We start from the raw sequence: 44,483 nt of genomic DNA, 5'->3' as shown, positions 1-44,483 counted from the left end.
CTTTAATACGAGAAAAATCCACGACATTTGTCGTGGACTTTGTCTACAGTCTGGAGCCTCAGTTGAGGCTTTTTTCTATTAATGAAATAACTTCTTGCAACTGTGTTACCTTCTCAACAATCTTGGACTGTTCATTTAATGGCGGTATAGGAATTATTGTTTCGGCCATTTCGGAACCAGAAATTTCTTTGAAAGTTGTTCCGGTCGCACGTTGAATTATATTGTCAGTTCTGGCCTTAAGACTGTAATATAAATAGGGACTTATAGAAAAGTCGTAAGGGACAACAGACTTAAATCCTTGATTGGTGCAAACAGGATTTGTTGCGATTGCAGTATAACCTATCGGTGCACGGCTTGAATATAAAATCGAATTTGCAGGAAGCATTTGAGCAGATGATGATTTCAAGCCGAAATCAGTGATGGTTCTTGAACCGGTAGAAATATACATACTATCATAACCACTGAGATCAGCAGGGGTCAACCAAGGAATATTTCCATCCCAATATTTACCAATATTGGTTTTGGGCGTTCCACCGCCGACGATTCCACCAATGTGTTTGAGCCTTGCAAAAGTCCACAACTCAGGCAGGTCAAAGGGAATTTCAGCATCAATACAACGAATCTTATCACCTATCTTCTCATAATAAGAGTTATCCTCACCTTTGAAGATGACAGATTCTTTCTTATCACGCTTGATTTTACCTGCTTTGATAAGTTCTTCTTTCTCTGATTGTATACGATCTAGAAGAACTGAAGCCGGTTCATCATTAGGGTCTTGTGGTACAAGTTTGCCACGGATGGCAAGGTCGAGTATTTTTGATTTTGTGATAGAAATCAATTTTGAAATATCTTCTTGTTCATTTTTAACTATCTCAATCATATTGAACATATTTTTACAAGAAGCTGCAATACGTTGTTGTTCTTCTATAGGCGGAACGGGAAGAAACAGTCCTTTTAAAATAGCAGCTTTTATACCTGCAACTGTACTTCCTGTTTTATTAGCATTTAACTGGTTTTGAAAAAAATCAGATAAAAGGAAATATAAAAAGTTCGTATTATTTAGTTTCTGATTTCCGTAATGCTGAAATGTTATAAGGCGTTGCCCCGCACTAAATTTATCTAAATCAGCAATAGCAGCATTCCCCAATGGAGCTTCTGTTGTAAATAGAATATCTCCATAACATGAAATTCCTCTTTGTTGTCTGTCTGCATATTCGTCTTCACTTATATAGTCATCAACCGTATAATCAATATACCCAGATTTTACATTTTTTGCTGTTATAAGTGGTACACCAGAGGAAATTTTTGTTGGCGTCGATCCTCGGTAATCTATGAAATTAAATATCTGATTTAAACGTGCCCAACTCCATCCTTCCGGCACTTCAAAAGGTATCTCATCTTCAATACATTTTACACTACCATCTTGAAACTTCTCATAATGTAAATTATCCTCACCAACAAATATGATTGTATCATTCTTAATATCCTTAGGTTTTAACTTACCCTCCTTGACCATCTGTTGTTTTTCAGCTCTGATACGCTCCAGCAATACGGATGCTGGTTCATCGTTTGGATCCTGTGGAACTAATTTACCGCGAATAGCAAGGTCAAGAATTTTTTGTCGTAATGCTTTTGTATCCATTATTCTTCCACCTCTCCTATAAGTGCTTCCAATTCCGCAACCGCCTTAGATATGTTGGATGACTTTTCTTTTATTTGTTCTAACAATTCTGCAAGAGTGTAATCATCTGTCCCCGAATCACTCTTCATCCATGTAATATCAAGACTTGTTTTATCCCTTGCCAAAATTTCATCATATGTGAATTTTCTCCATCTTCCATTCGGATTTTCTTCACTGTATGTTTCTTTACGTGCTGACAAATCACCATCCGCATAGCAAGCAACAAAGTCATCAAAATCTTTTTTTTTCAAAGGATTTGTCTTTCCAAATGATGGCATGTCATTTCTGAGGTCATATATCCAAACTTCTTTAGTATTCGCCTTGTCCGTTTTACCTCTCGTAAAGAATAATACATTTGTCTTTACTCCCTGAGCATAGAAAATACCGGTAGGCAATCTAAGGATTGTATGCAGATTGCATTTTTCCATAAGGTCTTTACGAATTTTTTCGCCATCTCCATCTGCAAATAAAACATTATCCGGCAATACAACTGCTGCTCTTGCTTTGCCATCTGTATTCAAACTTCTGTAAATATGCTGCAGGAAATTTAGCTGCTTATTACTGGTTGGAAAGGTAAAGTCGTCTCTTGTAGCACGCTCTCCACCCTTCTTGGTCCCAAAAGGCGGGTTCGTTAATACTACATCATATCCTTTCATTTCTTTTCCAGCATTGGATAAAGTATCTGCCAGCTTTATTTCACCTTCAATATCATGTAGCATTGCATTCATCAATGCAAGTCTATGTGTATCATGCACAAGCTCACAGCCGGTAAACGCCTCTTCTCTTTCGAATTTTGCAGTATCCGCATCTAATTGGAATAAATCATCTGTATTCTCTCTCACATACTGGCTTGCAGAAATCATGAATCCAAACGTTCCACAGGCCGGGTCATTACAGCGTTCTCCCGGCTGTGGTTTCATCAATCTTGTCATCACATCAATAAGGACTCTAGGTGTAAAATACTGACCTGCTCCGGATTTCTTTTCGTTCGCATTTTTCTCCAATAATCCTTCATATAGATTACCAAGTCCTTCTTCGCGAGCAGAAAACCAATCAAGACCATCAATCGTTGTAATGATTTTTTCGAGGTTCTTCGGCTCCTCGATATTAGTCGCAGAGCCTTGGTAAATTTCTCTTACTCGTCCTGTACAATTCTCGCCCAAATGATTGAGCAATTCTTTATAAAATTTCTTTAATTCAACTCCGCTTTTTGACTTCAATACATCCCAACGATAATCTTCTGGTATCTGCTTCTCTGCACCGGTTTCTTTCGCCATCTTTAAGAATAGAATATATGTAAGCTCTGTTACATACTGATGATATGTAATGCCATCATCTCTTAACACATTACAGAGATTCCAAAGTTTTGATACGATTTCTTGTGTTGTCATGCAGTTCTTCCTCCATCATCGTATAGATACTCATTGAGTTCTAAAACGACACTTTCTAATTTGTCACTAAATATTTTATTTATCTTCGCAAATCCACCCTGAGATTTGAAACGACTGTCCTCATCAAATACTGTAATATTCAGTACTGATTCATTCAGCAAATAATCTTCCATTCTCTTAATCCAGTTTTGTTCCTGCATAGTAAAAGAATGTGCTTTTCGCAATCGATCCACAGCCTTTCTAATTCTTGCCTCATGGCCGATAAGCACTGAACCTATAGCATATCTGCGAATCAAGCTTATAATATCTGCTGCCATTTCCTCATTTGTCAATTGTGATATTGCCGTATTTAATTGCTGTGTTGTATATCCCTCTCTATCCAACGTAAGCATCAGGGACTTCAAGCTATCCCTGGTAAGTTCACGCGGATTTGTACAGATAATTTTTAATGCTGCAATCTCATTGATATTATTTTGAATATAGCTTGAGAATGCATCTATGTAATCTTCTGGGCGGACATCTTTATTTCCGTAACCCCTTCTCTCTTCAATAAAAGTATCTTGTTTATCAGAAATAACAACAGGTCTGCCACCATTTGGCTTACTTTCCTGAAGCATACGAAATAAATCGTAATATGCCAACAATCTCTTTTTAGCATCTTCCGGACTGCGTTTTTGAATATCAACTACAAACTGTGTCGGGTCCATTCCTCCTGACATATCAATGAAATGCTCCATCGTTTTTGCATCAATATTTTTCTTTTTACGCTGTAGCTTTGCGATTACCTGATTAATCTGATTCTTTACGTGTGCTTCATCATTCAATTCCTCTAAACCATCTAATAACTGTGTAAATGATGTGCTTGGATTTGCTACTACTGGTTTCATTGTATTGACATCCTCTAAAGCATCGTAAACACCAACAGGGTCATAAATATCAAAATGTGTCTTGTGAATCTCTTTGCACAAACGTGTAGCACGTCCCAACATCTGCTCAAACAAAATACGGGATTTAACACGGCGCATAAACACTAACGTTGAAATCGAAGGTACATCAATACCTGTTGTCAACAAATCAACCGTGACAACAATGGATGGATAATCTTCATTTTTGAAACGCTTTATTGCCTCTTGTATTTTCTTTTTATTTCCGTTGGCTACACTGCCAGTAATCTTCATAATTGCATCATTATCAACACCATATTCTGTGTAAATATCCTTGAGTATTGATACAATCATATCTGCATGGTCATCATTAACAGCATAAATCAATGTTTTCCCCTGTTCCCTCGGGGATTCTGGATCTATATTTTTTGCTATTTCTTCCAAAACCGTTCTATTAAAGGATTCTACTATAACCTGCTTATTAAATGAATCTACATCAAAATCCAGTTCATCCTCTATCAACTCACTATTTTCGATTTCTCCGGTGATTGGGTCATATATTGTAACCGCATCACCCTTTTTATAATGAATACCTTCTGTATTTAATTTAGTCTTTAACTCATGAGGTGCATCATGATCTACCAAATATCCCTCAATAACAGCCTCACGATAGGTATATTTAAAAACCGGTTCTCCAAAGATTTCTGTAGTCTGTAATGCCGGTGTTGCTGTAAGTGCAATTTTCACAGCATTAAAATATTCTATAACTGACCTATACTTACTCTGATATTCTCTTTGGTCTCTATAAAGAGCCTCATCTTCTCCCATTTCTTTGTCTAGGATGTATCCGCGGTGTGCTTCATCTATTATGAGCAAATCATAATCTGAAACAGCAGGCATGGTTTCACCATCATTGTACATAATTCGCTTAACCATTCCCTGAACAGTCGAAATGTGGATACGAGTCTCCTTATCAATTGTTTTGTCTTCTAAACCTTTAATATTATAAATATCATCAAGCGTGAGGAGATCTTCCATTTTTACTTCTTCGAAAACATCCTGAGCCTGTTCTCCTAATGCTGTACGGTCTACCAAAAATAAGATGCGACGAAATCTCTCTGTCTTAAGGAATCGGTAAATCATACCTAATACAGTTCTTGTTTTACCTGTACCGGTAGCCATTGCTAATAATGCGGTTTGCTTTCCGCTAATAACAGCCTCTTCTGCCGCCCTAATTGCATTCAGCTGATAAGGTCTCAAATTCAGTCCGTCTTTATCTGTCAAAAGGTCATATGACATTTCCTTCAGATTCTTATTCTTACCTTCTATATCCGCAGCAAGCAATTCTTCCATTCCATCGGGACTCATCCAGCCCCGTAATGCCATCGGCGAATTATCCGGTTTCCTTAAATCCAAAAACCAGATACCGGATTTTGTCTTATACTGCTCAAGGTAAGGTCTTCCATTTGTTGCAAAGGTAAATGGAACTTTAAATTCTCCCCATGTATCTATAACGTATTTCTCATCTTCTTTTCGAATACATCTTGGATAGTCTTTTCCTTGATAATCAATAACAGAAGGGATATCCTTATGAATAGCTTTTGCTTCGATAATACCAACTAATTTCTCTCCTACAAAAAGTGCATAATCTGCATATCCTCTATTTCCCACTTTAGAATTCGTAGGATATTCAGCGATTGCGAGATTTCTACCTTTTGTAGGACGAGTTCCCTTGGAGTAGCGCAGATTTTCGGTATCTGCATCCCATCCTACCATTCGTAATTGTTCATCAATCAAGAAACGAGTTTCCGCTTCTGTTTTTGGTCTTTGATTGGCTGCTTTATAAGCTTGCTTCTTACGCTCTGTCTGTTCAATAATCGGAGCCGCTGCTGCCATTTGTTCTGCTAACTTTGTGAGTTCTGATTCCTTTTTCTCTTCAGCCTCTTTATCAACTGTACCTAATACTGTATTTTCTTCCGGCATGACAAAATCTTTATGAGAATAATTCCAATCTCCATAGGTCTGCATAAACCATTCACAGAGACTGTGTGCCATCGGCAAAAATGTTTTGTCATCTGCTATCGAAGCATAATTTTCATGTACTGCTTTATTTCTTACCTTTCTAAGACCATGCAAAATAGCAACTAAATCACTTGTAAGTAACCCTTCTCTACTTAATTTGTCTATACGTGCAACTGCTGTGTTATCATGTGGAAATGCAATTCTATCATATGTAAACATTAAATTTACAATAGTTTCTCCAATCATACCCAACTTCATTAAACATGAATTTGAATCAGAGTAACAATATTTCTCAGCCATTTCTCCAAAATTTGAAAGAACCGGAAAATCTTTCTTCAAAAAATCAAAATTTGAAACCATCGCTACCTCCTTCACACATCTTTAAACTTCTCATAATTTTGTATTATCGGAAGTTCAAGTAAACAAAAATTCCACTACCCCATATAAAATCTTCTCACAAACCCTGTCCCATTATCAGGACTCTATCTCTACAATATCATCCAGCTTACACCCTAGCGCCACACAAATCTTTGCCAATACTCCCACTCGGACATCTTCATTCTTGCCCAATTTTGCCATAGCATTTGTGCTTATCTTTGCCTCTTTTATAAGCTCCGTTTTCATCATTCCACGTTCATTTAATATGTTCCACAACTTATCGTAATTAACTGTCATCGTTATCCTCCAGGAATACCTAACACGAAATGTCTAACTATATCTCAGTATACCACCATTTCTATTCTTTCACAATTAGAAATTGAACATTTCAATTTGCAATCTTCAATTTATCAGGATGAAAAAACACCGGTCAGATTTCTCTGACCGGTGTCATTTCACTTCGTGTTTAATTAAACTCCGCCATAGCTTCCACATATCCCTGCAATCCGCCTGGCTTCAATGCAAAGCTCATATAACTTGCTGGCTCTCCTCCGCCAGTGCCCTATTCTCATTATCCGGCACCTTTGAATTCTCACAAACGCCCTGTTTATCAGCATTTCGGCACTGTGTCAAGTGTTCGTTGGTACTTTTTTGTTTTCCGTAATTCCGTAGGAAACAACTTTTTTTACTTAATTTTGCTCAAAAGGTTGCATTACCTCCCCCACCCTCAAAAAAAAACATTTCAAACGACCAATTTCTATAACTCAGTTATCGGTAACCTTTTGGGAAGAGGCCGTAACTTATCAAAAAAAAAGAGTTGCGTTTGTCTAGCGAAAGCGCTCACAAAACGCAACCCTTTTTTTTGGCCTCCCCCAAAAACCTACCGGCTCCGCTTCTTCTTCTGCTGCCGTGCGGTCATGCGGATAACCAGGCTCTGCGGCAGAACTCTACTGATAAATGCGAGCACTTTCATTTTATTTTTCGGAACAATTACGATTTTTCGTTTTTCCATTTTACGAATTGCATAAGCAGCGCAGTATGTCGGTGTGATAGACGGTATTGCAAATTCTACATTTGCCACTTTATTAAATTCGGTGTCAACCGGTCCCGGACAGAGTGCACCCACATACACATTACTTTTCTTTTCCTTTAATTCAAGTGCCACGGCACGCGTCAGACTTGTGACATACGATTTTGTCGCATAATAAGTCGCCATATAGGGACCGGCCGGGAAGAGTCCTGCAGAAGATGCAACATTAAGAATCGAACCCTCTCCCTGTTTTTCCATCTGGCAGAGCATCTGCTTCATAAGAAAATGCATCGCACGAATATTGACGTGAATCATTTCCATTTCTTTACTTAAATCCGTCTCTAAAAAACTGCCGCAGTCGCCAAAACCTGCATTATTAATAAATACCTTTACCGGTAATTTTTCTACTTCTTCCATTATCTTGCGGCATTCCTTTTTCTTCGCAAGGTCAGCCGTCAGAACAAGGCATTTGCGTCCCTTTTTCGTCCATTCCTCTGCGAGTTCCTGCAATCGCTCTTTCCGTCTCGCCACCAGAATCAAATCATAACCTTTTTTTGCGAACTGCGCAGCAAACGCTTTTCCTATCCCGGAACTTGCTCCCGTTATCATAACAAATCCATTGCTCATAATGCTTCCCTTTCTGACTTTACGCTGATAAATTGGCAAAAATAATTGTTCCCTTCTTTTTCAACCATATACAAAGTACCACACTTGCTATCGCAAATGCAACCAAAATCACCGCAAAATACAAAGAAACTCCCATTGGATACGCCGTCGTATAATAAAGCACCGACAGCACTATGGAAACAACCCATCCACCAAACATCGAAATCACAACACTAAGACTCTGCTTAATCGGCGCCAGCTCATTTGTCCAGGATAGATTTGGCATCTGCAATCCAAGAAACAATCCAAACAATGTAAGGAAGATTGCAAACACAATCGGCACTATCAAACCAAGAATAGTTTCTATCCCATGACTTGGCAGTACAATTGCAAAACAGATTTCGCACACAATAAGCGGCACGATGGTAAGCAAGAGCTGCACGCTAAGTTTGGCACGAAGCACCTGCCACAAATCCATCGGCAATGACTGTGCAATCCAAATATTTTTTCCTTCCAGCGATACCGACGGAACAACCATGTCATTCATCGACGCTAATAAACTAAGTGCAGTCACAACAAGGACAATTAGCATGCCCTCTCTTTCGCTTCCGAAAATCATATTCATGAAATCCAAAATGTCATTTCCCTTAAAAAACATGACAACACCAACAATTGGAAGTGCAATCACACCAAGCCCGCAATTGAGCATATAATTCGGACTCGATAAAAACCGCCCAAACTCCTTCTGCAAAATTGCCATAAAAGGCGTTTTTCTCTTTTCTTTTTTCTCTTTGTAAACAACCTTTTTCACACTGCCGCTCGAAGTCGCAATCTTAATAAAACTCCGCGACAAAACAACAAATGTCAGTGCACATAACACGGCAATGACAGCCGTGTAGAGAAGCATTGCTAAAAGGTCGCCCTCTCCGATTTTTCCAAACAGATAAAACGGATATGCACTCCCCTTTACTTTTTCTCCGTAAACAGCCGCATTCATAAGAAGATTTTGAATCAAATCCTGCGCTTTAAAATAAACAAAATAATACAGGGCAAAAAAACATAGTGACAAAATCACGGTAATAAAACTTTTATTCTTTAACTTCAAGCTTATCTTTGCCACGCACCAGCCAAGCACACAGGATAAAATTAATACCAAAAGAGAAATTAACAAAATCAACAGCACCGGACCAACAACGGTTAAAGGTGTTGCCTCAACTTCAATCCAATAAACAATAACTGCCGGCAGCATCACAATTGCCGAATACATGAGTCCCATTAAGTACACACTGACAAGCCTTATTGTCAGAATACTCCGGATAGGAATTGGCATGGACAACAATAAATCATTATCCTTTGACAAATACAAACCGGAATAGGTATTAAACACACTTCCGAATGTGCCAAGTGCAATTGCAATCATTCCCATAATAAGAAAATACAGCCATTTCATATTTACCATGGCAAATGGTTTGCATAAAGAATCTGCCAAATAAGCAAACATTCCTCCCACAATACCAACCATAAGAATAATGAAAAAACCAAAGAACAAAACGGTAGAAAAAACCGATCGTTTTTTGTTCTTTTTGGCATCATAAAAATAGGCACGGAAAATTTCTGTCATCTGTTTTTTCAAAAGTATACGAAACATCATTCTCCCTCCAATTCCAAAAATACCTCTTCTAAGCTGTCGTCACCCTTTACTTCCTGCATGGTACCGGATTGAATCAATTGTCCATTACGGATAATCGCCACTTTGTCACACAATTTTTCTGCCACTTCCAGTACGTGTGTGGAGAAAAAGATAGCACCTCCCTCATCACATATCTCACGCATCATCTGTTTTAAAATGTGTGCTGCTTTCGGGTCAAGTCCGACAAACGGCTCATCCATTATAATTAACTTTGGCTCATGAATCCACGCAGATATAATCGCAAGTTTTTGCTTCATACCATGTGAGTAGGAAGCAATCGGCTGCGCAAGATTTTCTGTCATCTCAAACAAATCAGCATATTTGCGGATTCTCTCCTGCCGTTTTTCTTCTGTCACGCCAAAAATATCCGCAATAAAATTTAAGAATTTGATTCCTGTCATAAATTCATACAAATCCGGATTATCCGGAATATAAGCAATTTTTTGTTTGCAGGCAAGCGGATTTTTGCGGATGGATTCTCCTTTAATGAAAACTTCGCCTTTATCAAATTGAAGAATCCCGACAACCGCTTTCAGTGTTGTCGTTTTTCCCGCTCCATTGTGACCGATAAAACCATAAATTTCACCCGGCGCAATATGAAGGGAAAGATTATCTACTGCCCTTTTTTCACCATACGTTTTTGTCAAATTCTCTATTCTTAACATTTTCTTTCACTCCTTATAATTATTGGGAAAGGAAGTCACGCCGGTACTGCGATGGTGTAATTCCCTCTGATTTCTTAAATACTTTCGTAAACACGCGGTAATCACCATAACCGGACTGCTCTGAAACTTCCGCGATCGAAAGCGAGGATGAAAGCAGCAGTTTTTTTGCGTGCTCCATCCGAATGTTTGTAAGGTATGTCAGAAAATTTACCCCTATTTCGTTTTTAAATAACTGACTGATGTACTGCGAATTTAAATGAAATTCTTCCGAAAGAATATGCAAACTAACGTCTTCCGAAAGATGTTCCTGCATATATTTTGTAATTCCGGTTATGACACGTTCTTTTTTCACAACCGGTTTTTCCTTTACTTCGTTATTATAGAGACTAATTTTCAACCGGTCAATACAAGAGCCAAATTCCTCGTAATTGACCGGCTTCAAAATATAGTCCGTAATCTGCAGCCGCAGAGCCTCCCTGCAATATGAAAAATCATCGTAACCGGAAACAATCACAAAAGCCATGGACGGATATTTCACCCGGCTTAACTGAATCACTTTCAGGCCGTTAATAATCGGAATATTAATATCCATAATCACAATATCAGGCTGCTCCTCATCAATTTTTGTAATTGCTTCCATTCCATCCGCTGCCTCGCCGACAACGACACACTCATGGGCTTCCCAGTCAAACAACTTTTTAAACCCTTCCCGAATCATTATCTCGTCATCGACCAGCAGCACTCGCAGTTTTTTCATTTTGCGTCCTCCTCATGCGGCAGCAGTAATCGTGCCGTCACTCCGCCGGTTTCATTTTCCATATAACTGAGTCCATACTTTGGACCACACAGCAATTTGATTCTTTTTTGCACATTTAAAATACCAATGCTGTTTCCCTCTAGTTTTGCCTGCTTCTTGTCGTAGTGAAGAAGCATCTCATCAATGATATCTTTCCTGCCATCCGTAAATCCACTTCCGCTGTCGCGAATCAGGATTTCGATTGCATTCCCCTCTTTTTTTGCCGTAATGACAACCTCCCCCCGGTACCCTTTGTTTTTCAAGCCGTGCAGCAAACTATTTTCAACAAGTGGCTGTAAAATAAAATTCGGAACAAGACTTCCTCCCAAATCCGGGTCTATATCGTATTCACAATGAAGATTCGGATATCGGTAACACATCAAATCCATATAAGCTTCTAACAATTCCAGCTCATCATCCAGTGCTACCATCTGTCTGTCCACTTTTACGCTGATGCGGAAAAAATCGACCAGCCGCATCAACAAATCCGCCACTTTTTTATCCCCGTTAAGCTGCGCCTGAATTCGTATTGTGTCGAGTGTGTTATAAAGAAAATGTGGATTTACCTGACTTTTCAAATACAGCATCGACATTTTCTGCTCCGTCAATTCAGCCCTGAGAATATCCGGATTTTCCAAAGTCAGATAAAAGGACAACGTCATCAATGTAATTCCCATTCCACTGATTAGCCACGTTGGGTATGCCCCCTGCAAGCCGCACACCAAAAATTCAACCCAAAGTGCTACTCCAATCGCAAACTTTTTCTTCACATGAATCTGTTTCCAGTTCCAGATTAAAATTCCTGCACACAGTGCCAGATAAATCGCGACTCCGCCATAACTGGCAATCACATAAGCACCTGCCGAATAGTTTCCATTTGGCGTTTGTATGTATGCAATCGGAAAAACAAGTGCAATGATTTCCAACACAATCAAAAAGATTTTCGCCGGCCAGTCAAAAATCATTTTTTTCTTGGTCTCTTCCTCCACAACAGCAGCAATGTACCGGTAAAACAAGTACAAGACACCTGCCATCGTTCCGACAAACACCCGGTGAAATGCATCGTTTACTGCGATTGACACCTGCTCCAAATGATTTACCGTATAAATCGTTACCGCATCAAAAACAAGATGAACGATTACAACCAGCAGCAAAACAGAAAATGTCCGGTGTAATTTCGTATGTTTTCTCTCTGCCGAATAATACATATACGCAATAAATCCTAAAATGATAATAAGCGCAATTTCCATTCGAAGCATTCTTTCACCCCCCGACACAATAATTATAATCTGCCATGAAAAAAAGTAATAGGTGGATATTTTATGTAAATGTGTCTATTTTATAGATTTGGTTGTTTTTATCATATCATAAATTGTTGGTGGGATAAAATGTTTGTTAGTATTTTTTTGGTTTCTATTAAATTACTGCAATCCCAAAAAACTGGCAACAAATATTTAACTACTGCTCCCGGACATACTCTTCCAGCGTAATGCCCCGCCGCGTAATTTCTTTTGCGACTTTTTTTCCTACATAACGAAAATGCCACGGCTCATACGAATAGCCGGTTACTGTTTCACGCCCTTTTGGATAACGAAGCACAAATCCATAATCTTTACAGTGCTTTTGTAACCATTTGTTCTCCGGCGTATTCTCCTGTGCGCTGTTTAATAATTGAAAATTCTTTGCCGTGATATCCACACACAGTCCTGTTTGATGTTCACTAAATCCGGGTGGCGCAACCGTGCGGAGTGCATCCTTTTTTGCCGCTTTCGAGCTCATTCCCAGCCGCTCATTTTTTTGAATTTCCTCTTGTAAAAGCTTGCTTTGTTTTGCATGACTGCGGTAAGCACTGGAAACAACAATTGAGTAACCCGGATTTTCCCTTTCACAATCAAACCACATAGCCCTAAGTGAGGCATACATTTTTTCTGCGACAAATTTTCCATTTTTCAGACGAACCAAAGGCAGATAAAAATCTTCCGGCATTTTGTTGTCTTTGTTTACTAACACCAAAAGTGAATCCCCTTTTTTCTGCTTTACTGCTTTTACAGATTCTACCTTCTGCTCCACTTGCCCCATCCCCATCCTATTTTGGTTTTCCGTCTTATCTCCTTTTGCATCAATCATCAAATACATACCAACTAAAATGCTGTCAAAGAAAAGCACAAAAACCAGAATTAAAATTAAGTATCGTCTGCTTCTTTTACTCACAAAAAGACCTCCTTTCAGACTACGATACAATCATAAAATGAACTTGTATCTTTTTGCCCAAAAGAAGGTATCTTTTTTGTATCATTTCATCGTGCTTGAAACCGCATAACCATTGGAATATAAAGAACCCGACATATCGAAATCATCCTCCGATGCGATTCCACCCAAACTAATCTTTATATTACTGTATTTGCCGGCAGTCGGATTTTCCCATATTACGGTTCTCACAGGAACAACACTATTGTTCTTATTGGAAAAAACGGCAATATTTTGAACTAATATTAACCTGGCAATCATATCATGGCTGTAACTTTCTTTTTCCCATTTTGCACCATAATATTCTTCTAATTTCCTTTTAATTCTTTTTATAAATTTCGCCGCCCCTGCTTTCTCCGATACATGATTTCTAGTTAAAAATTTTAATGGTTCTCCTCCCTCAGCACTAAAATATAGAATCTTTTCAAGTGCCAAATCAAACCCAATCCAATAATCGGAATTTTTATATGAAAAAGATAAAATCCAAATTGGAAATCCATTGGTTCCGTACTCCTGCTGAATCGAATAATACGATGCCTGTTTGAAACTTTTTTCAAGATTTTTGGATAACCTTGAAAAATCCATAATTTTTAACTCCGTAAATTTTTTCAATTGTGTATTCAGCTTTTCAAAAAATTTGCCATCGTATTCCAAAAGCTGCTTTTTATTTTTCGTTTTAAACAAATAGAGCTGATTTGGCGATGCCGACAAAATATCCATTTTTTCGGCATACGATAATTGCATTCCTATATTCTTTTTCGATGTTGAATCTTTCGTAATCACAGCCTGCCCTAAATCCTTTTTTTCCTGCATTTGATTCACGATATTTGGCACCCACTGTACACCGGCAAAAACTAAAACGACCACCACAATCATCAAAAAAATTCTGATTCCTTTTTTCATTCTTCGCCCTCCAAAGAAAACCAAATCGTAATTTTTGTTCCCTCATTTTCTTTGCTTTCAATTTTCCATTCTGCATGATGCAAACGGACAATTTCAGCACAAAGCGTCATACCAAGTCCTGCGCCCCCCTCTTTGCGGGAGCGAGATTTGTCAACCATATAAAAAGGCTCCAAAATATTTTTAATCTCGCTTTCCGGAATTCCTTTTCCTTCATCTCTTACCATAATGGCATAGCGGTTTTCTTCACATTTACCAGTCAGCCGGATATGCCCGCCGGCCTGCGATGCCTTTGCAGCATTATCCACCAAGTTTACTAAAAGGGAAATAAATAAATCTTTTTCCAGCAAAAGCACTGCCTCATCAAATGATGCCTCCAAAATAACTTCCTTTTTTTGAAGTCCCTGTGCTGTAATCTGTTTGACCTCTTCAATCGCCTCTCCTACATTTACCGGCAAAAAAGAAATTTCACCTTTTTGCAAAACAAACAATTCCAGCAATTTATACGAGAGTGATTCTAACCGTTTTCCCTGTGAAAAAATATAGTTTGCCGCCGTCAGTTCTTCCTCTTTTGAAAGAGACATCGAGCGGAGCAATTCCGCATAACCAATAATCGACGTCAGTGGTGTTTTCAATTCGTGGGCAAATGCAGCGGTAAACGCTTCCTGGCTCTTTACGTGTTCCTCCAACTGCTCCATTTTTTCCTGAAGTTCATCTGCCATCTGGTTAAAGTCAATGGCAAGCTTTGCAATTTCATCCGTTCCCCGGATTTTAGCACGTTCTTCCATCTGCCCTCTGGCAAACGCCCGCGCCGTCACGGACAGCGCTCGAACCCGATAGGTTAATAGATACGAAATCACAAACGACAAAACCGCGCAGCATATCAAAACAATCAAAACGATGTAATGATACATCTTTGTCATGTCATCCCGCTTTTGAAAAATTTCCTGCAAATTCGTTTGCGTCTCAATATAATATCCATTCATATCCGCTGTCACAAATAAATAACTGACTGTCCGCAGATAATAATTTTCACCTTTTTGACAGACCTGATAAATTTTGTGGGACTTATCAACATTTTCTAACAAAGAAACGTCTTCTGTTTTTTTCGTCGAAGAAAAAATCGTTTTCTTCTTTTTATTGTACACAAAAAAATCAGTGCCTTTTTCCAAGAGACTTTCCTGCAGTGAACTTATGATTTCTTTCATAGAATGATTTTGTTTTGTAAAATAATCTGCCGGCACGGCACTCACCGCATTTTGCAAAGCAGTTCGATACAGCTCATTCCGGCTCATCCCCATCTCAATTTCCCGCTGCAAAGAGGTTTTGAAAGAAGCAGAAATCATCCATGTTCCGCTGACCGCAAACGTAAGGGAAATAAGTATAAAAAAACTAATAAACATTTTCCAGTAAAATTTCACGTTACACCTCCAGCCGATATCCAACTTTGTAAACCGATTTAATTCGATTTCCCCAGTTCATTTTCTTCCGCAGCCTCTGCACATGTAAATCTACGGTACGGCTGTCACCCATATAATCATTTTCCCATATATTTTCATAAATTGTTTCACGATACAAAGCAATATTTTTATTGCGCACAAAAAACAAAAGCAGTTCAAACTCTTTGAGCGTAAGCATAATCTGCTTTCCATTCTGCGTAACTGTCCGCGAAGAAACATCAATTACCGTATCAAAAATCTCAATCGTGCCACCCACTTTGTGGTAACGCCGCAAAACCGTTTCCACACGCGCCAAAAGCTCAATCATTTCAAATGGTTTTGTAATGTAATCATCAGCACCTGCGCGAAGCCCTTTCACACGGTCATTCAATTCGCCCATCGCCGTAATAAAAATAACGGGCGTTTCTTTTGTTTTTATGTATTCCAGCAATTCATATCCATTAATTTCCGGAAGCATGATATCAAGAAGAATCAAATCATAATTATTATTCTCGATACAATCTGCCGCTTCCAATCCGTCCATCGCCTGTTCACAGTGATATCCCGCCTTCGTAAGGCTCATTTTAATCAAGTCAGAAATTGCCTCTTCATCTTCCACAATCAGTATCTTTGTCATTTACATCCTCCTTACCACCTGCTATCATACATCTTTTTTGTATCTATTTTGTATCGGAACCCTTTCCATATAAAACTTCCAGTTTCGCAATAAAATCTTCCAGAATAAACCGCGAATCCACCGATGTATACACCCGAATTTTCGGTCTTCCTTTTTCAAATTTATTGGTCGTGTCATCAAGTATAATCGGCGCCTCGGTTTCATGATAAAATCCACAATCCGGATCAAGCACCACACCAACCGCCGGCGAATCACCTAATGTCCAGCTCTCCCCTGCTGTCCATCCCGCATGTTCCGAATGATTATATGTTTCCATATTTTCAAATAAATGTCTTCCAATTTCTCCGCATGGCGCAATCCGTCTCTCAATCTCAGCAAGACTAATTCTCATTTTTCCATACACATCATTTGGAATCTGCCAAAAATTCACACCACTGTTTAACACATAGTTAATCGCCTCAACATCATTTCCCGCATTGAACTCACGCACTTCAGGCGTGCTGTACGCATGCCCCTGTCCACCAATCCACACAATCGTCATGTGTTTTGCAATTTCCTTCTTTTTCATCATCGCACTCGCCACATTGGTAATCGCCCCAATGCATAGCACAAACAATGGTTTTTCATCCACCCTCATTGCTTCTTCAATCAAAAAGTCAGCCGCAGGTGAAACTTCCTCGCCCTGTTTTTTCTCAGAAATTTTTGTTTCCTCTCCCATAAAAACGGGAACTTCTTTTTTCATTGCACGCAAAACCGTCAAAATTTCTTCGTAACTCTGTCGCGTACTTCCCTCTCGATTAAACTGCTCAGCAAAAATTGCCCTCACGTCAAACTTCTGGCACATCAACGCGTGGGCAATTGCAAATGGGTCATCTGCCTCACAGGCAGCATCCGTGTCAATAATGACACGGACTTTTTTATCTTCTGATACCTTGTACTGAAACGGCATGGTAAATCTCCTTAATTAAAAAACTACAACTAACAACATTTTAAACTGCTCTTTTCCAAATACAGCATGAGGGTGTTTTGCCGGCATAACAATAGACTCCCCTTCATGAAGTTCATAATCAACACCATCAATTGTGATTTTGCCAACGCCATCAAGACAAGTAACAAAGGCATCACCGCCTGATTCATGTGTACTGATTTCCTCGCCCTTATCAAATGCAAATAAAGTTACACTCAAATGCTCATTCTGTGCTAATGTCTTTGATACTACTTGTCCTGGCTGGTAAGCTACTTCATCCTTTAAAACCAAAACCTTCGACATATCCATATTTTTTATTCCTGTCATTTTTATTTCCTCCTGTATATTTGTGATATTAGTATACCATTTAATATAGTATAATTATAGGAAAATATACGTTGTTATGACAACGAAGGGGGAGTTTATTTATCAAGTGACTTCCTTTATCATCTTTGCCAATTTTCTCATTTGTTTTATCGTATCTTCATATGCAACATAATCGTCTGAAAAATAATAATTTCTTTATCTTCATGCAGATACATATTTCACCCCTGTTTCATAAATTGCTTTATAGATTTTCAACGGATAATATGCCAATAACTTATCCACCTGCTCTCTTGTAATTCTGTGTTCATTAGCATAGTTTGTCAAAATCTTTCCACATTTTTTCATATCTTCCTCTGCTGATTTATCAATATCCTTCAAACAATCAAGTAATTGAAGAACATATGCATTTTCCTCCGTAATTGTAACCGCAGGTCTTCGAATCAAATATTTTTGATTTTTAATGCTAACTTCTCTAACCTGTGCAGGTGCGTAATTACTAGTAATCTCCTCCTTAATTGGTACTTGAGTTGATAACCCAAGCCGGTTTGCAAGAGTGTAGCCTGAATAAAAACCAACTCTCTTTCCCCTACGATAAACATATTTATGAAGCGCAACTGTCTCAGCAGAAATAGTAGATTTTTCACCAAAAATATTAATCCTAGGAATATAGTAAATTCCTGAATCAAATCGGTCAATTATCCCTTCATCTGTCATTTTTTTTAAATGATACCTTATATTTTCCTCTGTCATTCCTTTAATAACAATATCCATGAGAAAAATTGGTTCGCCTTTTTCATAATTGTTAACTAAATAATCATATAACATATTGTCACCCACTTTCAAGAAGTAAATACATTTTTTACTTATCGTTAGTATATGATTATTTTTATATTTTGTCAAATATGTTTTGTGACTTCTTTGTTAGGAATAGTATTTTACATCAATCACAATAACTTACTCACTTGACTCTTAAAAGACCAATTCAAACTTGATGAGTTATTAATCATGTTAAAGTCATTCACTGTTTGATTTTCATCAGCATTGCCAACCAAATAGCGTAATATCAAAACATCAGCAAAAGTAAATGGCATTACCTCATCTTCAAATTGTAATAATGACATATACTTCACCCAAATCACCAGTACCATACAGGTTTCTATTTTCCGAAAAATTATATTCAAAAATCTTATATATCTGTAAATCCTTCAACTTCTGATCTGTATATAATTCAATATTGCGAATCTGCTCGTAGATAAATACCCCTTCATCAAAGAAATCAAACAAAATATTCTCAAGACCAGCCTTATAGAAATGAATAATAACATTTGTATCTAAAGAGACTCTCAATCGTCTATTTCTCCTATCAAATTATCTAAATCATCATCGTCATCAGAGAACTCAACAATTTTGTCACTTACATCATCTATGACAAGTTTATAATAAGCGAGTACACGTTCCAATGTTTCTTTTGGAATTGCATTATGATTATAATTATAGATAACATAATCAATATACTCATGCGGTATATCAATTACTTCGCTAGGCTCATTCAGCTTGCTATTACCACCAACCGCGCGAAGTAAATTTCCAACTTTCATCTCTGTCTTAATATTATCAAGCCGCATCTTTTGGTCTGTATTAATCACACCTAGGCTTTCCAATCGATTTAATGCCATATCAAAACTAACGTTAAACTCAGACATAATTCTGGCAATATCCATTGCTGATAATCCACATTCCTGAAAATTTTGAATCTCCAAATCAATAAATCTATGAACATCATCGGATGGCATTAACAAACAAGCGGCAAAATAGTTTGCCTCCTGTTCTTTTTCATCTGTACTTCTCCCATTTACTGTTACACTATCATCAATAAATGTGTTTTCATCATAAATCCAAGATCTGCATTTTCTCCCAGCGGATACCTAACTAATTTATAACCCATTCTTTCACATTCTTTGAACAGATTAATGATACCATATCTGCCAATTTTACAATTTGCCCTAAAATAATCAGCTTTTATACGAATTTCGCGCTTTCGTGAATCCAGCATTAAACTTACCCCCTAAAACTTATCTTGTGCTGAATCTTTTCACACATATGCTTATTCGCATAAAATAAATCCAGCATATCAAATATTTTTTTAGAAGATTCGTTTTACTCTACATTCACAACCTTAAGCATATTTGTCGTTCCGGATATTCCGATTGGAACACCCGATGTAATCACCGCTAAATCACCTGATTTCAGAAGTCCGGAACATTTTCCTTTGTCTACTGCATGGTCAAACAAAGCAAATACATCTGTTTTCTCATCCAGTAATATTGGACATACACCCCACGACATTGCCATCTGACGCCAGACTCTTTTCGACGTCGTTCCACCGAGAACCGGACATGCCGGGCGGTATCTGGAAATCATACGTGCGGTTCTTCCGGATTTTGTCACCGCAACGATGGCTGAAGCATTCAAATCGTATGCCGTTGTACAGGTTGCATGACAAACAGCCTCTGTAACATCCGGTTTTTCATGGCGGCCACGATGATAAAAACGTTTTTCATAATCAATATCCGCTTCCGTGCGATTTGCAATCCGCACCATCGTCTGAACCGATTCCACCGGATATTTTCCGGCAGCAGTTTCACCTGAAAGCATAATGGCACTTGTGCCATCGTAAATTGCATTTGCCACATCGGCAACTTCCGCTCTTGTTGGTCTTGGATTTTTCATCATCGAATCGAGCATTTGCGTTGCCGTAATTACCTGCTTGCCCGCTTCGTATACTTTTCCGATAATCATTTTCTGCAAAATCGGAACTTCCTCTTCCGGCAGTTCCACGCCCATATCACCACGTGCAACCATAATGCCGTCCGACGCTGCAATAATTCCATCAATATTTTCAACGCCCTCGCGGTTCTCGATTTTGGCAATGATATGAATTCCATCACCGCCATTTTCATGCAGAAAAGCACGGATATCTTCAATATCTTTTACGGTACGCACAAAAGAAGCCGCAATAAAATCTACGTGGTTATTGATTCCAAAAATAATATCGCTTTTATCTTTTTCACTCATGTACGGCATATTCAAATGAAGTCCCGGAACATTAACGCCTTTATGGTTTTTCAATTCACAGTCACCGACAATCACGCAGTCAATCTGTGTCTCGTCAACCGCCTCAACAATCATTTCCACCAGCCCATCATCCATCAAAATGCGGGTTCCCGGCTCTACGTCTTCCGGAAGTTGTTTGTATGTGACATATGCCTTTGTCTCATCCCCCAATACTTCATTTGTTACAAGAGAAAACTTTTGTCCCTGTTTCAAATTGACTTTACCATCTTTGAAATCACCAAGTCTAATTTCCGGACCTTTGGTATCTAACAAAGCAGCAATTGGCTTTTGATATTTCTTTCTTAATTCATACAGCTTGTCAATTCTTTTTTGCTGTTCTTCATGGCTGCCATGTGAAAAATTCAGGCGTGCAACATTCATACCACTTTCGATACATTGTTCCAAAATACCATCTCTGTCAGTTGACGGACCAAGTGTGCAAATAATTTTTGTCTTTCTCATGATGCCTCCATAATATTATTTTGCTATCTATTTTTTGTGATAATAGTATCCTCTTTCATTGATATTTCGATTTTTCTTTCCTCTCTTGTATCGATTGCGGCGTGTGCGCTGTTCTTTATGGGTTCTCATCCACCACAGAATCAAAATAGTAATTGCAAGAGCGGCAACTACAAGAATACCGATTGTTAAAACCTTTTTCCATGGGAAAGGTGCCTCATTCGCTTTTTCTACCGCATCCACAAACCATTCGGACATGTCAATACTGTCATTTAAAGTCGGATTTTTCGCATTTTCATAGTAAATCTCAGCACCACCCGCTTCTTTTCCATTATAAGTATATGTAATTTTTCCAATTACTTTCTTTGTCGCACTAACCTGCTGTGGTGTGTCATAATAAATTACTTTTTTCTGTGCCTTGTCCAAAGTAACACCCTTTGGCAGCATAACTCCGGCTCCCTGTTCCACAGATAAAGGACCCGACTGCTGGTTATAATAGGAACTGTATTTGGTAAACAAATCACTTGTATTTACCGTATTATCTGTCGTTGTTCCAATTTCATAGCGTTTGTAATTTTCAAAACAATAATTCAAAATTCTTGTCGTATCGGTATACTCATTAGCATCCGGCGCCGTCCAAGGGGAATTTGGTGCACGCATGATAACAGAAACCAATGTTGTTCCATTTTTCTTTGCATAAGTTACAAGCGTATAACGACACTTTGATGTATATCCCGTTTTGCCGCCCACGCAGTATTCATACAAATATTGGGTAAATGTGCTTGGATAAAGCATACCATGATGATTATGAAGATAACGTTTTGCATGTTTTTTTGTTTTATTAATGATATAGCGTTTCGTTCCGGTAATTTTTGCAAATGTAGGATTTTTATAGGCTTCCTGTGAAATCAATGCCATATCGTGTGCCGTCGTATAATGATTTGACATCCACAAACCGTTTGCATTTGCAAAATTAGTTCCTGTACATCCGAGTTCTTTTGCCTTTTGATTCATCATCGCAACAAAATTATCAATGCTTCCTGCGACATGCTCCGCCACACCATTGCAAGCTTCATTCGCTGACATAAGAAGAATGGCATATAAACTGTCTTCCATTGACAATTTTTCGCCCGGCTGAATTTCAATATTAGAAGCACCTGACTCCAAATTTGTCACGGCATTTCTTGAATAAGTAACCGTCTCCGACAACGACGAATTTTCAATAGCAACAAGAGCCGTCATTACTTTCGTAATACTCGCCGGATACTCACGCTTGTCTATATTCTTTTCATATAAAATCGCACCCGACTGAACATCCATTACAATTGCAGATTCTGCAGTAACCGATGGTTTCTTTTTTGCTTCTGAAGTAACGCTTCCTAATAAAAGTCCAATTGCACAAAAAATAAGTGCCGCATATCTTTTTTTCATCTCATGCCTCCAAAAATCATACTATTACTTCTATCATACACGATTTTACCAATTTTTCCAACATCTTATTTGACATAATTTCGATTTATGGTACTATGATGCTATAATTTAAATGTTTACTATATGGAGGATTACTATGCGTTTACGAAATATCAAAGGTTCAAAAGAAGTGATTGCGGCAAGCCCCTATGTCGTTCAGAATCCGGAAGATTACAAAGGAAAATGGTCAGAATTGTTTCACAATAATCATCCTTTGCACATTGAAATCGGCATGGGAAAAGGTCAATTTATTCATACATTAGCTTCCGAAAATCCGAATATCAATTATATTGGCATTGAAATGTATTCGAGTGTTTTGTACCGTGCTTTAGAAAAACAAACCGCAGAGGAAAAACCAAATTTGTATTTTCTGCGATTTGATGCAAAATATCTGGCTGATATTTTTGCCGAACACGAAGTAGACCGGATTTATTTGAATTTTTCCGACCCATGGCCAAAAGATCGCCATGCAAAACGCCGACTGACAAGCGAGGGCTTTTTAAATCTTTATCATACGATTTTAAATCCGGATGGTTATATTCAGTTTAAGACCGATAATAGGGATTTGTTTGATTTTTCAGTTGAAACAGCCGAAAATTCGCCAATTTGGAATATTAAAGAACTTACTTATGATTTACACCACAGTGAATTTTTGCAAGGCAATATTATGACTGAGTATGAGAGCAAATTTGTCGCAGAAGGAAAACCAATCTGTCGGTTTGTTCTTTCCCGCTAATTAGTTGGTAACATAATAGAACCTTTTTCATAGAATAAAGAAAAAGGTTCTATTTTTATGTCTTGTTTTAAACGTATATTATGTCAAAAATTAAATCATGGAAAATGCTCAAAAAAGATACACTGCATCCTCTGCTCCATTGAAGAAATCAAACGATTACTTGGAATCAAAGGTTGAAATATTTTTCTTTTTCAGCTTTTTATCCAAAAACAGTTGCAAAAGATACATAATAACAGCTACTACCGGTACACCAAGGAACATTCCCATCACGCCAAAATAGGCACCGCCAACTGTAATTCCAAAGATAACCCAAAGAGGCTTAATTCCCGTCTGGTCACCCAAAATTTTTGGCCCAAGATACAGACCGTCAAACTGCTGCAAAATCAAAATCATAAGAGCAAAGATAAAGGCATAACGAATATCAATAAACAGATAAATCATAACACCAGGAATTGCACCAATTATCGGTCCGAAATAAGGTATCATATTAGTAATACATACAATCAGACTGAGAAGCAGCGCATACGGCAGTTTCAAAATGGACATTGCAATCAGACAGAGAATTCCGATAATCAGGGAATCAATCATTTTTCCAATCAAAAATCCATTAAAAATGTGGCTGCACTGTTTCATTGTCTCCCAAACTTCCTGCTCTTTCTTTTTCGGAGACAGGGCATATACAACTTTTCTTGCACTTCTTTTCAACTTTTTCATATCCAAAATAATGTAAATGGAAATCACAAGCCCCATCAATACATTATACGACGTCGTCAATAAAGAAGACGAAACATGATAAACATAAGGAATAATCTCAGAGCCATTGCTCATAATTTTCTTATATGCAAATTCCTTGATGTATTCAATTCCTCCACCAAGCCCAATAAATGGAATTTTTTCATTTAATTCCTTTTGGTGTGTAATCATATACTGATATCCATCTTGAATTGTATTCCCGAGTTCACCAATACTTGCCTTTATCTGAGGAATAATATAAATGAGTAAAACGGTGATTACGCCAATTACTACGACATAACTGATGATTACACTAAATGCTTTCTTAATTTTCGCCCCTTTACCAGGTTTCATTCGATTTAGCAGCGAATGGACTCTTTTTACAAGCGGATTAATAAAGCAGGCAAAAAAGAATCCCAATATAAACGGCATCAAAATAGTCAGAAATTTTCCAATAACTGCTAATACAACTCCCCAGTTAGCAATCATTAAAAAGATAATGGCAATAATAGCAACCAAAGCTACAATATACCACATATTCGATACTAATGTTTTCAGAATTTCCAGGCATTTATTTTTTTTCTCCATATATTCCTCCAAGTTTATACAATTTTTTTAAATTATTGCTTGCATTTTGAAATAGAATATTATATAATATTTCTTGCGTGATTGATGAAGCGCCATTAGCTCAGTTGGTAGAGCACCTGACTCTTAATCAGGGTGTCTGGGGTTCGAGCCCCCAATGGCGTACTCCCGAGTCCTTGTTTGGCAGACCTGCAACTGCTGGGTGAGGGCTTTTTTTTGCCCTCATTTTTCTTTATTCAGCAGTCATTGCCTGTTCCAAAGACTGACGTTCTTCTTCCGACAATGTTACAAACACTTCTCCGGATTTTACTTCCTTAATATAAATGTAACATCCCTCTTTGTTACTGTGCATCGAATTCATAATGAATCCATCGTTTTCTTTTGTCAAAAGAGTAAGTACAAAACTCAAAGTTCCGCCAACTTCTTTAAACGCATCATATTTTACCACGCCTACCTTCTGATAAGTCTTCAAAAGGTTTTCGTCAATTATAGCCAAATGCTCATCGACTTCTTTGATTTTGCCATTGATATAATCCATATTGGCAAATTTCTTCTGAAATGCTTCTTCCAGACTTTTTCCATCGGAATCACGCATAAACTCATCATATCGTTTTCTCAGTGAGCTGTTCTTTCCTATTAAAATAAGGCAAAGAATCAATAAAATCAGGATTGCTGCAATCGCACCCAGTAAAACAACATCAACACTTAATCCATAATCACTAAACTGAAACATTTTTTTCCTCCTTGTGAACATATGTTCTTTTATTTGAAGTATCCCAAAATCTTTTCTAAGTCGTCCTGTGAATAATACTCAATTTCTATTTTACCTTTATTCTCGGACTTTCGATTGATTTTTACCTTTGTTCCTGTCTTCAACTTCACTTTTTCTTCCATATCATGGTACAAAAAGTCATTAGAAAGTTCTTTTTTCTTTGTTTTCTTTGCCGGCTGATTGATATTTTTCACTAATTTCTCAACTTCTCTTACACTGAGGTGATCTTTTGCAATCTTTTCGGCAATTTCAAGCTGTTTTTCACTATCTTCCAGACCAAGCAGTGCTCTTGCATGTCCGCTTGAAATTTCTTCTTCCATTAAAAGTGTCAACACATCATCACTTAATTTTAACAGACGAAGTGAATTGGTAATAGCAGAACGACTCTTAGAAACTCTCTCTGCCACTTCTTCCTGCTTCAAATTATATTCCTTAATCAAATTTTGATATGCTTTTGCTTCTTCCACCGGATTCAAGTCCTCACGCTGAATATTTTCAATCAGCGCGACTTCCATAATTTCCTGCGGTGAATAATCTTTAATAACAACCGGAACTTCCTTTAATCCCGCTAATTTTGCCGCACGCCATCTTCTCTCACCGGCAATAATTTCAAAATAATCATCTTTCTTTGCTACTACCAATGGCTGAACAATTCCGTGCTGCTTAATGGAATCACTTAATTCCTGTAACGCTTCTTCATTAAAGAATTTACGCGGCTGCTTTTTGTTTGGCTCCACTTCATTAATTTTCAAAATTGTTTCTCCGGTTTTTGAAACCGTATTCTTGTCCTCTTTTACAGCTCTTTGCGTTGCTTTCGGAGGAATCATGGAATCCAGTCCTTTACCCAAACCTGTTCTCTTGACTGCCATAATTATTTTGCACTCCTTTCAATTACTTCCTTTGCAAGTGCCATATATGCCTTTGCTCCGGTTGAGCGGTTATCATACTGTGTAATCGGAAGTCCGTGACTTGGTGCTTCTGCCAGACGAACACCTCTCGGAATAATTGTATCGTAAATTGTCTGGTTCAAATTATTTCGTACATTTTCAATTACCTGCATGGACAAATTTGTTCTTCCATCATACATTGTAAATACAACACCATTAATCGTAAGTTTTGGATTCAATCGATCTTTTACAAGATTGATTGTATAAATAAGCTGGCTCAATCCCTCCAATGCATAGTATTCACACTGAATCGGAACCAGTACCGAATCTGCCGTTGTCATAGAGTTAATTGTCAATGTATTCAAAGATGGTGGACAATCAATGATAATAAAATCATATTGATCTTCGACTTCCGAAATAATATCGCGAAGAATATAGTTTCTGTCTTCCATATCCATTGTCTCGATTTCAATACCAGCCAAATTTACGTTAGCCGCTAAAACATCCAAATTTTCAAAAACATCTTTCTGAACACATTCATCAAATGAATTATCTCCAATCATCAACTGATACACTGTTGTCTCTAATTCATCCTTATCAATACCAAGTCCACTGGATGTATTTCCCTGTGGATCCATATCTATAATAAGAACCTTTTTCCCTTGTTCAGCAAGGGCAGCGGATAAATTTATCGTTGTCGTTGTTTTTCCAACTCCACCCTTCTGATTTGCAATTGCCATAATTTCGCTCATACTTATCTTTCTCCAATCATAAAACTTATATCTTTATTATCGCTCACGCAATCCTACAGAACATTATATCATTTCGTATAATGTTTGGCTATATATTTTTTCATGTTTCACGTGAAACATCTGTGAATCCTATCCGTGAAATGTTTCACGTGAAACATTTTTATAAAGGTTTTTTCTTTGGTTTACCTTCTTTTCTAGGATACTTACTATTCGTCTCCTCTACTTTTCTGATAAATAATAAGTATCTTTCCTCTTTTTCTCTTAAAGAAAACTTGTCCAAGTGGTCAAACTTAGCTGATAATTCACAAAAAGCATTCTCTGCAAGTTTTACTTCCTCTTCCTGTTTCTTTCCTTTATAAGAAACAAAGTATCCATTAACTTTAGCAAATGGAACACAGTATTCCATAAGGATTGGAAGTTCTGCTACTGCGCGTGAAACAACAAAATCAAATTGATTACGATACATTTCATTTTGTCCGTAAGTTTCCGCTCTTCCGTGAATTGCCGTAACATTGTTAATTTTCAGTTTATCACAAACCTGTTTTAAAAAATCTACTCTTTTATTTAAAGAATCAAGCAAAACAAATTCGCTTTCCGGATTAAGAATAGCTAACACTATTCCCGGAAAACCAGCACCGGTTCCAACATCAAATACTTTATTTTTTCCATTCCATAAAGAATCTTTCATAATTAAAGCGGAATCTAAAAAGTGTTTCCAAACGACATCTTCATATTCTGTAATTGATGTCAAATTCATTTTTTTATTTTCTTCCACTAATATTTTGTAATATTCTTTTAATTTATTTTCCTGCTGATCACTCAATTCAATATCAAATTGTTTAAAAATATCTCTCATTTAATCCACCCTCTTTCGATGATACTGTTCTAAGTATACCGTAAGCACGGAAATATCGGATGGAGAAACACCACTGATTCTCGCTGCCTGTCCAACTGATTTCGGGCGAATATCGGATAACTTTTGAATTGCTTCCAATCGAAGACTTTTAATATCTTCATAATCAATATCCGAAGGAATCTTCTTACTCTCCAGCTTATGGAATTGCTCAACTTGTTTTTGCTGGCGCTTGATATATCCTTCATATTTCAAATTAATATTTACTTCTTCTCTCACTTCTTCCGAAAGTTCCGGACGCTCCTTGTCAATCGGGGCTAACTTATCATAAGATAATTCCGGTCTTCGAATTAATTCTGCAAGACTGATTCCACTAACCAAACGGGTACTCTCATACTCATCTAATAATTTCTGCACTTCCTCGGTATTTCCGACATGCGTATGAAGAACACGGTTAATTTCCTTTTTAATTTGTTCTTCTTTTTCTACAAAATGCTGATATCTCTCCTCTGAAATTAAACCAATCTCATAACCGAGTTTTGTAAGACGTTCATCTGCATTATCCTGACGAAGCAAAAGGCGGTACTCTGCACGGGAAGTCATCATACGATATGGCTCATTTGTTCCTTTGGTAACTAAGTCATCAATCAAAACACCAACATATCCCTGCGAACGATCAATGATAATTGGCTCTTTTCCAAGACATTTTCTTGCAGCATTGATACCGGCAACAAGTCCTTGTGCAGCAGCTTCTTCATAACCGGAACTTCCATTTGCCTGTCCGGCACTAAAAAGACCTTTTACTTTTTTTAACTCTAAAGTCGGTAAAAGTTCCAAAGAATCCAAACAATCGTATTCAATTGCATACGCATTTCTTACAATCTTTGCATGTTCAAGTCCCGGTACCGAGCGGTACATTTTCTCCTGAACATCTTCCGGCAGAGAACTTGACATACCGCCAACATACATTTCATTTGTATAATTTCCTTCCGGCTCAATAAATACTTGATGTCTGTTTTTATCTGCAAAACGGACAACCTTATCTTCAATTGACGGACAATATCTCGGACCGGTTCCTTTGATATAACCAGAATACAAAGGTGAGCGGTCAAGATTCTCTCTTATTACTTTATGTGTTTCTTCATTTGTATAAGTAAGCCAGCACTTCACCTGCTCTCTTTCCAAATCTTCCGGTTTATTTTCAAAAGAAAAAGGAACTATTTTTTCATCACCGTATTGAGGTTCCATTTTACTGTAATCAATCGTTCTTCCATCCATACGGGCAGGTGTTCCTGTCTTAAACCGACGCATAGAAATACCAAGTTTTTTTAATGAATCGGTAAGATGCGTTGCTGACTGAAGTCCATTTGGTCCGGTGTAAACAGAAGTTTCTCCTGTAATACACCTCGCATTCAAATAAGTACCGGTACATAATACAACAACTTTACAAGAATAAATGGTTCCGGTATAAGACTTAACGCCACATACTTTTCCATCTTCTACAATAATATCTGTAATTTCACCCTGCTTGATGGATACACCATCTGTCTCCTCAATCACTTTTCGCATTGCATAACTGTACTCTTTTTTATCTGCCTGTGCGCGCAAAGAATGTACGGCAGGTCCTTTCGACTGATTGAGCATTTTTGACTGGATAAATGTGCGGTCAATATTTTTTCCCATCTCACCACCCAATGCATCAATTTCTCTGACTAAATGTCCCTTCGACGTTCCTCCAACATTTGGATTGCATGGCATCATTGCAATGCTGTCAACACTGACAGTAAACAATGCTGTCTTGCAGGAAAGACGAGCTAATGCAAGAGCAGCCTCGCATCCGGCATGACCTGCTCCAATTACGATGGCATCAAATTGTTCTGTCATAATTTTCTCTCCTTTATTTTCCCATACAAAAATCTTTAAAGATTTTATTGATGATATCTTCTTCGAGTGTCTCTCCTATAATTTTACCAAGTGACTCATACGCATTTGTTAAATCAATCGCATACAAATCCTCCGGCATACCAAGTTCAATACTTTCTAATACTTTTTCCAGACTGTCTTTTGTTTGAACCAAAGCTTCTTTTTGTCTGGCATTGGTAATATACAAATCATCTTTTTCTTCTATTTTCGATTCAATAAATTGTCTCTTAATATAGGATTCCAGTTCATCCAATCCATCTCCCTTTGCAGCGGAAAATGAAATGACGTCTTTTCCTGACAAATTACAGATTTCTTGCATACTCAATGTCTGTTGCAAATCCGATTTATTTACTAAAACAACGCCTGTACTGTTTTTGCATAAATCAAGAATTTCATAATCCTCCTTGGATAATTCTTTGCTGCTATCCAGGACTATTATTACAAAATCCGCTTTCTCAAGAGACTCTTTTGTCTTTTTTATACCAATACTCTCAATTTCATTTTCTGTTTCCCGGATTCCGGCTGTATCAATTAAATGTAATAATATATTTCCTATCACAATATCTTCTTCTAAGGTATCTCTTGTTGTGCCCGGAATATTCGTTACAATCGCACGATTTTCCCGTAGCAGACAATTTAATAAAGAAGATTTTCCTACATTTGGTTTTCCAACAATTACCGTCTGGATGCCTTCTTTCATAATTCTTCCATTGTTACAATTTTCAAGCAAATGATTGGTATCCTTTAACAGTGCCCGCACATGACCTTCAATTGTTTCATCAAAAGAATCCAAAGAAATATGTTCCGGATCATCAAGTGCAGCTTCCAAATAAGCAACATCTTCTAATATTACTTCACGAAGTTTTTGGATTCGATTCTTAATACTTCCTCTCAACTGACTCATCGAATTAAAAAGTGCTAACTCACTTTTCGACTGAATTACATCCATTACAGCTTCTGCCTGTGACAAATCAAGTCGCCCATTTAAAAAGGCACGTTTTGTAAACTCACCCGGCTCTGCAACTCTTACACCATGACGGACTAACAAATCTAAAATCACCTGACAAATATAGTGACCGCCATGACACTGGATTTCTACTACATCTTCCGCCGTATAACTTTTTGGAGCCTTCATAAGAAGTACAAGAACTTCATCTATTTTTTTCGAACCGTCAAAAATAAAACCATACTGAATCGTGTGGCTTTTCTTTTCATTTAAATCAATCAAAGTTCCTTTTTCATTACAAAAAATACGGCTTACAATGGAAAAAGAATTTTCTCCGCTCACTCGAATTACACTAATACTTCCATTTTTCGATGATGTAGCAATTGCGGCAATTGTCTCCTGCTCAAACATAAAAACTCCTTTTCTTTGTCAAAAAAGGCTGAATCCTAAGAATCAGCCTTTCACACTTTTCTCTCAATCTTTCTTTTCCTGATATGGTCTCTTGCGGTCACGGGAATAATTATTGTTTCTTCTCCGATAATTATTTCTTCTTGGAAGTTCCGAAGCAAATTCCCGATTTAAAGTAACAACCACCTTACGATGTGGCTCTTCACCTTCGCTATGTGTATCCACATATTTATCAGCCTGTAATTCCGCATGAATAATTCTTCTCTCATATGGATTCATCGGCTCTAAGAAAGCAGGACGTCCTGTCTTCTTAACTTTGCTTGCCACATTTCTCGCCAGATTTTCAATTGTTTCTTTTCTTCTCTGACGATAATTTTCCGTATCAATCTTAATCTTCGTATAAGTATCTTTATTTTTATTTGCAACAAGAGAAGTCAAATACTGAAGGGAATCCAAAGTCTGTCCGCGTTTTCCGATTAACATACCCATCTCAGTACCCTTCAACTCGATGCGGATTTCATTTTCCACTTCATCAAACTCTGTTTCAATCTCTACATCTAATTTCATAGCCTGGAATGTTTTTGCTAAAAAGTTCTTAACCGTATCAACTACATTCTCTTTTTTGCGAACACGGATAACTGCCGGTTTACTAAACAAACCTAAAATTCCACTTTTTTCTTCTTCAACTACTTCATATTCAATCTGGTCACTCGTTGTTTCCATCTGGATTAAAGCATTTGTCAAAGCTTCATCTGCTGTTTTTGCAGAAAACTCTTTCCACTCTTCCATCTTAAATTCCTCCTATTTTTTATCTTTCTTTCCAGAAAGCATGTGTGCATATCCCGCAATACTGCCGGAATCAAAATCTTTGTTTACATGAGTCTGAACCTCTTCCTCTTTGGAAGATGAATCAGCGGTATTTTGATAAGCGGAAGCAGATTTAATTCCTGCTGTTTTCTTTTTCGCATACTCTTCCATCTGACGATTCATGGCTTCACGTTTTGCACTTTTCTTCGTTGCTTTACCTTTATTCTTTTCAATCAATTCATCCAAAGAAATACTGTCTACTTTGCGGTTAATCAAAATAGCCTGTACAATTCTAAACAAACTACCAATAATCCAGTAAATACCAATACTTACGTCAAAGGAAAGACAGAAAAATCCGGACATAACAGGCATCATGTAGTTCATCATCTTCATAGAACTCTGCATCTGATCCTGTTCACCGGCATCTGTTTTTACCTGAAGAAGTTTCGTATTAATAAACTGAAGAACCATAGCCAAAATCGGAATCAAAAAAACCAAAATTCCGGCATATGGATAATTTGCTCTATCTTTAAATAGAGACATCGGAGATTCATTAACCAAAAGTCCTAAAAATTTATAAGCTTCCGGATTTTCTTTCATCGAACCAATTCCATTTACATAATATGGAATGTTACGAATGACATTATACAAAGCAAAAAGAATCGGCATTGTTATCAAAAGAGGAAGACATCCACCAAACGGACTAATTCCATATTTTGCATAAATATCCTGCGTCTCCTGATTCATCTTCATCTGGGATGCCTGATCTTTTTTATTCTTGTATTTCTTCTGAATTGCTTTAATCTCCGGGTTAATCTTATTCATCAACCGGGATGATTTCTGCTGTTTTGCGTTGAGAGGATACATAAGAATATATACAAATAATGTAAATATTACAATACACCAACCAACATTATGCACTCCTAATAAATGGTACATACACCAGTCGATGCCATTCATAGCCAACCCCAATAACTGATTCAACCAACCTAATGGGAACATATTTTCCTCCTAATACTGTTTACGGCACAGGATCATAACCACCTTTGTGAAAAGGGTGGCATCTTAAAATTCTTTTTATAGCCAAAAAACCACCTTTTCCTGCACCATACTTTTTGATTGCCTGAGCAGCATACTCAGAACAACACGGTGTATAGATACAGGAAGGTGTTCTTTTCAATGGTGATATATATTTTTGATAGATGTGTATCACAGCTAATAAAATTTTCTTCACACAATCACTTCATTTCAATATTCCATGTATTTTCAATAAATGAAAAACTGCGCCGTCTACTTCTTTAAAATTCTTATTTTTTACATCTTTTCGGGCAACAATAATAATTCGGTTACCCTCTTTCACCAATGCGTCATTCTTACGAACGGATTCTCTTAACAATCTGGTGATGTGATGACGCACAACACTGTTACCAACTTTCTTACTTACAGAAAAGCCGTAACGACTGGGACCACTCTCCCCTGTTTTAACATACATAACCAGATACTTATTTGCTTTCGATCTACCTTGCTTGTAGACCTTTTGAAATTCAGGATTCTTTCCTAATTTTTCAAACATTTTCTTTTCCTCATCAGGGAGAAGAAAAGGTCAGTAAAAATCTGACCTTATGCAGACAATTTCTTTCTTCCCTTAGCTCTTCTTTTGGCAAGCACTTTTCTACCATTTGAAGTGCTCATTCTTTTACGAAAACCGTGAACTTTCGAACGCTGTCTCTTTTTTGGCTGATATGTCATCTTCATTTTGCATACACCTCCTTTATAAAATAATAACGAAATCCGTATCAAGCCTAATTATATTATCATATATTCCAATAGTCAAGCAGTTCTTTGCGTTTATCAACAATTTTTTCTAAAATCATGTCAATAAAATTTGCTTTTGCCTCTTATTTGTAGTACAATAAAAACGTATGATTTTACCCAAATTCAATTTTTATTAGGATAGGCAGGAAATTTAATGGAAAATGAAATTAAAGACAAATGGAATGAAATAATTACATATATGAGGGATACTTATAATATCAACGGCGTTCTTTTTCGTACATGGATTAATCCACTTACAATTGTTTCTTGTGATAATGACACAATTATCCTTGCAATTGATGAAAAAGAACAGGGCGATATCCTTGGCTTAATCGAAAAAAAATACAAAGTTGCTTTTCAGGTATCCATCGAAGTTATTACAAATCATCAACTGGATGTCCGTTTTATTTATCAAAATGAGATGGATGCGAAAGGAGTTTCTTCCTATAATAAAGAGGAAATGCTGGAAGAAAAATATCCATTCTTAAAACAAGGTCATTCCTTTGATACATTTGTCGTAAGTAACAGTAACAACATTGCTTATAATGCTGCTGTAGCAGTTGCCGAGAATCCAAACGGCCAGTTATATAATCCATTATTCTTATATAGTGGTCCGGGACTTGGAAAAACTCACCTGATGCATTCGATTGCCAGATACATTTTGGAGAACCATCCGGAATACAGCGTTATGTATACAACCAGTGAAAATTTTATGAACAATGTTGTCGATGCCATTCGTACGAATCGAAAGACACAGGATACTGCTGCTACTTCAAACCTGCGAAAGAATTACCGAAACGTTGATGTACTTCTCATCGATGATATTCAGTTCATCATTGGTAAAGACAGTACACAGATTGAGTTCTTTAATACCTTTGAAGCTTTGTACCAGTCCGGAAAGCAGCTAGTCATTTCCAGTGATAAGCCGCCAAGTCAGATGGAGCACTTGGACATGCGTTACCGCTCCCGATTTACTTCCGGTATGACAATTGATATTCAGCCACCTGATTATGAGATGAGTATGGCGATTTTAAGAAACAAACAAGAAAATTCTGATATTCAATTGAATGAGGAAATTCTTGATTATATCGCTACAAACATAAAATCCAATATTCGTATCTTAGAGGGTGCTTATAATAAAATTCTTCTTTTTGCAAGATTTACAAAGCCAAAAGATAACAAGATTGACTTAAATATGGCAAAAGAAGCATTAAAGGATTTTATCTCGCCAAATGAAAATATGGTAATTACGGCAGATTACATTATTGATATTGTAGCCGACCACTTTAACTTAGATAAGGAAGCGATTCTTTCTGAGAAGCGGACCAAGACTGTTTCGATTCCGAGACAGATATGTATGTATTTGTGCAATGAATTAACAAATCTTACACTTACGGAAATTGCTGTAAAGCTCAAAAGATCGAACCATTCAACAGTTATCCACGGTGTTCACAAAATTGAACAGGATATTCTCGTTGATAAAGAGTTAGAAGAAACCATTAATGTGTTAAAGAAAAAGCTCAATTCTTGATAACTTGTTGATAACTGTATTTTTTACGTCAATAACTATTTAATAACCTGTTGATTGTGAAAATTGTCATTTTTTTCATAGACATTCATTCACAGTAACAAACAAGTTATAAAAACTTACACATAAAGGTTAAACCACTTAAATTAAGGGCTTGTAAGACTTGTCCACAAATAAACAGCCCCTAATACTATATACTACTAGCTAATACTTTAATTTATTATGTTTACGGAAGGAAAGGAGTTATTCACAATATGAAGTTTACCTGTACCAAAATGAATTTTAACAATGGAATTAACATTGCCCTGAAAGCAGTACCGGGAAAAACAACGATGCCAATTTTGGAATGTGTTGTAATTGAAGCAAAAGGAGATATGGTAAAGCTGACTACGAACGATATGCAGCTTGGCATTGAGACAAAAATACCTGCAGAGATTGAACAGGATGGTATCATTCTTGTTAATGCAAAAATGATTTCTGAAATTGTTCGCCGTCTTCCGGATGATGATGTGAATTTTGAAGTTGATGAGAATAATAACATTCTCCTGTTTTGTGGAAAATCCAAGTTTAATATTCCGGGTATTCCTCATGATGAATTTCCGATGCTTCCAAAAATTGAAGCGGATAAGACAATTCACATTTCGCAGTTTACTTTAAAGGAAATGATAAGACAGACCATTTTCTCAATTTCCGATAATGAAAGTAATAAGATTTTGACCGGTGAATTGTTTGAGATTAATGGGGATGAATTTAAGATTGCTTCTCTTGATTTAGTAAGAGTTTCAATTCGTAAGATTCACCTGAAAGAAAGTTATGACCCGATTAAGGTTGTTATTCCGGGTAAAACATTGAGTGAAGTGAGTAAAGTTTTAAATGGTGGAATGGATGATGAGGTTTCAATTTCATTTTCCAAAAACCACGTACTTTTCGAGTTTGATGAGACGGTTGTTGTATCCCGCCTGATTGAAGGAAACTTCTACAACATCGACCAGATGTTAAAGACAAATTATGAGACAAAAGTTAAAATCAATAAAAATGAATTATACGGATGTATCGACCGTGCTACTCTCCTTCTTCGTGAAGCAGAGAAAAAACCGGTGATTCTTCACATCAAAGAAGACGAAATTCAGATGGAGATGAATACCAAAATCGGTTCGATGGATGAAGAAGTGACGGCTGAAAAAGAAGGAAAAGATTTAGTCATTGCTTTCAATCCAAAATATATTAATGATGTATTAAAAGTAATTGATGATGAGGAAGTGACTTTGTATTTGTTTAATGCAAATGCTCCTTGCTTTATCAAGAATGAAGAAGAATCCTATATTTACCTGATTTTGCCGGTAAATATGAATTAGAAATGAGGATGTTATGCAGGAAATAACGATTAAGGATGAGTTTATCAAACTGGGTCAGGCTTTGAAACTGGCGGGGCTTGTCGGTTCCGGGGTGGAAGCAAAAGTAGTGATTCAGGATGGTGAAGTAAAAGTAAATGGTGAAGTGGATGTAAGAAGAGGAAGAAAATTACATCCCGGTGACTGTTTTGAATTTGAAGGAAATGAAGTAAAGGTAACATCTGTATGATATTAAAGTCCATTGAAATGAGTAATTTTCGTAATTATGAAAGAGAAGAATTTCATTTTCATGAAGGAACGAATGTGTTGTACGGTGATAATGCACAGGGAAAAACGAATGTGCTGGAAGCCATTTACCTTGGAGGCACGACAAAGTCGCACAAGGGAAGCAAAGATTCGGACATGATTATGAAAGGAAAAGACGAAGCTCATATTCGATATTATGTAGAAAAGAAGCAGTGTACTTATAAAATCGAAATTCACATGCGTCGGGGAAAGACAAAGGGAATTGCGATTGACGGGCTGCCAATTGGAAGCAGTAAAGAGTTGATGGGATTATCCCACATTATATTCTTTTCGCCGGAAGATTTAGGAATTATTAAGGATGGACCGGAGCAGAGACGAAGATTTATGGATATGGAATTGTGTCAGTTAGATAAGGCATATCTTTATTACCTGACACAGTATAAAAAAATATTAAAACAGAGAAATGCGCTGCTTAAGCAAATTCAGAAAAACAGTGAATTGAAAGATACGCTGGAAATCTGGGACAAACAACTGGTAGAAAATGGAATCCGGATTATACAAATCAGGGAACAGTTTGTAGAAGAAGTAGCAGCCATTATGAAACAAAAACATTTCAACCTGACAGGTGGTCTGGAAGAAATGGAAGTAATTTATAAGCCAAACTGCAAGGCAGATGATTTTGCCACACGCTTATTTATAGAGAGTGAAAGAGATATTTTACTTGGTACTACTACCGTGGGACCTCATCGTGATGACATGCAGTTTTTTATTAACGGACAGGAAGTAAAGGTTTACGGTTCGCAGGGACAAAAAAGAACATCGGCTTTGTCGCTGAAGATGGCGGAAATCGAAATTGTAGAGAAAACAATCGGAGAAAAGCCAATTCTTTTATTGGATGATGTTCTGTCTGAACTGGACCGAAATCGTCAAAACTATTTATTGGAAAATATAAAAGGAATTCAGACGATTATTACTTGTACCGGATTAGAAGAGTTTGTAAAAAATGGAATAAACATTAATCAGACATTTGAAATTGTTCAAGGAAAAATTAATGGCAATTGAGAAGATGGAGGTTTTTCATGAGTGAAGAAAAAGAAGTAGTATATGGAGCTGACCAAATACAGATTTTGGAGGGGCTTGAGGCAGTAAGAAAAAGACCGGGTATGTACATTGGAAGTACATCGGAGAGAGGTCTTCATCATTTGGTATATGAGATTGTCGATAATGCAATTGATGAGGCATTGGCCGGTTACTGTGATGAAGTCCAGGTATTTATTAACAAAGATAATTCGATTACAGTTATTGACAACGGACGAGGAATCCCGGTTGGAATTAATCATAAAGCGGGAAAACCGGCGGTCGAAGTTGTATTTACCGTGCTGCATGCCGGTGGTAAATTCGGCGGTGGCGGATACAAAGTATCCGGTGGACTTCACGGTGTAGGTGCGTCGGTTGTAAATGCATTGTCTGACTGGCTGGAAGTTGAGATTTATCAGGATGGAAAAAAATACATCCAGCGATATGAAAAAGGAAAAACAATGTATCCGTTAAAAGAAATTGGTACGACGGATCAGAGAGGAACAAAAGTTACGTTCTTGCCGGATGAAACAATTTTTACGGAAACAACAGAATATAGTTTTAACATTTTGAAGCAGAGACTTCGTGAAATGGCATTTTTGACTAAGGGAATCAAAATTATTTTGACAGATTTAAGAGAAGAAGAACCTTATTCAGAAACATATCATTATGAGGGCGGAATTAAAGAGTACGTTCAGTACTTAAACAAAAACAAAGAACCTTTGTATGAAGATATCATTTACTGCGAAGGACAAAAGGGCAATGTTGTGGTAGAAGTAGCATTCCAGCACAATTCGGCTTTTAATGAAGGATGTTATAGTTTTGTAAATAATATCACAACGCCGGAAGGTGGAACGCATCTGGCAGGATTTAAAAATGCACTTACGAAAACATTTAATGACTATGCGAGAAGCCAGAAGATTTTAAAAGATGCGGATCCAAACTTAAGTGGTGAAGATATCCGCGAAGGTTTGACGGCAATTATCAGTATCAAGATACCGGAGCCTCAGTTTGAGGGACAGACCAAACAGAAGTTAGGAAACTCCGAGGCAAGGGGAGCTGTTGATAATGTTGTGAGTGAACAGCTGACATATTTCTTAGAGCAGAACCCGACAATTGCCAGATTGATTTGCGATAAAGCATTACTTGCTCAGCGTGCCCGCGACGCGGCGCGCAAAGCGCGCGATTTAACACGCCGTAAAACGGCGTTAGAGGGAACCAGTCTTCCGGGTAAGTTAGCGGATTGTAGTGACAAAAATCCGGAAAACTGCGAGATTTACATCGTAGAGGGAGATTCCGCCGGCGGCAGCGCAAAAACGGCGCGTGACCGCGCAACACAAGCAATTCTTCCACTTCGTGGAAAAATCTTAAATGTAGAAAAGGCACGCCTTGATAAAATTTTGGTGAATGCAGAAATTAAAGCAATGATTACAGCATTTGGTACCGGAATTTCAGAAGATTTTGATATCAGCAAACTGCGTTATCATAAAATCATTATCATGACCGATGCCGATGTCGATGGTGCACATATTGCTACGCTGCTTTTAACATTTTTATACCGCTTTATGCCGGAGCTGATTCGTCAGGGTTATGTATATCTGGCACAGCCGCCTTTGTATAAAATTGATAAAAATAAAAAGTCCTATTATGCATACAGCGATGAAGAATTAAATGCAACACTTGAAGAAATCGGACGTGATGGAAACAACAGCATCCAGCGTTACAAAGGTCTTGGTGAGATGGATGCCGAGCAGTTGTGGGACACAACAATGGATCCGGAGAAACGTATTTTACTTCAGGTTACAATGGATGAGGAACAGTCTTCAGAAATTGATTTAACATTCAATGTATTAATGGGAGACAAAGTAGAACCACGTAGAGAATTTATTGAGAAAAATGCGAAGTATGTTAGAAATCTCGATATTTAGGAAGGAGTAATGAAATGGACGAAAATATTTTCGACAAAGACAGTTTTGATGCAATCAAACCGGTGGATTTGAAAGAAACAATGGAAACTTCCTATATCGATTATGCGATGTCGGTTATTGCTTCCCGTGCACTGCCGGATGTCAGAGACGGATTGAAACCGGTACAAAGACGTATTTTGTATGCAATGATTGAATTAAATAACGGACCGGACAAGCCACATCGTAAGTGTGCTCGTATCGTCGGTGATGCCATGGGTAAATATCATCCACATGGTGACAGCTCAATTTACGGTGCTTTGGTTAATATGGCACAGGAGTGGTCGACTCGCTATCCGCTCGTCGACGGCCACGGAAACTTTGGTTCCGTCGATGGTGACGGTGCTGCCGCCATGCGTTACACCGAGGCAAGATTAAGTAAAATTTCGATGGAAATGCTTTCCGATATCAACAAAGATACGGTTGATTTCATGCCGAACTTTGATGAGACCGAAAAAGAGCCGGTTGTATTACCATCCCGTTTTCCAAACTTATTAGTAAACGGAACTTCCGGTATTGCTGTAGGTATGGCGACAAATATCCCTCCCCACAATTTGACGGAGGTTATTAATGGTGTCGTAAAAATCATTGATAATCAGGTGGATGAAGGAAGAGAAACCGATTTAGATGAAATTATGGAAATCATCAAAGGACCGGATTTTCCAACAGGTGCCACAATTCTCGGACGTCGTGGAATCGAAGAAGCGTACCGTACCGGCCACGGAAAAATCCGCGTGCGTGCGGTTACCGACATTGAGCCTATGGCAAATGGCAAGAACCGGATTATCGTAACGGAACTTCCTTATATGGTAAACAAAGCAAGACTGATTGAGAAGATTGCAGAACTTCATAAAGATAAACGAATTGATGGAATTACAGAACTCCGCGACGAATCGAGCCGTGAGGGAATGCGTATTTGTATTGAGTTACGAAAAGATGTGAATGCAAATGTAATTTTGAATCAGCTTTATAAACATACACAAATGCAGGATACCTTTGGTGTCAATATGTTAGCACTTGTAAATAACGAGCCGGTTGTCATGAATCTTTTGCAGATGCTTCAGTATTATTTGAAACATCAGGAAGAAGTCGTAACAAGAAGAACAAAATATGATTTGAACAAGGCAGAAGAAAGAGCACATATTTTAAAAGGATTATTGATTGCTCTTGATAACATTGATGAAGTAATCAAAATTATCCGTGGTTCGGAAAGTGCTGCTTTAGCGAAAGAGCGTTTAATTGAGAGATTTGGACTGGATGATGTGCAGGCGCAGGCAATTATTGATATGCGTCTTCGTGCACTGACCGGTTTGGAGCGCGAAAAATTAGAGAGTGAGTATGCCGAACTTCAGAAAAAAATTGCTGAATATAAGGCTATTCTTGCAGACAAAAATCTGTTACTTGGAGTAATCAAAAAAGAGATTCTTTTGATTCGTGATAAGTACGGTGATGAGAGAAGAACTTCGATTGGATTCGATGAATTCGATATTTCCATGGAAGATTTAATTCCGGTTGAAAATACGGTAATTGCCATGTCACACCTTGGTTATATTAAGAGAATGACAATTGACAATTTCAAAAACCAGCACCGTGGCGGCAAAGGTATCAAGGGAATGCAGACCATAGAAGAAGATTATATTGAAAATCTGTTTATGGCGACAACACATCATTATCTGATGTTCTTTACCAATTTAGGTAAAGTGTACCGTATGAAAGCCTATGAAATTCCGGAGGCGAGCCGGACATCGAGAGGTACTGCAATTATTAATCTTTTGCAGTTACTTCCGGATGAAAAAATTTCGGCTGTAATTTCCATCAAAGAATTTGAAGAGGATAAATATCTCTTCATGGCAACAAAAGATGGTACAGTCAAAAAAACACCGATTTTAGAGTATGCAAATATCCGTAAAACCGGTTTACAGGCAATTACTCTGCGCGATGGAAATGAATTGATTGAAGTAAAAGTAACGGATAACAACCGTGACATTTTCCTTGTAACAAAGAGAGGACAATGTATCCGTTTCAATGAAAAAGATGTGCGTACAACAGGCCGTACATCAATCGGTGTGCGAGGCATGAAGATTGATGAGAGCGACGAAGTAGTTGCTATGCAGATGGATATACAGGGACCAAACCTTTTGATGGTTTCTGAGTTTGGTATGGGTAAACGTACAAGCATCGATGAATTTGCTCCACAGTTTAGAGGCGGTAAAGGTGTAAAATGTTATAAAATCACAGAAAAAACCGGAAATGTAATTGGTTGTAAAGCAGTTGAACCGGGAACGGAAATTATGTTAATTACAACGGAAGGAATTATTATCCGAATTGGCGTGGATGATATTTCACAGCTTGGACGAGTTACTTCCGGTGTTAAATTGATGAATTTAGACAGTTCCAAAGATATCCGTATTGCCAGCATTGCCAGAGTGCATGAGGAAGAGACGGACGAGGACGAAACAGAAGAAGAGTCATCAGAGAGTGAGGAATAAAGATGAGGACGATTCATACAGATGAAATAACAAAGTGCATCAAGGAAATGTGTATGCAGGTAAATGTAGATTTGTCACCGGATGTAAAAAATGCTTTGTTAGCCGGAAAACAGAAGGAAGAATCACCAATTGGAAAACAGATTTTGGAGCAGTTGGAGAAAAACTTGGAAATTGCGAAAGAAAGCCAGATTCCGATTTGTCAGGATACCGGTATGACCGTTGTATTTTTACGCATCGGACAGGAAGTTCATATTGATGGAGATTTTCTGGAAGATGCAGTGAATGAAGGAATCCGACAGGGCTATGCAGAGGGGTATCTGCGTAAATCGGTCGTATCCGACCCAATCCTCAGGGAAAATACAAAGGATAATACACCGGGTGTTATTCATTATGAAATTGTTCCGGGAGACAGATTGGAAATTACAGTTGCTCCAAAAGGATTTGGTAGCGAGAATATGAGTCGTGTCTTTATGTTAAAACCGGCAGATGGAATCGAAGGTGTCAAACAGGCAGTTATCCGGGCAGTAAAAGACGCCGGTCCAAATGCCTGTCCTCCTATGGTAATTGGTGTAGGAATTGGCGGCACTTTTGAAAAATGTGCTCTTTTGGCAAAGAAAGCTCTGACACGTGAATTAGGAAGCCATTCAGAAATTCCATATGTGAAAGATTTTGAAATTGAGGTTTTAGAAGCCATCAATAATCTTGGAATTGGTCCGGGTGGATTAGGAGGCCGTGTTACAGCAATCGGATTAAATGTCGAAACCTATCCGACACATATTGCCGGACTTCCGGTTGCCGTAAACATTTGCTGTCATGTAAATCGCCACATTACAAGAGTGTTATAAAAAGGAGAAGGTTTTCATGGATAAATATATAGAGACACCACTGACAAAGGAGAAGGTAAAAGAACTTCATGCAGGAGATTACGTGTATATAACGGGAACAGTATATACAGCGCGTGATGCTGCCCATAAACGGATGGTGGAACAAAAAGAGCAGGGAATGGAACTTCCTTTTATAATGAAAGACCAGATTATCTATTATTTAGGACCTACTCCAAATAGAGAAGGCCAGGTGATTGGTTCTGCCGGTCCGACAACCAGCAGCCGCATGGATAAATATGCGCCGACTCTTCTTGACGAAGGATTAACCGGGATGATTGGAAAAGGAAAAAGAAGTGAAGCGGTTATTGATTCCATGAAAAAAAATACAGCTGTATATTTTGCAGCTGTAGGAGGTGCCGGAGCACTTCTGTCAAAGTGCATCAAAAAAAGCGAAGTAATTGCCTATGATGATTTAGGAACAGAGGCAATCCGCAAATTGTATGTAGAAAATTTACCGGTTATCACTGTAATTGACTGCGACGGAAATAACCTATATGAAACAGCACCTGAAAAATATAAAAGAAGTCATTGACAAATATTATATTTTTTGATAAAATATTGCTTGCACTGAAAAAGTGCGGCGAATTGAATATTGCATTGATATTCAGCTGGAGAAGTACTCAAGTGGCTGAAGAGGCGCCCCTGCTAAGGGTGTAGGTCGTTCGCGCGGCGCGAGGGTTCAAATCCCTCCTTCTCCGTTCAGACAATCCTGTTATTTACAGGGTTGTCTTTGTGTCTGAGAGAACATTTAAGAATTGGTTTTCTTGTGTCTCAGTAGACAAAAAATATCAAGATATTGTGCTAAAAAAACATTTTGTAATTTTTTAAAAAAAATTGAAAAAAAGTGTTGACAAGTACAAACATATTTGATAAGATAGTATTCGCTGACGCGGTAAAGCGCACAGCAAACGGAATCAAAAAGATTCCAAGAACCTTGATAATTGAACAGTGAAACAACCTTGAAAAATTATAAAATAATTTTTCGGACAAGGACATTCGATAAGAATGAAACCAAAACCCGATT

General features: G+C 37.7%; 42 protein-coding genes and 2 tRNA genes. 11 read left to right on the top strand and 33 right to left on the bottom strand.

Going from position 1 to position 44,483, the window contains the following annotated elements:
* Positions 1–58: 58 nt before the first annotated feature.
* From DW005_RS10490 to DW005_RS10395, 21 genes are all read right to left on the bottom strand, one after another.
* Positions 59–1,642: a restriction endonuclease subunit S gene (locus tag DW005_RS10490; protein ID WP_117479273.1), complete on the bottom strand. Its 1,584-nt coding sequence runs from the start codon at positions 1,640–1,642 to the stop codon at positions 59–61.
* A complete protein-coding gene (locus DW005_RS10485) occupies positions 1,642–3,072 on the bottom strand; it encodes an N-6 DNA methylase (RefSeq protein WP_022376181.1) in 1,431 nt (476 codons plus the stop codon). The genes DW005_RS10490 and DW005_RS10485 overlap by 1 nt, the downstream gene beginning before the upstream one ends.
* Positions 3,069–6,338 (bottom strand): type I restriction-modification system endonuclease, encoded by a 3,270-nt coding sequence (gene hsdR, locus DW005_RS10480; protein ID WP_022376182.1) that lies wholly within the window; start codon positions 6,336–6,338, stop codon positions 3,069–3,071. Before hsdR ends, DW005_RS10485 begins: the two co-directional genes overlap by 4 nt.
* Positions 6,339–6,452: 114 nt before the next feature.
* Positions 6,453–6,653, bottom strand: coding sequence for a helix-turn-helix transcriptional regulator (locus tag DW005_RS10475; RefSeq protein WP_022376183.1), 201 nt, complete (start codon positions 6,651–6,653; stop codon positions 6,453–6,455).
* A 583-nt stretch (positions 6,654–7,236) separates the two neighbouring features.
* A complete protein-coding gene (locus DW005_RS10470) occupies positions 7,237–8,013 on the bottom strand; it encodes an SDR family oxidoreductase (RefSeq protein ID WP_117479274.1) in 777 nt (258 codons plus the stop codon).
* Between the two features lie 19 nt (positions 8,014–8,032).
* Positions 8,033–9,643: a hypothetical protein gene (locus DW005_RS10465; protein ID WP_147324436.1), complete on the bottom strand. Its 1,611-nt coding sequence runs from the start codon at positions 9,641–9,643 to the stop codon at positions 8,033–8,035.
* The gene (locus tag DW005_RS10460) at positions 9,640–10,347 is read right to left on the bottom strand and encodes an ABC transporter ATP-binding protein (RefSeq protein ID WP_117479271.1); all 708 of its coding nucleotides are present in this window, start codon (positions 10,345–10,347) and stop codon (positions 9,640–9,642) included. Before DW005_RS10460 ends, DW005_RS10465 begins: the two co-directional genes overlap by 4 nt.
* Positions 10,348–10,366: 19 nt before the next feature.
* Positions 10,367–11,104 (bottom strand): response regulator, encoded by a 738-nt coding sequence (locus tag DW005_RS10455; protein ID WP_117479270.1) that lies wholly within the window; start codon positions 11,102–11,104, stop codon positions 10,367–10,369.
* Positions 11,101–12,402 (bottom strand): histidine kinase, encoded by a 1,302-nt coding sequence (locus DW005_RS10450; RefSeq protein WP_117479269.1) that lies wholly within the window; start codon positions 12,400–12,402, stop codon positions 11,101–11,103. The genes DW005_RS10455 and DW005_RS10450 overlap by 4 nt, the downstream gene beginning before the upstream one ends.
* Before the next feature lie 199 nt (positions 12,403–12,601).
* Positions 12,602–13,354, bottom strand: a complete 753-nt coding sequence (locus DW005_RS10445) for a M15 family metallopeptidase (protein WP_117479268.1) — start codon at positions 13,352–13,354, stop codon at positions 12,602–12,604.
* A gap of 81 nt (positions 13,355–13,435) precedes the next feature.
* Positions 13,436–14,293: a hypothetical protein gene (locus DW005_RS10440; RefSeq protein ID WP_117479267.1), complete on the bottom strand. Its 858-nt coding sequence runs from the start codon at positions 14,291–14,293 to the stop codon at positions 13,436–13,438.
* On the bottom strand, positions 14,290–15,711 hold the full coding sequence (locus DW005_RS10435; RefSeq protein WP_117479266.1) for a HAMP domain-containing sensor histidine kinase: 1,422 nt from the start codon (positions 15,709–15,711) through the stop codon (positions 14,290–14,292). The genes DW005_RS10440 and DW005_RS10435 overlap by 4 nt, the downstream gene beginning before the upstream one ends.
* Position 15,712: 1 nt before the next feature.
* On the bottom strand, positions 15,713–16,366 hold the full coding sequence (locus DW005_RS10430) for a response regulator transcription factor (RefSeq protein ID WP_117479265.1): 654 nt from the start codon (positions 16,364–16,366) through the stop codon (positions 15,713–15,715).
* Positions 16,367–16,409: 43 nt separating this feature from the next.
* A complete protein-coding gene (locus DW005_RS10425) occupies positions 16,410–17,315 on the bottom strand; it encodes a nucleoside hydrolase (protein WP_117479264.1) in 906 nt (301 codons plus the stop codon).
* A 15-nt stretch (positions 17,316–17,330) separates the two neighbouring features.
* Entirely contained in the window at positions 17,331–17,660 is a 330-nt protein-coding gene (locus DW005_RS10420) for a cupin domain-containing protein (protein WP_117479263.1), read from the bottom strand.
* 201 nt (positions 17,661–17,861) lie between these two features.
* Positions 17,862–18,485 (bottom strand): DUF6088 family protein, encoded by a 624-nt coding sequence (locus tag DW005_RS10415; RefSeq protein WP_117479262.1) that lies wholly within the window; start codon positions 18,483–18,485, stop codon positions 17,862–17,864.
* A 276-nt stretch (positions 18,486–18,761) separates the two neighbouring features.
* A complete protein-coding gene (locus tag DW005_RS10410) occupies positions 18,762–19,007 on the bottom strand; it encodes a hypothetical protein (protein ID WP_117479261.1) in 246 nt (81 codons plus the stop codon).
* On the bottom strand, positions 19,004–19,534 hold the full coding sequence (locus tag DW005_RS14225) for an ImmA/IrrE family metallo-endopeptidase (RefSeq protein WP_347461654.1): 531 nt from the start codon (positions 19,532–19,534) through the stop codon (positions 19,004–19,006). Before DW005_RS14225 ends, DW005_RS10410 begins: the two co-directional genes overlap by 4 nt.
* Positions 19,519–19,713, bottom strand: a complete 195-nt coding sequence (locus DW005_RS14220) for a hypothetical protein (RefSeq protein WP_242989424.1) — start codon at positions 19,711–19,713, stop codon at positions 19,519–19,521. Before DW005_RS14220 ends, DW005_RS14225 begins: the two co-directional genes overlap by 16 nt.
* A 104-nt stretch (positions 19,714–19,817) precedes the next feature.
* A complete protein-coding gene (gene pyk, locus DW005_RS10400; RefSeq protein WP_181975028.1) occupies positions 19,818–21,236 on the bottom strand; it encodes a pyruvate kinase in 1,419 nt (472 codons plus the stop codon).
* Between the two features lie 27 nt (positions 21,237–21,263).
* Complete coding sequence (locus DW005_RS10395; RefSeq protein ID WP_117479259.1) at positions 21,264–22,664, bottom strand: D-alanyl-D-alanine carboxypeptidase family protein; 1,401 nt, start codon at positions 22,662–22,664, stop codon at positions 21,264–21,266.
* A 136-nt stretch (positions 22,665–22,800) separates the two neighbouring features.
* Here DW005_RS10395 and trmB point away from each other — a divergent pair, with 136 nt between their 5' ends.
* Positions 22,801–23,439, top strand: a complete 639-nt coding sequence (gene trmB / locus DW005_RS10390; protein WP_117479258.1) for a tRNA (guanosine(46)-N7)-methyltransferase TrmB — start codon at positions 22,801–22,803, stop codon at positions 23,437–23,439.
* A 156-nt stretch (positions 23,440–23,595) separates the two neighbouring features.
* On the opposite strand, the gene DW005_RS10385 is transcribed toward trmB, so the two are convergent.
* Positions 23,596–24,759 (bottom strand): AI-2E family transporter, encoded by a 1,164-nt coding sequence (locus DW005_RS10385; RefSeq protein ID WP_117479257.1) that lies wholly within the window; start codon positions 24,757–24,759, stop codon positions 23,596–23,598.
* An 89-nt stretch (positions 24,760–24,848) separates the two neighbouring features.
* Here DW005_RS10385 and DW005_RS10380 point away from each other — a divergent pair.
* Positions 24,849–24,921, top strand: a tRNA-Lys gene (locus DW005_RS10380).
* A 67-nt stretch (positions 24,922–24,988) separates the two neighbouring features.
* On the opposite strand, the gene DW005_RS10375 is transcribed toward DW005_RS10380, so the two are convergent.
* The 11 genes from DW005_RS10375 to rpmH all read right to left on the bottom strand — a co-directional run bounded on the left by DW005_RS10375 (position 24,989) and on the right by rpmH (position 33,859).
* Positions 24,989–25,489, bottom strand: a complete 501-nt coding sequence (locus tag DW005_RS10375; protein WP_117479256.1) for a DUF4446 family protein — start codon at positions 25,487–25,489, stop codon at positions 24,989–24,991.
* A 29-nt stretch (positions 25,490–25,518) separates the two neighbouring features.
* Positions 25,519–26,397: a ParB/RepB/Spo0J family partition protein gene (locus tag DW005_RS10370; protein WP_117479255.1), complete on the bottom strand. Its 879-nt coding sequence runs from the start codon at positions 26,395–26,397 to the stop codon at positions 25,519–25,521.
* A gap of 2 nt (positions 26,398–26,399) precedes the next feature.
* Positions 26,400–27,167, bottom strand: a complete 768-nt coding sequence (locus tag DW005_RS10365) for an AAA family ATPase (protein WP_117479254.1) — start codon at positions 27,165–27,167, stop codon at positions 26,400–26,402.
* 160 nt (positions 27,168–27,327) lie between these two features.
* The gene (gene rsmG, locus DW005_RS10360; protein WP_117479253.1) at positions 27,328–28,023 is read right to left on the bottom strand and encodes a 16S rRNA (guanine(527)-N(7))-methyltransferase RsmG; all 696 of its coding nucleotides are present in this window, start codon (positions 28,021–28,023) and stop codon (positions 27,328–27,330) included.
* The gene (mnmG, locus tag DW005_RS10355; RefSeq protein WP_117479252.1) at positions 28,024–29,904 is read right to left on the bottom strand and encodes a tRNA uridine-5-carboxymethylaminomethyl(34) synthesis enzyme MnmG; all 1,881 of its coding nucleotides are present in this window, start codon (positions 29,902–29,904) and stop codon (positions 28,024–28,026) included.
* A gap of 13 nt (positions 29,905–29,917) precedes the next feature.
* On the bottom strand, positions 29,918–31,300 hold the full coding sequence (mnmE, locus tag DW005_RS10350; protein WP_117479251.1) for a tRNA uridine-5-carboxymethylaminomethyl(34) synthesis GTPase MnmE: 1,383 nt from the start codon (positions 31,298–31,300) through the stop codon (positions 29,918–29,920).
* A 63-nt stretch (positions 31,301–31,363) separates the two neighbouring features.
* The gene (jag, locus tag DW005_RS10345) at positions 31,364–32,086 is read right to left on the bottom strand and encodes an RNA-binding cell elongation regulator Jag/EloR (protein WP_117479250.1); all 723 of its coding nucleotides are present in this window, start codon (positions 32,084–32,086) and stop codon (positions 31,364–31,366) included.
* Between the two features lie 12 nt (positions 32,087–32,098).
* Complete coding sequence (locus DW005_RS10340) at positions 32,099–33,106, bottom strand: YidC/Oxa1 family membrane protein insertase (protein ID WP_117479249.1); 1,008 nt, start codon at positions 33,104–33,106, stop codon at positions 32,099–32,101.
* 19 nt (positions 33,107–33,125) lie between these two features.
* A complete protein-coding gene (gene yidD, locus DW005_RS10335; RefSeq protein WP_117479248.1) occupies positions 33,126–33,338 on the bottom strand; it encodes a membrane protein insertion efficiency factor YidD in 213 nt (70 codons plus the stop codon).
* 9 nt (positions 33,339–33,347) lie between these two features.
* On the bottom strand, positions 33,348–33,677 hold the full coding sequence (rnpA, locus tag DW005_RS10330) for a ribonuclease P protein component (RefSeq protein ID WP_022376207.1): 330 nt from the start codon (positions 33,675–33,677) through the stop codon (positions 33,348–33,350).
* Positions 33,678–33,724: 47 nt separating this feature from the next.
* On the bottom strand, positions 33,725–33,859 hold the full coding sequence (gene rpmH / locus DW005_RS10325; protein ID WP_022376208.1) for a 50S ribosomal protein L34: 135 nt from the start codon (positions 33,857–33,859) through the stop codon (positions 33,725–33,727).
* Positions 33,860–34,073: 214 nt separating this feature from the next.
* On the opposite strand from rpmH, the gene dnaA reads away from it, so the two are divergent.
* The 9 genes from dnaA (at position 34,074) to DW005_RS10280 (ending at position 44,157) form a co-directional block, all read left to right on the top strand.
* Entirely contained in the window at positions 34,074–35,450 is a 1,377-nt protein-coding gene (gene dnaA, locus DW005_RS10320) for a chromosomal replication initiator protein DnaA (protein WP_022376209.1), read from the top strand.
* Between the two features lie 251 nt (positions 35,451–35,701).
* Positions 35,702–36,802 (top strand): DNA polymerase III subunit beta, encoded by a 1,101-nt coding sequence (gene dnaN / locus DW005_RS10315; RefSeq protein ID WP_117479247.1) that lies wholly within the window; start codon positions 35,702–35,704, stop codon positions 36,800–36,802.
* A 13-nt stretch (positions 36,803–36,815) separates the two neighbouring features.
* Entirely contained in the window at positions 36,816–37,028 is a 213-nt protein-coding gene (locus DW005_RS10310) for an RNA-binding S4 domain-containing protein (RefSeq protein ID WP_022376211.1), read from the top strand.
* A complete protein-coding gene (gene recF, locus DW005_RS10305; RefSeq protein WP_117479246.1) occupies positions 37,025–38,107 on the top strand; it encodes a DNA replication/repair protein RecF in 1,083 nt (360 codons plus the stop codon). Before DW005_RS10310 ends, recF begins: the two co-directional genes overlap by 4 nt.
* 17 nt (positions 38,108–38,124) lie before the next feature.
* The gene (gene gyrB / locus DW005_RS10300) at positions 38,125–40,050 is read left to right on the top strand and encodes a DNA topoisomerase (ATP-hydrolyzing) subunit B (protein ID WP_117479245.1); all 1,926 of its coding nucleotides are present in this window, start codon (positions 38,125–38,127) and stop codon (positions 40,048–40,050) included.
* Between the two features lie 14 nt (positions 40,051–40,064).
* On the top strand, positions 40,065–42,575 hold the full coding sequence (gene gyrA / locus DW005_RS10295; RefSeq protein ID WP_117479244.1) for a DNA gyrase subunit A: 2,511 nt from the start codon (positions 40,065–40,067) through the stop codon (positions 42,573–42,575).
* Positions 42,576–42,577: 2 nt separating this feature from the next.
* On the top strand, positions 42,578–43,420 hold the full coding sequence (locus DW005_RS10290; RefSeq protein ID WP_117479243.1) for a fumarate hydratase: 843 nt from the start codon (positions 42,578–42,580) through the stop codon (positions 43,418–43,420).
* A 16-nt stretch (positions 43,421–43,436) separates the two neighbouring features.
* On the top strand, positions 43,437–43,991 hold the full coding sequence (locus tag DW005_RS10285) for a Fe-S-containing hydro-lyase (protein WP_117479242.1): 555 nt from the start codon (positions 43,437–43,439) through the stop codon (positions 43,989–43,991).
* 78 nt (positions 43,992–44,069) lie between these two features.
* A tRNA-Ser gene (locus tag DW005_RS10280) sits at positions 44,070–44,157 on the top strand.
* The last annotated feature ends 326 nt before the right edge of the window (positions 44,158–44,483 follow it).

It is taken from the genome of Clostridium sp. AF36-4 (assembly GCF_003435975.1).
GTDB lineage: Bacteria > Bacillota > Clostridia > Lachnospirales > Lachnospiraceae > Eubacterium_F.
This window is presented reverse-complemented; position numbering and strand designations above follow the sequence as displayed.

Bases quoted from the DNA above. Each gene is read 5' to 3' on its own strand.
- DW005_RS10490 (WP_117479273.1), bottom strand. From the start codon at position 1,642: ATGGATACAAAAGCATTACGACAAAAAATTCTTGACCTTGCTATTCGC.
- DW005_RS10485 (WP_022376181.1), bottom strand. From the start codon at position 3,072: ATGACAACACAAGAAATCGTATCAAAACTTTGGAATCTCTGTAATGTG.
- hsdR (WP_022376182.1), bottom strand. From the start codon at position 6,338: ATGGTTTCAAATTTTGATTTTTTGAAGAAAGATTTTCCGGTTCTTTCA.
- DW005_RS10475 (WP_022376183.1), bottom strand. From the start codon at position 6,653: ATGACAGTTAATTACGATAAGTTGTGGAACATATTAAATGAACGTGGA.
- DW005_RS10470 (WP_117479274.1), bottom strand. From the start codon at position 8,013: ATGAGCAATGGATTTGTTATGATAACGGGAGCAAGTTCCGGGATAGGA.
- DW005_RS10465 (WP_147324436.1), bottom strand. From the start codon at position 9,643: ATGATGTTTCGTATACTTTTGAAAAAACAGATGACAGAAATTTTCCGT.
- DW005_RS10460 (WP_117479271.1), bottom strand. From the start codon at position 10,347: ATGTTAAGAATAGAGAATTTGACAAAAACGTATGGTGAAAAAAGGGCA.
- DW005_RS10455 (WP_117479270.1), bottom strand. From the start codon at position 11,104: ATGAAAAAACTGCGAGTGCTGCTGGTCGATGACGAGATAATGATTCGG.
- DW005_RS10450 (WP_117479269.1), bottom strand. From the start codon at position 12,402: ATGCTTCGAATGGAAATTGCGCTTATTATCATTTTAGGATTTATTGCG.
- DW005_RS10440 (WP_117479267.1), bottom strand. From the start codon at position 14,293: ATGAAAAAAGGAATCAGAATTTTTTTGATGATTGTGGTGGTCGTTTTA.
- DW005_RS10430 (WP_117479265.1), bottom strand. From the start codon at position 16,366: ATGACAAAGATACTGATTGTGGAAGATGAAGAGGCAATTTCTGACTTG.
- DW005_RS10425 (WP_117479264.1), bottom strand. From the start codon at position 17,315: ATGCCGTTTCAGTACAAGGTATCAGAAGATAAAAAAGTCCGTGTCATT.
- DW005_RS10420 (WP_117479263.1), bottom strand. From the start codon at position 17,660: ATGACAGGAATAAAAAATATGGATATGTCGAAGGTTTTGGTTTTAAAG.
- DW005_RS10415 (WP_117479262.1), bottom strand. From the start codon at position 18,485: ATGTTATATGATTATTTAGTTAACAATTATGAAAAAGGCGAACCAATT.
- DW005_RS14220 (WP_242989424.1), bottom strand. From the start codon at position 19,713: ATGCTGGATTCACGAAAGCGCGAAATTCGTATAAAAGCTGATTATTTT.
- pyk (WP_181975028.1), bottom strand. From the start codon at position 21,236: ATGAGAAAGACAAAAATTATTTGCACACTTGGTCCGTCAACTGACAGA.
- DW005_RS10395 (WP_117479259.1), bottom strand. From the start codon at position 22,664: ATGAAAAAAAGATATGCGGCACTTATTTTTTGTGCAATTGGACTTTTA.
- trmB (WP_117479258.1), top strand. From the start codon at position 22,801: ATGCGTTTACGAAATATCAAAGGTTCAAAAGAAGTGATTGCGGCAAGC.
- DW005_RS10385 (WP_117479257.1), bottom strand. From the start codon at position 24,759: ATGGAGAAAAAAAATAAATGCCTGGAAATTCTGAAAACATTAGTATCG.
- DW005_RS10375 (WP_117479256.1), bottom strand. From the start codon at position 25,489: ATGTTTCAGTTTAGTGATTATGGATTAAGTGTTGATGTTGTTTTACTG.
- DW005_RS10370 (WP_117479255.1), bottom strand. From the start codon at position 26,397: ATGGCAGTCAAGAGAACAGGTTTGGGTAAAGGACTGGATTCCATGATT.
- DW005_RS10365 (WP_117479254.1), bottom strand. From the start codon at position 27,167: ATGAGCGAAATTATGGCAATTGCAAATCAGAAGGGTGGAGTTGGAAAA.
- rsmG (WP_117479253.1), bottom strand. From the start codon at position 28,023: ATGAGAGATATTTTTAAACAATTTGATATTGAATTGAGTGATCAGCAG.
- mnmG (WP_117479252.1), bottom strand. From the start codon at position 29,904: ATGACAGAACAATTTGATGCCATCGTAATTGGAGCAGGTCATGCCGGA.
- mnmE (WP_117479251.1), bottom strand. From the start codon at position 31,300: ATGTTTGAGCAGGAGACAATTGCCGCAATTGCTACATCATCGAAAAAT.
- jag (WP_117479250.1), bottom strand. From the start codon at position 32,086: ATGGAAGAGTGGAAAGAGTTTTCTGCAAAAACAGCAGATGAAGCTTTG.
- DW005_RS10340 (WP_117479249.1), bottom strand. From the start codon at position 33,106: ATGTTCCCATTAGGTTGGTTGAATCAGTTATTGGGGTTGGCTATGAAT.
- rnpA (WP_022376207.1), bottom strand. From the start codon at position 33,677: ATGTTTGAAAAATTAGGAAAGAATCCTGAATTTCAAAAGGTCTACAAG.
- rpmH (WP_022376208.1), bottom strand. From the start codon at position 33,859: ATGAAGATGACATATCAGCCAAAAAAGAGACAGCGTTCGAAAGTTCAC.
- dnaA (WP_022376209.1), top strand. From the start codon at position 34,074: ATGGAAAATGAAATTAAAGACAAATGGAATGAAATAATTACATATATG.
- dnaN (WP_117479247.1), top strand. From the start codon at position 35,702: ATGAAGTTTACCTGTACCAAAATGAATTTTAACAATGGAATTAACATT.
- DW005_RS10310 (WP_022376211.1), top strand. From the start codon at position 36,816: ATGCAGGAAATAACGATTAAGGATGAGTTTATCAAACTGGGTCAGGCT.
- recF (WP_117479246.1), top strand. From the start codon at position 37,025: ATGATATTAAAGTCCATTGAAATGAGTAATTTTCGTAATTATGAAAGA.
- gyrB (WP_117479245.1), top strand. From the start codon at position 38,125: ATGAGTGAAGAAAAAGAAGTAGTATATGGAGCTGACCAAATACAGATT.
- gyrA (WP_117479244.1), top strand. From the start codon at position 40,065: ATGGACGAAAATATTTTCGACAAAGACAGTTTTGATGCAATCAAACCG.
- DW005_RS10290 (WP_117479243.1), top strand. From the start codon at position 42,578: ATGAGGACGATTCATACAGATGAAATAACAAAGTGCATCAAGGAAATG.
- DW005_RS10285 (WP_117479242.1), top strand. From the start codon at position 43,437: ATGGATAAATATATAGAGACACCACTGACAAAGGAGAAGGTAAAAGAA.